General features: G+C 29.7%; 49 protein-coding genes, 1 tRNA gene and 1 other RNA gene (2 of these 51 cut by a window edge). 16 read left to right on the top strand and 35 right to left on the bottom strand.

Annotated elements, in window-relative coordinates:
* The 13 genes from FJR74_RS07325 to FJR74_RS00885 form a co-directional block, all read right to left on the bottom strand.
* A protein-coding gene (locus FJR74_RS07325; RefSeq protein WP_306766862.1) for a valine--tRNA ligase crosses the window boundary here: on the bottom strand, window positions 1–2,620 show its 5' portion. The gene continues 2,264 nt to the left of window position 1, outside the view; the window shows 2,620 of its 4,884 coding nt (coding positions 1–2,620); it begins with the start codon at window positions 2,618–2,620; the stop codon falls past the left edge of the window.
* Complete coding sequence (locus tag FJR74_RS00830) at window positions 2,620–3,627, bottom strand: ECF transporter S component (RefSeq protein WP_140914653.1); 1,008 nt, start codon at window positions 3,625–3,627, stop codon at window positions 2,620–2,622. Before FJR74_RS00830 ends, FJR74_RS07325 begins: the two co-directional genes overlap by 1 nt.
* Before the next feature lie 31 nt (window positions 3,628–3,658).
* Window positions 3,659–4,786, bottom strand: a complete 1,128-nt coding sequence (locus FJR74_RS07330; protein WP_140914654.1) for a YihY/virulence factor BrkB family protein — start codon at window positions 4,784–4,786, stop codon at window positions 3,659–3,661.
* Complete coding sequence (gene gatB / locus FJR74_RS00840) at window positions 4,786–6,198, bottom strand: Asp-tRNA(Asn)/Glu-tRNA(Gln) amidotransferase subunit GatB (RefSeq protein WP_140914655.1); 1,413 nt, start codon at window positions 6,196–6,198, stop codon at window positions 4,786–4,788. Before gatB ends, FJR74_RS07330 begins: the two co-directional genes overlap by 1 nt.
* On the bottom strand, window positions 6,191–7,513 hold the full coding sequence (locus FJR74_RS00845) for an amidase family protein (protein WP_140914656.1): 1,323 nt from the start codon (window positions 7,511–7,513) through the stop codon (window positions 6,191–6,193). Before FJR74_RS00845 ends, gatB begins: the two co-directional genes overlap by 8 nt.
* Complete coding sequence (locus tag FJR74_RS00850; protein WP_140914657.1) at window positions 7,503–7,805, bottom strand: Asp-tRNA(Asn)/Glu-tRNA(Gln) amidotransferase subunit GatC; 303 nt, start codon at window positions 7,803–7,805, stop codon at window positions 7,503–7,505. The genes FJR74_RS00845 and FJR74_RS00850 overlap by 11 nt, the downstream gene beginning before the upstream one ends.
* A 12-nt stretch (window positions 7,806–7,817) precedes the next feature.
* The gene (locus FJR74_RS00855) at window positions 7,818–8,651 is read right to left on the bottom strand and encodes an RluA family pseudouridine synthase (RefSeq protein ID WP_140914658.1); all 834 of its coding nucleotides are present in this window, start codon (window positions 8,649–8,651) and stop codon (window positions 7,818–7,820) included.
* Window positions 8,644–9,267 carry an SMC-Scp complex subunit ScpB gene (scpB, locus tag FJR74_RS00860; RefSeq protein ID WP_140914659.1) on the bottom strand — a complete coding sequence of 208 codons (624 nt, stop codon included), beginning with the start codon at window positions 9,265–9,267 and terminating at the stop codon, window positions 8,644–8,646. Before scpB ends, FJR74_RS00855 begins: the two co-directional genes overlap by 8 nt.
* Window positions 9,257–10,087, bottom strand: coding sequence for a segregation/condensation protein A (locus tag FJR74_RS00865; RefSeq protein WP_140914660.1), 831 nt, complete (start codon window positions 10,085–10,087; stop codon window positions 9,257–9,259). Before FJR74_RS00865 ends, scpB begins: the two co-directional genes overlap by 11 nt.
* Before the next feature lie 21 nt (window positions 10,088–10,108).
* A complete protein-coding gene (locus FJR74_RS07335; RefSeq protein ID WP_140914661.1) occupies window positions 10,109–10,918 on the bottom strand; it encodes a lysophospholipid acyltransferase family protein in 810 nt (269 codons plus the stop codon).
* A 2-nt stretch (window positions 10,919–10,920) separates the two neighbouring features.
* On the bottom strand, window positions 10,921–11,232 hold the full coding sequence (locus FJR74_RS07340; protein ID WP_140914662.1) for a 4'-phosphopantetheinyl transferase superfamily protein: 312 nt from the start codon (window positions 11,230–11,232) through the stop codon (window positions 10,921–10,923).
* 180 nt (window positions 11,233–11,412) lie between these two features.
* Window positions 11,413–12,741 carry a C1 family peptidase gene (locus tag FJR74_RS00880; protein WP_140914663.1) on the bottom strand — a complete coding sequence of 443 codons (1,329 nt, stop codon included), beginning with the start codon at window positions 12,739–12,741 and terminating at the stop codon, window positions 11,413–11,415.
* 125 nt (window positions 12,742–12,866) lie between these two features.
* Window positions 12,867–13,571, bottom strand: coding sequence for a potassium channel family protein (locus FJR74_RS00885; RefSeq protein WP_140914664.1), 705 nt, complete (start codon window positions 13,569–13,571; stop codon window positions 12,867–12,869).
* Window positions 13,572–13,774: 203 nt separating this feature from the next.
* Between FJR74_RS00885 and FJR74_RS07345 the strand changes: the two genes are divergently transcribed.
* Together FJR74_RS07345 and FJR74_RS07350 are read left to right on the top strand one after the other, a co-directional pair.
* Window positions 13,775–15,328: a TrkH family potassium uptake protein gene (locus FJR74_RS07345; RefSeq protein WP_140914665.1), complete on the top strand. Its 1,554-nt coding sequence runs from the start codon at window positions 13,775–13,777 to the stop codon at window positions 15,326–15,328.
* Window positions 15,329–15,337: 9 nt separating this feature from the next.
* Entirely contained in the window at window positions 15,338–23,473 is an 8,136-nt protein-coding gene (locus FJR74_RS07350) for an SGNH/GDSL hydrolase family protein (protein ID WP_140914666.1), read from the top strand.
* Between the two features lie 38 nt (window positions 23,474–23,511).
* Here the strand turns inward: FJR74_RS07350 and FJR74_RS00900 are convergent, their stop codons facing one another.
* The 11 genes from FJR74_RS00900 to FJR74_RS00950 all read right to left on the bottom strand — a co-directional run bounded on the left by FJR74_RS00900 (window position 23,512) and on the right by FJR74_RS00950 (window position 33,516).
* Complete coding sequence (locus FJR74_RS00900) at window positions 23,512–25,671, bottom strand: hypothetical protein (RefSeq protein WP_140914667.1); 2,160 nt, start codon at window positions 25,669–25,671, stop codon at window positions 23,512–23,514.
* A 69-nt stretch (window positions 25,672–25,740) separates the two neighbouring features.
* The gene (locus FJR74_RS00905; protein WP_140914668.1) at window positions 25,741–26,316 is read right to left on the bottom strand and encodes a hypothetical protein; all 576 of its coding nucleotides are present in this window, start codon (window positions 26,314–26,316) and stop codon (window positions 25,741–25,743) included.
* A gap of 66 nt (window positions 26,317–26,382) precedes the next feature.
* Entirely contained in the window at window positions 26,383–26,751 is a 369-nt protein-coding gene (locus FJR74_RS00910) for a F0F1 ATP synthase subunit epsilon (RefSeq protein WP_140914669.1), read from the bottom strand.
* A 1-nt stretch (window position 26,752) separates the two neighbouring features.
* Entirely contained in the window at window positions 26,753–28,354 is a 1,602-nt protein-coding gene (gene atpD / locus FJR74_RS00915; protein WP_241859915.1) for a F0F1 ATP synthase subunit beta, read from the bottom strand.
* 11 nt (window positions 28,355–28,365) lie between these two features.
* Entirely contained in the window at window positions 28,366–29,241 is an 876-nt protein-coding gene (gene atpG / locus FJR74_RS00920) for an ATP synthase F1 subunit gamma (protein ID WP_140914670.1), read from the bottom strand.
* Window positions 29,220–30,803, bottom strand: coding sequence for a F0F1 ATP synthase subunit alpha (gene atpA / locus FJR74_RS00925; protein ID WP_140914671.1), 1,584 nt, complete (start codon window positions 30,801–30,803; stop codon window positions 29,220–29,222). The genes atpG and atpA overlap by 22 nt, the downstream gene beginning before the upstream one ends.
* Before the next feature lie 26 nt (window positions 30,804–30,829).
* Complete coding sequence (locus tag FJR74_RS00930) at window positions 30,830–31,363, bottom strand: F0F1 ATP synthase subunit delta (RefSeq protein ID WP_140914672.1); 534 nt, start codon at window positions 31,361–31,363, stop codon at window positions 30,830–30,832.
* Entirely contained in the window at window positions 31,363–31,932 is a 570-nt protein-coding gene (locus FJR74_RS00935) for a F0F1 ATP synthase subunit B (RefSeq protein ID WP_140914673.1), read from the bottom strand. The genes FJR74_RS00930 and FJR74_RS00935 overlap by 1 nt, the downstream gene beginning before the upstream one ends.
* A gap of 1 nt (window position 31,933) precedes the next feature.
* Window positions 31,934–32,137 (bottom strand): ATP synthase F0 subunit C, encoded by a 204-nt coding sequence (gene atpE, locus FJR74_RS00940; protein ID WP_371688436.1) that lies wholly within the window; start codon window positions 32,135–32,137, stop codon window positions 31,934–31,936.
* A 112-nt stretch (window positions 32,138–32,249) separates the two neighbouring features.
* Entirely contained in the window at window positions 32,250–33,119 is an 870-nt protein-coding gene (locus FJR74_RS07355; protein WP_140914674.1) for a F0F1 ATP synthase subunit A, read from the bottom strand.
* Window positions 33,097–33,516 carry a hypothetical protein gene (locus FJR74_RS00950; RefSeq protein ID WP_241859918.1) on the bottom strand — a complete coding sequence of 140 codons (420 nt, stop codon included), beginning with the start codon at window positions 33,514–33,516 and terminating at the stop codon, window positions 33,097–33,099. The genes FJR74_RS07355 and FJR74_RS00950 overlap by 23 nt, the downstream gene beginning before the upstream one ends.
* A 340-nt stretch (window positions 33,517–33,856) precedes the next feature.
* Between FJR74_RS00950 and FJR74_RS07360 the strand changes: the two genes are divergently transcribed.
* Both FJR74_RS07360 and FJR74_RS00960 read left to right on the top strand, forming a co-directional pair.
* Window positions 33,857–36,013, top strand: a complete 2,157-nt coding sequence (locus tag FJR74_RS07360) for an ATP-dependent Clp protease ATP-binding subunit (RefSeq protein WP_140914676.1) — start codon at window positions 33,857–33,859, stop codon at window positions 36,011–36,013.
* 61 nt (window positions 36,014–36,074) lie between these two features.
* Window positions 36,075–36,569 carry a hypothetical protein gene (locus FJR74_RS00960; protein ID WP_140914677.1) on the top strand — a complete coding sequence of 165 codons (495 nt, stop codon included), beginning with the start codon at window positions 36,075–36,077 and terminating at the stop codon, window positions 36,567–36,569.
* Window positions 36,570–37,507: 938 nt separating this feature from the next.
* Here FJR74_RS00960 and FJR74_RS00965 read toward each other — a convergent pair.
* A tRNA-Lys gene (locus FJR74_RS00965) sits at window positions 37,508–37,583 on the bottom strand.
* A gap of 172 nt (window positions 37,584–37,755) precedes the next feature.
* Between FJR74_RS00965 and FJR74_RS00970 the strand changes: the two genes are divergently transcribed.
* Window positions 37,756–38,904, top strand: coding sequence for a hypothetical protein (locus FJR74_RS00970; protein ID WP_140914678.1), 1,149 nt, complete (start codon window positions 37,756–37,758; stop codon window positions 38,902–38,904).
* 132 nt (window positions 38,905–39,036) lie between these two features.
* Window positions 39,037–40,650: an ABC-F family ATP-binding cassette domain-containing protein gene (locus FJR74_RS07365; protein ID WP_140914679.1), complete on the top strand. Its 1,614-nt coding sequence runs from the start codon at window positions 39,037–39,039 to the stop codon at window positions 40,648–40,650.
* 84 nt (window positions 40,651–40,734) lie between these two features.
* Here the strand turns inward: FJR74_RS07365 and FJR74_RS00980 are convergent, their stop codons facing one another.
* From FJR74_RS00980 to def, 10 genes are all read right to left on the bottom strand, one after another.
* Window positions 40,735–41,436: a ribonuclease HIII gene (locus FJR74_RS00980; RefSeq protein WP_211333930.1), complete on the bottom strand. Its 702-nt coding sequence runs from the start codon at window positions 41,434–41,436 to the stop codon at window positions 40,735–40,737.
* Window positions 41,437–41,469: 33 nt separating this feature from the next.
* Complete coding sequence (locus tag FJR74_RS07370) at window positions 41,470–42,453, bottom strand: Cof-type HAD-IIB family hydrolase (RefSeq protein WP_140914680.1); 984 nt, start codon at window positions 42,451–42,453, stop codon at window positions 41,470–41,472.
* 180 nt (window positions 42,454–42,633) lie between these two features.
* Window positions 42,634–43,263, bottom strand: coding sequence for a uracil phosphoribosyltransferase (gene upp / locus FJR74_RS00990; protein WP_140914681.1), 630 nt, complete (start codon window positions 43,261–43,263; stop codon window positions 42,634–42,636).
* Complete coding sequence (gene deoC, locus FJR74_RS00995; RefSeq protein ID WP_140914682.1) at window positions 43,232–43,921, bottom strand: deoxyribose-phosphate aldolase; 690 nt, start codon at window positions 43,919–43,921, stop codon at window positions 43,232–43,234. Before deoC ends, upp begins: the two co-directional genes overlap by 32 nt.
* A 24-nt stretch (window positions 43,922–43,945) precedes the next feature.
* A complete protein-coding gene (locus FJR74_RS07375) occupies window positions 43,946–45,241 on the bottom strand; it encodes a thymidine phosphorylase (RefSeq protein WP_140914683.1) in 1,296 nt (431 codons plus the stop codon).
* Between the two features lie 10 nt (window positions 45,242–45,251).
* Window positions 45,252–45,968, bottom strand: a complete 717-nt coding sequence (deoD, locus tag FJR74_RS01005; protein WP_140914684.1) for a purine-nucleoside phosphorylase — start codon at window positions 45,966–45,968, stop codon at window positions 45,252–45,254.
* An 84-nt stretch (window positions 45,969–46,052) separates the two neighbouring features.
* Window positions 46,053–46,796: a DNA-processing protein DprA gene (locus tag FJR74_RS01010; RefSeq protein WP_140914685.1), complete on the bottom strand. Its 744-nt coding sequence runs from the start codon at window positions 46,794–46,796 to the stop codon at window positions 46,053–46,055.
* A 100-nt stretch (window positions 46,797–46,896) separates the two neighbouring features.
* An RNA gene (gene rnpB, locus FJR74_RS01015) (RNase P RNA component class B) lies at window positions 46,897–47,195 on the bottom strand.
* Between the two features lie 477 nt (window positions 47,196–47,672).
* Complete coding sequence (locus FJR74_RS07380) at window positions 47,673–48,131, bottom strand: hypothetical protein (protein ID WP_140914686.1); 459 nt, start codon at window positions 48,129–48,131, stop codon at window positions 47,673–47,675.
* Window positions 48,132–48,302: 171 nt separating this feature from the next.
* The gene (gene def / locus FJR74_RS01025; RefSeq protein WP_140914687.1) at window positions 48,303–48,860 is read right to left on the bottom strand and encodes a peptide deformylase; all 558 of its coding nucleotides are present in this window, start codon (window positions 48,858–48,860) and stop codon (window positions 48,303–48,305) included.
* An 83-nt stretch (window positions 48,861–48,943) separates the two neighbouring features.
* On the opposite strand from def, the gene FJR74_RS07385 reads away from it, so the two are divergent.
* From FJR74_RS07385 to recA, 10 genes are all read left to right on the top strand, one after another.
* On the top strand, window positions 48,944–50,245 hold the full coding sequence (locus FJR74_RS07385) for a CNNM domain-containing protein (protein WP_140914688.1): 1,302 nt from the start codon (window positions 48,944–48,946) through the stop codon (window positions 50,243–50,245).
* A 183-nt stretch (window positions 50,246–50,428) separates the two neighbouring features.
* Window positions 50,429–50,860: a 30S ribosomal protein S6 gene (gene rpsF / locus FJR74_RS01035; protein WP_140914689.1), complete on the top strand. Its 432-nt coding sequence runs from the start codon at window positions 50,429–50,431 to the stop codon at window positions 50,858–50,860.
* Window positions 50,861–50,878: 18 nt separating this feature from the next.
* Window positions 50,879–51,337, top strand: a complete 459-nt coding sequence (locus tag FJR74_RS01040) for a single-stranded DNA-binding protein (RefSeq protein ID WP_140914690.1) — start codon at window positions 50,879–50,881, stop codon at window positions 51,335–51,337.
* A gap of 17 nt (window positions 51,338–51,354) precedes the next feature.
* Window positions 51,355–51,672 carry a 30S ribosomal protein S18 gene (rpsR, locus tag FJR74_RS01045; RefSeq protein WP_140914691.1) on the top strand — a complete coding sequence of 106 codons (318 nt, stop codon included), beginning with the start codon at window positions 51,355–51,357 and terminating at the stop codon, window positions 51,670–51,672.
* Between the two features lie 83 nt (window positions 51,673–51,755).
* Entirely contained in the window at window positions 51,756–52,094 is a 339-nt protein-coding gene (locus FJR74_RS07390; protein ID WP_140914692.1) for a hypothetical protein, read from the top strand.
* 20 nt (window positions 52,095–52,114) lie between these two features.
* Window positions 52,115–52,534: a hypothetical protein gene (locus FJR74_RS07395; RefSeq protein ID WP_140914693.1), complete on the top strand. Its 420-nt coding sequence runs from the start codon at window positions 52,115–52,117 to the stop codon at window positions 52,532–52,534.
* Window positions 52,535–52,632: 98 nt separating this feature from the next.
* The gene (locus tag FJR74_RS07400) at window positions 52,633–53,838 is read left to right on the top strand and encodes a replication-associated recombination protein A (RefSeq protein ID WP_140914694.1); all 1,206 of its coding nucleotides are present in this window, start codon (window positions 52,633–52,635) and stop codon (window positions 53,836–53,838) included.
* Window positions 53,839–53,847: 9 nt separating this feature from the next.
* Window positions 53,848–54,789, top strand: coding sequence for a phenylalanine--tRNA ligase subunit alpha (gene pheS / locus FJR74_RS01065; RefSeq protein ID WP_140914695.1), 942 nt, complete (start codon window positions 53,848–53,850; stop codon window positions 54,787–54,789).
* Window positions 54,790–54,801: 12 nt separating this feature from the next.
* Window positions 54,802–56,970 carry a phenylalanine--tRNA ligase subunit beta gene (locus tag FJR74_RS07405; RefSeq protein ID WP_140914696.1) on the top strand — a complete coding sequence of 723 codons (2,169 nt, stop codon included), beginning with the start codon at window positions 54,802–54,804 and terminating at the stop codon, window positions 56,968–56,970.
* A 184-nt stretch (window positions 56,971–57,154) separates the two neighbouring features.
* Window positions 57,155–57,671: the 5' portion of a recombinase RecA gene (gene recA / locus FJR74_RS01075; protein ID WP_140914697.1), read on the top strand. The gene runs 494 nt beyond the window's last position; only the first 517 of its 1,011 coding nucleotides appear in the window; the start codon lies at window positions 57,155–57,157; its stop codon lies off the right edge, out of view.

A 57,671-nucleotide genomic window follows, 5' to 3' on the forward strand; every position in this document is an offset into this window, starting at 1 on the left:
CAATTCCGGCGTGGTCTTTTCCGGGAACTCACATAACATCAAACCCAGCTAGTTTTTTATATCTAATAATAGTATCTTGAATATACGTATCAAGTGCGTGACCAATGTGTAATTTACCAGTAACATTAGGAGGAGGCAAAATAATTGTAAACGGGCGTTTGGCTTTATCGTGAGTCGAAAAAGCTTTAATATCGATTCATTTTTGATTACGCCCTTCTTCAACTAATTTGTGGTTAAATGTTTTTTCCATATTTTTATCCCTTTCTAAAGATTTTAAGTTGCTAATATCAATTATAGCGGTTTCATCAAATGATTGTTTGTCCACAATTTCATTGTCTGCTTTTACCTTTCATTCGTGTTCGAAGAAAAATAAGTTTTTTAATTTTTGATTTTTAATGTTTTCTTTACTAATTCATTTATTTAATTCACTTCATGTACATCAAATATAGTGGTTTTGATCAATCTCATATTTAAAAATATTTTCGAAATTATCAACATATGACATGTAGTTATGATAGTTTTTTAGCGTTTGATCATCAGTATATCCAAGCATTTTTTTGACTAATGGATTGATTGGGTTTTCAATAACTTGTTGAGTAATACCTTGCTCAATAACTTTTGTATTATTTATTACATATAATTGTGAAGTTAGTTTAGCGGCTAATTTAATATCATCTAAAAAGTAAATTGCAATTTTATGATTATCAAACACAAAAGTATTTAACTGGTTAAGAATTTCAAATTGCATTTCAGGATTTAATTTTGAAATTTGCGAACCAATAATAACTAAATTCGGGTCATTGATTAAAATCTTTTCAATTTCTAAGTTAATTTTTGAATTAATGTCTAAATGTTTGATGTTTTCCATCAAAATTTCAAGTGGTAAATTAGTGTTGTTAATAATGCGGTATACTGTTGCTTTTTGAACAAATAATTTAATCGATTCGTGGCTTGCTTTTTTATATGAGCCCATAACACGGTAGTATTCTTTAAATTCATGGTTTAAATTAGCAATAATCTGATTTTGTGAATTTACTAAGTCAATTAATTCTAAAAATTCATTTTTGATTTTTCCATAAGCTGCGTTATTTTCAAATTTCTTGTAAAAAAGCTTCAATTTAGAACATACTCATTTACTAATGAACATAATGTGTTTTAGTAATGATGTGTTTGCATCAGCTAAGTATTCAATATCTTTATTAATGATTCTCGTTTCACTTTGAGTTGTTTTACCTTCAGTGTTTAGGTTCCATAAATATTCGTTTTTTGCGTTTTTATAAATTGAATCTGAAATCTTTAATTTTTCTAGCATTGCTAACGAGTCAATTTGACTAGTTTTTTCAATTTCGATTGCGCCAGTTTTTTCGACCAATTCATTTAAATTAGCATCAAATTTATCCCTTGCAGTTTGAAATCTTTCATTAAAGCTAGCGCGTTCGTTAGCAAAGTAATTATTGACTATTTGTTTGATTTGACGCATTATTTTTTTGCGTGACGATTTGCTGGATATTACCCGCGTTTCAGTGGTAATATTTGCTTTTAATTCATAAACGTCAATAAATAGTTTGCTCAACTCTTCGTGGTTCATTTTTTTCATGTCTTCAGCATTTTCTTTGATAAAAGCTAAAAACATTTTATTAAAATAGAAGTCTTTATAAAAGTGAATAAATGAAGCAGCTTTTTTTACAGTTTTAATTTCGCGAAGGTTATAGAAATTTTCGGTGTGCAAATCGTGTTTTAATTTTGTAATGTGATGTTTTATTTCGTTTACTCGTTTAAATTTGATATTGAAATAACGAGTTAATTTATTTATATAGTTTTTGATCCTATTGTTATTATAGTTACGATGTGAATATTTTTTGACTAAGTCTTCATATTCTTTTTTGGCAGCTTGGTATTCCCTTAATTTTAAAAATGAAATTCCTTTATTATATTTACTAATAGTTTGGTTAGCTAAGTCAAATAACTTATTTTCGTGCATTTGGTATGTGCTAATCAAATTGTATTGAAGAGATTTGATTTTACCTAAGGTTTTATATATTTCTAATTTATTGTTAGATAAGTCAATTAAATATTCCCTTTTATTTAATGATTTTAGTTCTTTATATAGTGTTTTGATATCTTCTTCAATCGCTTTTTGCAATGAAGAATTAATCTTTGCGTATTGATTTTTTAATCAGATTTTATAGTCATCATAAATAACTGACCAGTTTTCAATAAAAAGACTTGTTAGACCAGTTAAAACGCCACTTTTTCTAATGTAATTTTTTAAGTAATCATAAACATTGATATCATCAATATTATTGCTAATAATATCTTCATTAAACCCATATCCTATATTTTTTTGGAAATCAATATTATGATAAGTTGTTTGATACTCTTTACCATCGACTTGAAATTCAATGAAACCTTGATATTGATTGGCATTAATGTTACTATCAGTTAAAAAGTTAAATATTAATTGATTGGTTCTATTGTCTTTTCCTAAAATACCTAAGACAGTATTTGAATTAATTGAAAAGCTTAGGTTATTGATAAAAGTTTTGTAATCATCATTTTCATCTTCCTGAATTGTTTTTAAATTCATTACCCGGAACGCTGTTAATTGTGATCTATTCATTAGAAACGATCTCCCTCTTTAGATCTTACTAATGGAGCAATAATTTTATATGTTGCTAAGATAATTGCCAAGTTAAAGAATATCTTAACAGGACTCGTTAGCGTTTGGGCTGTTATATTAACTCAAAAGTCAGTTTTAAGCGTAGAAGTATCGGCTCACGAAAGTAAAATAACATTAATGAATTCAAGCACAGCACAGAATGATATGATTGCCATAACTTCTATAAATGTTTGATATTTTTTCTTTAAAAATACTCGATAAATAATAACAAAGAAGAACATCGCAACGAAACCAGCGCTTGTTAGAATCATATAGAATGTTTTGTTTTTAATAAAACGGTTGTGTTCAAAAATTGAATTATCTAATTTAGCAAAAACGGCAAGAATTATTAAAACTTGTAAAGCTAAAATTATTAGTGTTGATATAAAAGCAAAGTTAATCATTGCGGTTGGTTTTTTCTTAACTTCAAGGGTGATAATTTTTACTTCATAATAAGCAATTTTTTCTGAGAAGAATTGAAGGTCTTCACTATTACCTTTAGCCAATGCTTCATCATATTGAATCTTGAAATATTCAACAGTTTCTTTGAATTTATAAATCCGATAATTACGCGAGAAAAAGATTTCGTTCAAGTTAAAGAAATAATAAGCGGCCAATCCAGGAATAAACCCAGCTGTGGCGACGGCTAATGTGTATAAAAAGTTGTAATAGGTTGGAACTAAGGCAAACGAAATTAAGTCGGCCAAGATACCAGTTATCATTCCGACAATCGGTCCAAAAATAAATCCAGTTATTTTAATGGGCAGTCCAATAAAACTAAATTTAAAGCTTGGTAAAGCTGTAATTGGTAAGATTCTAACACTAATTAAGAAAAATACAACTGAGATAGCAATCAATACTCCGACGAAAGCAATTCGTTTGGAGTTTCACTTACGATATGAAATGTTTGATTGCGATCTAACTCATCTTAAATAGTGCTTAAGACCACCAGGTAATCTTGATTCCATAAGTTCCTTTCATTAATTTATTTTATACTTTTTATACTGTAACTTTTTTTCTTTTTCATCAACTTCGTTTTTCAATTGTTGGCATGTTAACAAAAGTATGATAGAAACTTGAGTTGACTATAACCCCTGCGTAGATGAAATATGACATAACACTTAATAATAAGATTACATACATAAATGAAGCTACGATTCCAAATTTTTGATATGGAATTAAAGAGGCTAATGAACCAAAAATTAAAATGAATACAGAAGTTGGAATTGAAGCAATTAATGCTCCAGGATGCGCTTGTGAAAATTTCAATTTAAAATTAGGTGCGAATGTAAAAAATAATAAGAATGCTAAATAAGTTAATACTGGCAAAAATAATATGATTGTTACTCAATAGATTAAATAAAATTCTCATTGTAAATGAAAATCGGCCAGCGTCATTTTCGATAAATCTTCAGCAAATTCTCCTAATCCAGCATTTTCAATTAAAAATGTCATAAAAGCAGAAAATCCTAAAAGAGCCAAAGCTAAACCGAATGAGATAATAATACTTACGATAAAACCTTTAATTCTGGTTTTTCACATACGATAAGGTGATTTGTGACCGTAAAGTGCATCAATTGAATAAATAAATTTAGAATAACCTTTTGAAGCTAATCATATAACCGATAAAGCGAACAATGCAAAAGCAATTGCACCTCCGGCAGAACTTCATAGAGAAGAAATTGAAGGAATTACTTGCGAAATTCCAGGAATAATTTGGCCCAACATAACGTGTTCTAAAACGACTTCATATTTGGCACTAATCGAGCCTATTACTCCTAATAATAAACAAGTAATCGGAATGAAAGATAAAAATAAATACATTGCATAACCAGCAGGCACGAAAGCAAATTCATGTGAATTTAGTTTCTCGTAGGCGCTATTAACAATTTCCTTACCTTTGATTCTTGAACTACGTAAATAACGCGGAATAGCAATGAATAAAATTGCATAAATAATTCATTTAATTACCCGCTCGAAAAGGTTTTTATTAGTTTTGTTTTTTACAATTTGATTTGAGCTAACGTTAAGGTTATTGGTTTTAGTTTGAGGCTTATTTTCTTCATTATTTTTATTATCTTGTGCTTGTCAACCTGTTTTTAATTTATTTGGTTTTTTCTTTCACATTATTGAAATCTTTCTGCTAGTTTTTTATTAAGCTCTGCTACGTTAGCCTTACCCATGGTTTTTTTCATTGCTTGACCTAGCATGAATTTTGACGCACGTTGATAATTACGTTTAAATTCTTCTTCTAAATCTGGGTTTTCTTTTAAAATAGCATTAATTACTTCGTCTAATGATAAGCTCATTTCTTTAATGAATAAGTCATGCGATTCAATGATTTTAATTAAATCATCATCGCTATTATCTTTTGCTTCGATAATTTTTTTAATATCAGCTTTGTTAATTTTGTTGTCAATAACAAAGTTAATTAGTTTTTGAGCATCTTGCGGAGTAAATGATAATGTTGCAATGTTTTTGTTATTTTGATTGATGTATGAAACAATGTCGGCAAAAAAGATATTTGCAGATTTTTTGAAATCTTTAGCATTAATCGCATCTAAATATTTAGAATATTCAACATTGTTTAATAATTGTGATATTTGCACTTGGTTTAGGCCGCTTGCAACATATCTAATTTCTTTATCATATGGAATTTCTTCAATGATTACTGAATCAACTAATTCGTCGCTTAAATTAATATATGGTAAGTTTGGATCTGGGAAATATTTATAATCAACTGAATCGCTTTTTGATCTCATTGAAATTGTTGTTTCAGTTGCTTCATCAAAACGTTTTGTTTCTTGCTCAAACGTTTTGCCTTCTAAATAACATTGAACTTGATAGTTAGCTTCATAATTGATGGCTTTTTCAACGTTAGATAATGAATTTAGGTTCTTGATCTCAACTCTTGTGTTTAAATCATTTGTTCCTTTTTTACGAACTGAAATATTAATATCAGTTCTTAAACTTCCTTCATTCATTTTGGCATCACTAATATTTAAAACTAAAGCAGTTTGTCTAATGGCTTCAATATAAACAATCGCTTCTTCGGCTGAATGGATTACAGGGCGTGAAACAATTTCAATTAAAGGCACACCAGCGCGGTTATAGTTTAAATATGTATATTGGCTTTCGTGTAACGATTTAGCTGTATCTTCTTCAAGGTGAATTCTTTCGATTAAAACTTCTTTTCACTGACCATTAACTTTAGTTTGAATGCTCCCGTCTTTTCCGATTGGATTAAATTGTTGAGTAATTTGATATCCCTTAGTTAAATCTGGATAAAAGTAATTTTTTCTATCAAATCTAACCAGTTTATCAATAGTCATATGTAATGCTTTAGCTAATTTAATTCCTTTAATAATGGCAGCCGAGTTAACTAAAGGCAATGCACCTGGATAGGCTAAATCAATATTAGTAACAGAAGTATTTGGTTCGTTTCCATAACTGTTTAATGCTGGTGAAAACATTTTTGTTTTAGTATTAAGTTCTAAATGGATTTCAATACCAATAACTATTTCTCAATCTTTATTCATTGTCTTCTCCTAACATTTTTTCAACATATAATGCATGAGATAACATTTTTGTATCATGATATAATTCACCATCAATAGCTAAGTTAAATGGCATATTATTTTTGTCTTTGCCTAATTTAAGTGTCAATGATGGATTACCAGTTAAATTAGCATTTGTTAATATAAAGTCCATATAAGATTTTGGATAAGTTTCATTAAATTTTGGAGCTGACATATTTGAAGCGGGGTAAATGAAAATATCAGCGCTTCTGTGAATGTTGGTAAAGTATTCTGATAAATAACGTCTCATTTTTTTGGCTTTAACAAAGTATTTAATTTGATTTTCTTGTTTTAAGAAATATGAGCCTAAAATCAATCTAGATTGAACCATTTTACCCAAACCTTTTGAACGGGTCAATGAATAGGTGTCTTCTCAACTATTGCCTTCAATTCTTTCACCAAATTCGGTTCCAACTAAATTTGCTAAATTTGATGAAGCTTCTGAAAAAGCAATAACTTTATAAACCACATCAATTGAATTTAAAAGCTTTTCTTCAATTTGAATCTTAATTAATTCAATGCCATCGTTAGTTAATTTTTCTAAAAATTGTTGATAAGCTTCTTTAACACTTTCATCTAATTTATCAAAGCAATCTAAATAAGCAACTTTTTGAGGCTTTGCAATTTTGACATCTACTTTATCAAAAGATAAATCAACCGAAGTTAAATCGTGTTTTAAATCTTGCTTAAATAAAACTTGTGATACCTCGATTGTGTCTTGTACGTTGTGCGTAAAAAATGCAACAGTGTCTAGTGATGAAGCAAATGCAAATAAACCGTAACGACTAATTGCTCCATAACTTGGTTTAAACCCTACGACCCCAATATTTGAAGCTGGTTTTCTAACTGAATCCCCGGTATCAGAACCCATTGCAAAAGCAATGTTTTTATTGAATGTTGCAGCAGCACCAGACGAGGAACCACCAACTAGATAATCTGAATTAAGTGGGTTTTTAATTAAACCAAAAGCTGAATATTCTCCTGAGCCACCCAACCCAAATTCGTCTAAATTAGTTCTTGCCACACAAGTAGCGCCGGCTTCTTCTAATAATCTCAACGCAGTAGCTTTATATTCCGGTTTGAAATTATTTAAAATTAAGCTTGAACCACGAGCAATCACATTAGTATCGGCATAATTATCTTTTAATGTAAAAACAGTATTAGCAAGCGAGCCCTCATTTTTTAATTCAGCATCTTTAAACACATGAGAAACGGCATTGTTATGGTCTTCAGAAAGTGCTGAGATAGCATTTTTTAAATTACCTTTATTTATCATTGATTACCTTTCTCATGATGACAAATTCATCATTGTGTTCTTTTGCATTTGATAAAACTTGTTTTTGTGTTAAATAAAAGCTTTCATCAACTTCATCTTTTCTTAAATCTTCAAAGCTTAAAGGTTTTTCATTAATGTGTGATTGTGCTTTGTAATTATCTAAATCAAATTCGTCTAATTCTCTTAGCTCTTTATCAACTGAATTCAATAAGTTTCGAGCTAAGTCAATAACTTCTGGATTAGGATTGAATAATAATTTTTGCGCCAATTTTTTAAATTCTAAATCATCCATTATTAATCCTTTCTATCATCTTGGTTGCGCAATAAAAATTTGGTCATTGTAATCTGAAAATTCTTCGCTTAAACCATGGAATGTTACAGAGTATGAGTGCAGATACATTCTTTTAGCTCATTTACCACCGTATTTTATATCACCTAAAATTGGGTATCTTAAATAAGCTAAAGTTGCTCTAATTTGGTGTTTTTTACCGGTTAAAATCTTGGCGTATTTGCGATTACCTTCTTTGTAGAATAAAGTTCTTGCCTTAACACCGAAATTTTGGTCAACAATCATTTTTTCGTTCTTAATATCTTTTTTCAATCTAACAGTAATATCTAAAAAATCTTCATCAAAATCCGAAACAAATTGATAAACTTTGTCAAATTGTGCTTGCTTTTCTTCAAATTCAACTAAGGTCTTATAGTTTTTTGCATAAACTACTAAACCACTAGTTTTTTTGTCAATTCTTCCTATAGACGCCGGTCTAAAAGAAGAAGTTTTTTTGTAATTCAAATATTTTAAAACTTGGTCATCTAAGCAATTTTCTTCTGAGTGCATTGCCACGTTAACCGCTTTATCGATAATCATAATGTTTTTGTCTTCATAGATTAATTTGAAATTAATTTGAGAAGTATTTTTTTCAGCAGGCTTAAAAGCATCTTGAAGTCCATATACTTCAACAATGTCATCTAATTGAATTTTATATTGTTTGTCATTAACTCTTTGTCCATTTACTTTAATGTCTTTTTCTCTAAAAGCCTTTTCAATCCGAGAGACTGGAACGTTATCACAAACTTTTATTAAGTATTTAAAAAGAATTCTGCCAACATCATCTTTTTTTGCTTTTAATTTAATCATCTTGGCCTTCTTCTAGCACTAAAATACCATCATTGTTTGTGTCTTGGCGTTGTGAATCAAATAAATTGAAATCTTTGTCAAGCATGTCTTCTTCTTCGCTTGAATAACGGTTGAATTCTGGGAATGGTGGCAATTCGGCTAAAGTTTTTATTTTGAAATAGTCATAAAATTTATTGGTTATACCATAAAGAATTGGGTTTCCGGGAGTGTTAGCAACACCCACTTCCTCAATGATGCCTTTTTCTAGTAAACTGGCAACGATACCATCACTAACGACACCACGAATGTTTGAAATCATCGATCTTGTTACAGGTTGTTTATATGCAACAATACCAGCTACTTCAATAGCCGCATTTGAAAGTCTTTGTTTTCTTGTAATGGTTACAAGGTCTGAAATATAATCTTTGACTGATTCTACAGTTAAAAATTTAAATACATCATTAAATTCATATACTTTGATACCGCGATCTAGTTTGTTGAAATCTTCTTTAAAATCACGTAGTAAACGACGCCCCTCTTGAACGGTGTTTAATTTGAAAACATCTTTAATCTGTTCTGAACTAACACCTTCACTACCTTGTACAAATAATAGCGCCTCAATAATTTTATTCTTCATATTCTACTCCCTTTGTAAAGGTGATAATACCTTCTTCCTCATTTTGTTCCAACATTACAATTTGTTGTCTAGCTAAATCTAAAACTGCTAATAAAGTAATAACGAAATGTCCGACAGTTGGCACATTAAATATTTCTTCAAAACTAACTTCATTACGGTTTCTGAACAGTTCAATGATTCTTTTCTTTTGTTCTTCGGGACTCACAGCGACTGTACTAATCGTAACGTGACGAATTAATTCTGCATATGTTCTTTCAAACATTTTTCTTAGAGTAACAACAAGTTTTGAACTATTTGAGTGCCCGTCTAAAATACTTCCGTTAATTTCTCTTTCAAATTGTTCGGTTTCTTCAGGCTCTTTAGCATATAAGTTTTTTCGTTTTTCTTCTTGTTCGCGTAATATTAAAGTAATTTCTTTAAATTTTTCATATTCAGCTATTTGTTCTAACAGACGTTTCTTTTCTTCTTTAATTTCTTCTTCTGCTTCAGGGTCTTGCAATAACATTCTGGCTTTAAGTTGTAACAATGTTGCCGCCATAACTAAATACTCTGAAGCTATGTCGATTTCATAAGATTGTAAATTTTTAATAATGTCTAAGTACTGAGTTGCTAATTCGAATAAGTCTACATCAAAAATGCTGATATTTTTTTCCTTAATCAAAGTCACAAGCAAATCAAGCGGACCATCGAAGTTTGCTAACTTAAAAATATGACGGTCTTCTGAAGTTTGTATTTGATTAGTTTGTTCTTGATTTTGAATTTCTTGAGAAACTTCTTCGATTGAAATTTCTCGAATAACTGGTTTTTTCAATTCTTCCATAATGACTATTCTTTTCTATTTCTATTGTTTTTTAGCTTTTTCAGTTAGTTTTTTGGTGTATGTATTTTTAATAGTTTCTTTTGATGTGATAATTTGGTCTACATAATTTGATGCAACAATATCTTTAACTTGTTCTGCCAAACTCTTAGTTGGTAGTGTTTGAAATTGTTGTGGCTTCATTAAACCATGGAATGTAACTGTAACAACTAATTTATCTTTACGTTTTCAATCTAATGCATTCGCTGCATTGTTGATTGTCACAGGTACGATTGGTAAGAATGTTGATTGTGCTAATTTGAAAACACCGCTGTTGAATTGGCCCAATTTTCCATCTTTTGTTCTTGTACCTTCAGGGAAAATAACACCACAAGATTTATTCTTTTTAACAAATTTTCCGAATTCAGTTAAAGTAACAAGTGCTTCTCTTGGCTTGCTTGGGTCGATGTAATGTGTATCACCTAATTCGGCAATTTTTCTTACTCTTCTTTTGCTTTTGGCTTCAACTCTAGCGATGAAGTTAACGGTTTTACTAATCTTGTGCCCATCACCATTGCTGTATAATGCTGAAAACAAAATTAATGGGTCAATGTAAGTTGAGTGGTTAGGAACAATTAAACATGGACCGTTTGGAACGTTTTCAAAACCTTCAACTTTTAGTTCGATATTTAAGTGTCTTAAAATATTGGTTAAATGTTTTTGAAGAAAATGGTTACGCTCAGAAACTTTGTAGTATTCTGGCATTTTTTTGTGACGATTAGCTTTGGATTTCAAAATTCAAATGTTTGTCATGATCGGTAATAATCTTCAAAATGCTCTTGTTTTTAGTTTCATACTTATTTCTCCTGTTTTTTGATTACAAATGCAATTACTAGATCACCCTCATTTGAAGTTGATATTTCAAATCCTTCAAATAAGTAGCGACCTTCTAATGTTTTTATAATTAAGATCTGATTAAAGAAAAAATATTGATTGTCTGCCTTAAAAATGGCTTCTTTAATAGCTCATCTGCTGGCTAAATATTTAGGCTTATCTTTTTTCGATAGTTTATCGTATTCTAAAATTTCTTTGGGATGCAAAATTTTTTCAATTAAGTTACGCTTAACTTTTTTGAATCGATAAATACGGCTTAAATCTACTCCAACCATACTTTCCTTCCTAAAAAATGCTCTTAATATTGTTAAATTATAACAATAAAAGCTTAAAAAGCCACAAAAATTACCCTTAAAATTGGACCTTTTTTATCTCCTAAAATGAGTAAAAAACCTTAAAAAATCAATAAAAAAACACGCTTATTTTTACCAATAAAGCGTGTTTATTTTCGAAAATTATTCTTCACAAAGAGGGTCGAAAATAGGAATTTCAATAGCTGTTTTATTTAAAGCTTCTTGAGCTTCTTTTGATAAGAATTTCTTGTCAACAATTGCCATATAATTGTATTCAGTGAATCATTCATCGCTCATTGAGAAAAATCCCTTTTTACCGTTTTTATCGCCTCAGCTGTTTTCTACTTTTCACATTAAAGGTTTATCATTTTTGTCAAGATTTACCCCTACCATGTTCATAGCGTGGCTGATAACGGAAGCTCTTGATTCAAATTTTTCTTTTTTGCTAAAATCAGGAGTTTTGGTTAATGTTAAATCAAAATCATATAGCCCTGGATCCATAACACCATCGTATGATGAATATGTTGAAACGTCGCATCCGAATCATACAGTTTCGCCGGCTTGCATTTGTTTAATCATAGCTTCTTTTAAATCTTCGATCGAAACGTTCAACATAGTTAAAGGTTTACCGCCAACAACGTTGTTTAATAATGGAGCAACTAATAGTTGGTTGTATGGGAAGATTTCACGCGGGTCAGATACTAAGTCAATTTTGTCTTCTAAGAATGAACCTACGTATTTTTTATAAAATTCCATTGGGGTCATTTCATCTAATCTAACAAATTTTTTATCTTTGTCAGTATATTCATATGTGAATGATTTAGGAGGTCTTCCTAATGATTTTACTAAAATGTTATAAACATCATTTAAAGCATCTAATCTTAGTTTTTCAACTTCTGATAAGTCATGTGTTTCGGCAAATAGTTTTCTCATTTTTGCAGTATACGCTTTCAATCTTCAGTTAATTTGAGTAACCATATCAGCTGTTGATTCACTGTGGAATGATTCGTTCATTGCATCTTTTGGACAAACACCGTATTTTTCAATTAGGTTAACGAAAAATTCTCAGTATCCACCATCTTGAACAGGGTCTTGGTTTAATGCTCTGAATAAACGATCTTCATTATCCATTTCTAAACCATTTTCCATCATTCATGTTAAATAGTAGTTTGCTTTTTCTAATTTGTCATAAAAGTGTAGGTAGTTTTGTGATAATTCTAATGAATCCATGTTTAATTCTTGCATTAATTTAACTCTAACTGAGTTAAGAGCTGCAAAAATTCAACATCTTCCACTTCTTTTTTGGTCAGTAATATTACCATTTTTTGTTTCTAATGAGAAGACAAAGTTATGTTTTTTAACAACTTCATTGTTGATTGAAGTTTGTTTAATACCGTTTTTAAAAATTGCGTTTTCAATTACACGGTTAACAGGATTTTCGGCATATTTTTCTTCCATTTTTTTGATTAAATTTTCATCGATATTTTTCATATTCTCTCCTTCTAATTTCTATATTTTATCATTTTTAAAAATTAATTTTTGTTATGACAAAAAATAGCGAAATAAAATCTCGACAATATTTACGTTTGCCGAGATTATTAAATGTTGATTTTATATTATTTTTTGCCCTTTTTATCGTTTCTTGCACAAAGTTCAAATACTTCAGTAATGTTTTCTAATTTACCAATAAATGTCAATAAGTCTTTATCTTCAATTTCAAAATCCCCTTCGGGAATGTATGATTTATGGTCGCGTTTAATCATCATAATTGAAACGTTATATTTGTTTCTGAAACCTAATTCACTAATTTTTTTGCCAATCATATCTGGGTTAGTAATTGTAATTGAAGCACTAACGAAACCATCTTGCAATTCAACCATGTTTTCTGAATATAAGGTAAGAGTTGGATTAGCCACAATCATAGCAGTTTTTTTACCAGCTTCTTCTTCTGGAGATACGATTAAATTAACACCAATTTGTTTTAAAACTTGAGCATGACGATTTGACGTTGCTCTTGCAATAATTGATTTAACTCCGATTTCGGCTAATGCTGCCACAATTTCAATGTTGTTTGATGCACTAACAATAACAACGTCAAAATCTTTTAAATTCATTGCTTCTAATGTTTTTTGTTCAGCACAATCGGCCACGTAGATCATGTCGACTTCATCTTTGAAAGGTGATAGATGTTTTTCTTCTTCGTCTATCAAAACAAGCCGAATATTATTTTCGCGATCTTCTAATAAGGTTTTGGCAATCGCTGTTCCAAAACGCCCCATACCGATAATACAAATTTCACGAACTTTTTTAAATAATTTCATGTAAACCTCTTTATAAACTTTGTGATTTTATTATAAAAATCTTACCATTTTCATTAAAAAGTAAATAATAAAGCAAATAAATAATAAAAAAATATAACTAAATTAGTAAAAAAAATTGTCAAAAAATTGCCTTAAATGTCTAAAAATATGTGCCATATATTATAAAATAATATTTTTTTCGAAATGCTGTATAATTTTTAACTATGAAAAAGGAAAATAGACGTATTAAAGGACCTAATATTATTTTTAGATTCTTAAAAAAACTCGGTACTATTAGATATATTTTCTTAATTTATGTCTTATTTACCATTTTGATGTCATTGCTTCTATTTTGAAATATCTCACATGCAACAGATTCGGAAACTGGAGCAAAACATCAAATTAAGTATTTAGATGCACTATTCATTGCGACATCGGCTTTTAGTGATACTGGGCTATCGACTGTCGTCATCGGCGATGTATTTAACGAGCTGGGACAGGCATTGATTGCTATTTGTATTGTGGTTGGTGGAATAGGCATTTTTACGATTAAGGTTTATTTATTCCAATCAATCTTAGGTTTAAGAACAAACATTTTCTCAAGCCAAGTCTCTCAAACTGAACGTGGTGGAAAAACTGTTTCAGAAACTAAAAAAATGATTAAGGTTTCGATTAGTTTTTTAATTGTAGTCACAATTATCGCATCAGTTATTTTTACATTAATTTTTTATTACAACCCAAGCGAATATTTTAATAACGTTAAAGCAAATGCGAATGAAGAGGCCTGAAAATTCAACCCATATGTAGCTGAAAAATATAATCCATATCAAAATATAAATTTATCAATTAAATATGGAGTTTTCCACGCTATTAGTTCAATTAACAATGCGGGTTTCGACATTATTAGTTCGAAAAGCCTACAACCATATTACAAAGATTTTGGTTTCCAAATTCTAACCATTATCATATTCTTAATTGGTGGAATTGGTTTCCCGGTAATTTATGATATTTGATTAAAAATGAAGAGTTTTTATAAAACAAATAAAATGCATCGTTTTACTTTGTTTACTAAATTTACTATTATCACTTATATTGCAACAACTTTAATTGCTTTAATTATGACCATTGCATTTGAAGTGACGGCGAAATCTCCACAAAGCTTTTGAAACCAAGCGGAATACGGAAGTACGTGAGATAAATTATTTGCAATATATTTCCAAACAAAATCAACAAGATCGGCTGGTTTTTCAACAGTAAATTACTTTAACTTTACTCAACCGACAATTGTGTTACATGGTATTTTAATGTTTATTGGATTCTCACCAGTTTCAACTGCTGGAGGTATTCGTAATACCACAATCGCAGTCATTTTCCTAAGTGTTGTTACTATGGTTAGCGGCAAAAAACATATTAATGCTTTCAGACGTCAAATTGGTAAAGAAACTCTTATTAAAGCAATCAACGTATTCATAATTGCTTTATTATTAGTAATATTTGCAACTATTGCTATTTATGCAGATATGCCTGAAATCGCACGTGAAGCAAATGGTAATGCCTTCCCAATGACATATGTTGGATTTGAAGTATGTTCGGCATTCGGTAACTCTGGATTGAGCACCGGTGTAACGAATAATTTAACTATTTTTGGAAAATTAATGATTATCTTTGTGATGATTACTGGACAATTTGGTATTCCACAATCAATTAAGATTTGGGGAAGAACAAAATCAGCACCTGAAAACTATCAATACATTTATGAAGATGTTTCGATAGGATAGGAGATTAATATGAAAAAATCAAATAAATTAAAGAAAACTTTAGCAATAATGGCAACAGCGGCATCGATTTTTGGAATGGCCGCTACTTCGATATCTTGTAAAAAAGTTAATACCGAAGATGATACTACAAATGATGATGGATTTCAAAAAGCAATTTCATCAGGGGTTAACTACATCGCCATTGGCGACGATTATGCAGCGGGAAATAACCACAGCAATAACAACTTTTTTGAAAATTATTATGACAGTAGTAATCAAAACATTTTAGGTATTTCTTATGCTTCTTATTTAGCTAATGCAATTAATTTATTAAATGACCCTAAAACTACTTTAAAATCATATGAAAACTACGGTATTTCCGGGTCAACAATTGAGCAATGATTACACATTTTAGATTCTAATAAATATCCACTAACTAACGAAATGAAAATAAATGTTGCTTATAACCAAAACATGATGAAATTAAATAATTCAGATCGTTTTAATAAGCAATTTGCGGCATTTGACAGTACAGCTTTTGATAAGATAATTGATAAAATCACAAAGGCCAATTTAATGACAATTTCTTTAGGTTTCAATGACTTTTTCAATAACGGCAAATTACTTGATATTGTATTAGAAATCATAAAAGAAAATAATGAAGTTGCATCGCTTGAAAAATCATTTGCAACCTGAATTGAAACGATGCAAAAGCAAATCGAAAAAATTTCGATTAAATATGATTTGTTAGTTAAAAAAATTAGAGAAATCAATCCTAATATAAATATTAACCTTGTGGGATATACTAGCCCATTTTTACGCTTAAGCGCGATCTTAAAAAACCAAGTAAACCGCGACTATATTGCTGAAGCTGTAACGGCCTTAAATAACAGTATTAAAAACGTTGCTAAAGCTAATAAAGTTAACTATTTTGGTTTCAATAATGAAGAATATATTTTTGCTAACCCAAATAAATTTTCAATTGATTTACTTGATGTTTTTCCATCAGATAATGGTTATAAAAAATTAGCGCAAGATATGTTCATGAAAATGGCACTTCCAATTGATGAATATCAAAAAATTATTCAAAAATACGATAAAGATAGTGACAATGATGCATACCGGAGATCATTGATTTTTGAAACTAAAGGAACTGCCATTAAATCACTCATTTTAGGATTGAGTGGAGATAATGTTGATAGTTTTGATAAGAGCTATCAATTCGAAAGTATTGCTGAAAATGCTAGCCTAAAAGAATCACAAGATCGAAATGCCTTTAACATTGATTACACCGGAACTTTTAAATCTTATTTCAACGATGGTAAGTTATTGTCAATTGAGGATGCTATTAAATATTTCAATGTGTTTTTAAACAATTTGAATTTAAACATTGAAGATTTCGCAAACTCTATTTTACTTTTAGAAGAAAAATTAAAAACACCAGAAAATTATGCTTTATTTGTTAGATTAGTTAACACTATTTTAGATACAAAAACAATCAATATTTCATTAAACCAAGCAAACTATGAAATTAATAAATTGATTGCCGAAAAATCATATGGCGTTTTAGAAGCTAAAGATGTTTTAAACGTTATTAGTGATAAATTCCTAAACTCTGACACAATATATAATTTCATGGCCGAACTTGCTAATAGCGAATTATTTAATGATGAATCGTTTAAACAACCAATTAAAAATATCATCAAACCATTTGTTACTGACATCATTGGTCTAAAACAACATAGAAACTTATTAGGTATTGAGGCGGCTACTACTTTAGAGTCATTATTTAGCGATAAAAAAATATCAGTTTCATTACAAGCATTATTTGAAAAAATCGGTAATTTAATTGTTGATAATCCAAAAGAATATTTTGCAAAAGGTGAAAAATCACAGTTCTTAGCTAAGATTTTAAACAATGCAAAAACTGAAGTACAAGCAGTTATTCGTGATGGGATCTCATGAATCCAATCTAATGCAGAGATTTTAAATAAATTAAGTACTTTCACAGTCGATGCAATTATGGAAGTTTATGCAATTCCTGTCGAATACAGAGATGATATCACCTATTACATTAAAACTTTAATTAGCAATATTGATGATCTAAAATACCTAACTGATTTTATTGAGATATCTTTAAAAACAGTAATTGATACAAAAGCTAATGGAAATAATTTATTAGATTTAAAACAATTTGTAACGAAACTAATTAATAATATTGTTTTTGATAATTATTCAGATACAAAAGATAATCACTTATTATTCTCTTTACTATCATTTGAACCTAAAAATGCTGACTTAGTTAAATTTAATAACGCAAAAATAATATTTGCAAAATATTATGCTAAATATGAAAATATTTTAAATTCCGAAAACATCAGTTCATTAATTAATGAAGAAAAGCGTAATAACTTATTAAGATTATTTAAAAATATTGTCACCAACCCAAATAATGAATTAAATGCGACTGCTAAAAACATAATCATTACAGCTTCAGATTATCTAGTGGATACTATTTTTGCTAAAAATAGTTTATTAAGTCAAATACTAAATCAAATGTCAAATTATGTGATTACTCAACCAGCAATTAATTTGATAAAAGATAAAAATTTAACTGACTATATTGGCGAAGGCGATGTCAACAAATTTGTGTCAAACATCGTAACGCAACTATCTAGTTCACTTCAAAGTCCAGAACTATTGGACAAAATTAAAAATGTCTTACACGACATAATTAATAACGGGTCAAATTACAAGTTTGATTCAGTCTTTAATTTCGTCTTGAGTTTTATTAAAAATTCAAATACAAATGGAATATTTGCAGTTGTTGGTTCACTATCAAATCAATTAGCTTCAAAAAGCTCATTAATTTTAGACGCAACTAAAATAGCCACTGGTTTATTAAACAAAGAAACTGGTGCCGAAATTACTGAAGAAGACCAAATCAATATTGCAAATTATTTACAAGCAGTGATTATAAACTTACCTAAAACCACTTTATACAAAAACTTCAAAGATTCATTGATGAATTCTTTTGAAAATATTAATGAATCTGAAATTAATGATTTTCCAAAATTATTAGAATATATAACCAAATCCGTTAAAGCATTTTTCAATTTTGAAAACAACAAGGCATTACTAAACCAAATTCTTGACGTCGCTTTAGCTAAAAATACATCTAATGATTCAACCATTCAGTTTTCAACATTAATTAAGGCGCTTAAAGCAATCTTAGGAAAAGAAAAATTAGTTGATTTCATTTTTTCAAAAATAGATTTAAAGAAAATTGTTATTGATGAAATTAATAAATTAAATGTAAGTAATTTTAATATCAGTGATCCAAACAATGTTATTAGCAATAATTTCGATGCATTAAAAACTGCTTTAATTCAATATGTTGACCAAAAGTGAGATACATTAATAGTTACAAATATTAAAATAATCTTATCAAACACACTTAATAATGAAGATGTTCTTCATGCAAACAATTTTGAAGAATTAGCAAGCAAAGCACTTAAAATAAACAAAACTTCTTTAGTTTCGATTATTAATCAAGTACTAGATGATTTGATTATTAATAATGAAAGTAATATGAAAAATATTTCAAACATTTTATTTGAAATATTGCAACAAAAAGTTAATAATTTCAGCGTTGAAGATGGTAATAAACGAAATATTACAACTGCGCTAGGTAAGGTTATTGCCTTGACTAAAGAAAGCAAAGTTATTGATGCGGTTGCAAATAGCTTTATTGAAAATCTAAGTCAATACATTGCTAATAATGGTTTTAACTTTAAAAAACTTGACATTGTTTCATTATTGAATTTAAATGAAAATCTAAAATTATTAGTCAATAATGAAAACATTAACAACTTACTATCAAATTTAAGTTCCGATGAAACTTTTTCTTTAATCGTTACTGTTTTATATAATGCAAATACTTTAATTGATTTAATAGTGCCTTCGGAAAAGAATGCCACTTCAGCCGAAGCAGTAAATAATGTTGATAATAGCAATACAAATCCAAGTGCAGAAAATCAATCATTGCTTGCATCAGTTGACTGGAAAAATGCAATAAAAACAGTATGAAATAAATTAAATGTTGAACAAAGAAAAACAATTCTATTGCAAATTATTCAGGTAATTAAGAGCGCAAAATCTAATGAAAAATTATTGAAATTTATTGCCTCATTAATCAAAGAACCAATTAGCAAATTAAACGAAGCAATTATTAACGATGTAACAAAAAATGAAGCCGGAGATGATAAGGTTGCTTCATATATAAACCGTCTATTAAAAGTAGTCGCAAATGAGGTAATTAACGACGGAGTTTTAGATGATTTAAGTCAAACTATGACTTTAATTGTTGATAACTTTAGTTTATATGAATCTAACGATTGATCAGGTTTTGCTTCGAACATCTTAAAACGTTTAGAAGCAAATAAAGGCAATATCTTAGTTTCTGATTTAATTAAAAATTTATTAACCAATGAAACTATCGCAAATGAAATTGCCAAAGTATTAATTTCATATTTAGGTATTGAAGCCAAAACACAATTGGCTCCACAAGAAAGTCAAAAATTAAGTGCCTATATTACTGTAGTATTAAAAAATGCGCCTTACACTGATTTATATAAAAAATTAATTAATAAATTAGTCAGCGAATTAGCAAATCTTAAAGATAATATTACCTTCAATGAATTGGGAAATGAAGTATTAAATATTGTTAAAGGTTACTTTGATTTATCAAATGCCACATTAATAAAAGATATTCAAGATTTTCTTTTAGTAAAACAACCAAATGGCGAGCATGCTTATAATAATGTCCAAGCAATTCAAATCGCTAAAATATTGATGGATAAAACATCATTCGTTGATTTTTTAATTGATAAATTTAATGCAAAACAGTTAATAATAAATTATGTAAAATCAATTAAAGTTAGCGAAAGCCGCTTTAATTCAGTTACTAAAAAAGATTTAGAAAATATTATTAATTACACATCTGAATTTATAGACGAAAGATATGATGATTTTTTACTTCCACTTATACGCGAATTGGTTGCAAATCTATTTTCTGAAAAAACAACAGAAAATATTATTAGCATCGCAGATTGAATATCAAAATTCATTAAAAACAATATACCATTATTAAATCAAAAAGTTAATGAGTTATTTAATGTTTATTTAAACGGAACTAAAGGTGAACAAGTCAAAAGTTATATAGCTAATTTCTTGGTTGATTTAATGGAACAAGATTTGGTCGATGTTCAATGAGATGAAGATTCAAAAGCTGCACTGAAGACAACAATTAATAATTTAATTACTGCCTTACCTACATTTAACTTATTAGACCAAGTAATTAATAATTCTTTAATATCATTATCAAATAATATTGCTAAACATGGTTTTGACTACAAACAATATAATTTTGATGGATTGATAAATATAGTTGAAGTTATTAATACTTTGAATTATGACAACATATTGAATTACGTTAAAAGTTTAAGTGGAACAGAGATTACTAGTTTAGTAACCGTTTTATTAAATAACATTAATTTATTTTCAAATATTATTCCAGACGAAAATAATATTAATGAACCTTCAAGTAATTCTTCAGAGGTTTCAAAACCATCAAATGTTATTGTTTTTTCTGGAAATATTACTGTCAATATCAATGTGTTTTTCAATTTATTTAAGGCTGGTTTGAGTATTTTGAATGACCAAGAACGCGAAAAAATCAAAGATTCCTTACCGAATGCAATTAATTGAATTAAATCTGACAAAAAAGTACGTGCCTTTGTAACAAGTGCTTTGGCTAAATACATTAAACCTCTTATCTTAAAACAAAATCCTAATTCAATTGAATTTGCTGATGGAGTAGTAGAACTACTTACTTCAACACTATTCGATAATGAATCGGCTTCAAATATAATAAATTCCTTGGCAAATTCTTTAATAAATTTAACATCGGAAAAATTAAATGAAATTAATGATATGAATTCACTTTTGAAATACTTAATTATTAACAATAAAGAAAGTATTAAGAAGTTTGCTCATGATACATTAAATACTTTATTTTCAAATGAGAAACTTGTTAAAGAAGCTATTAATTTTGCAATCGATATTATTAATCAACACTTCGGTTTATCGACAACAAATATTGAACAAGAAAATATAGTTAACTTATTAACAAGGGTAGCTATGAAAATTGGCGATTTTAATGTTGTTTCTGCAATAATAGATACATTATTAGATACACTGCCTGAAATAGATATTCTTAACTCTGAAGGAAAATTTGATTCTATTAATGTATCTAAACAAATTATTGAAGCTTTGAAAAAAGTTGAATATTATCAATATTTAACAACAGAAAATATTTCAGACCTATTGGCAACAATATTAGATAAAAATATTGATTCAGTTATTTTAGAGTCTGAATTGATGGCTTTATATAATTATTTATCTAATAATATTCCTAAGATTACTAAAAAAACATCTTCAAACGAAGAGGTTTCATCGGGTGGAAATGAAAATTCCGAATCGAATTCTGGCGAAACGAATAATGACAACTTAGCTTCGCAAGAAGAAAATAGAAAAATATTCCTTGCAAATTTAGAGAAATTAATTTATAATGCATTGCAAGCTTTAAATGGTTCAATTAAACAAGATAACGCTAATGGTAAAGAAGCATTAATAAACTTTATTTATCGTGTTGTAAAAGACCAAGTTCTAAAAATTGACTGAGCAAGAATTGATCAAAATATCTTGCCTAAGGAAAGAATTGAGTGAATCGCAACTAAATTTATTGATTATCCTGAAGTAAAAAAATTAATTTCCTCTTTAGTAAACGACTTTTTTGCTGGCGAAAAAATAAAATCTACAAATTTAGGTGATTTAATTAGTAAAATAATTTTAAAAATTAAAGATAACTTAAAAACAAATATTACTAACTTCATTTTATCCGCTTCAAAAGACAAAGAAATCGTTGGAGCTGTAGTTGGCGATATCATGAAATATTTAAAACTTGATGAAGCAACTGAAGATGACAAAGAATTTTTAATAAGTTTAATTCAAGAATTATTGCCAGAAATTGTCAAAACTGAATATTTCTCAAGAAAAGTATTGAATCGTTCAATTACCTGAGTTGCAAAATATGCGGAATCATTTGACATTCAAAACGCAACAAAATGGTTGCAAGATGCTATTGAAAAAATTAAGAGCGGTTTCTCAATGAACGACGTTACTTTAATTGCTCAATTTATTGGTAGTGACAAGATAATTAACGGTACAAAACTTGTAAAATTAATTAATATCTTATTTGGAAAGAGTAATTTTGAAGATTCGGTTGTATTCAATGGATTAAGAAATATTAATATGGCAAAAGATCCAAAAACTCGTTCAAATATGAAAACATTGAATGATATGGTGGGAAGCGCAATATCTTCATTATTTAATTCAAATAAAAATTCAAATAATAATGACGATCCAGATAACATCACGCCTTCAGTTGATTATTTAGCATTAATGAATACAATTTATAAAATTTTATCAGAGGCATATTATGCCGACCCTAATGCTAAAAATCCTAGTTTTAAACTTAGATCACAAAGCGAAGCATGAAAAGCTGTATATCGCTTTAATGTTGCAATTGATTGAGCGTTATTTGAGATGTTCGGACGTGAAACGTTGGAAAAAAACCGTGAACCTGGTAAGTGATATAATACTAGTGTCAGCTTATATTCTGGAACCAGAGCAATTTTATGAGAATTACAAGAAGGTACTAATATCAAAGCAATTCCTGGTGTTTCTTCTAAATTCTCTGGTATGGCATACTATTTCAAAGAAGATGATATACGTCGTCAATTTACTAACTATTTAATTTCGGATAGAAGCCGTTGAACTTATTATAATGAAGCAAATTATACCCCAGCATCGATTATTTATCTAATCGTTACGAGTGGTTATAATGATAGCGAAAAAGATTTATGATTAAGTAATTTCAAATATAAGGTCACCGAAGATGGGCAACCAAATACTATAACCAAACGCGAATATATTTTGCGAACCTTAAAAGAAGGTGGTTATGCTAAATTCATGAATTTAAACAATGTAAAATCAGTTAGTTCATGAAGTGGTTTAGATAAAGTTCCTGTTGATGAATTTTAATATTAAAAAAAGGCCGAACCGTTATGGGTTCGACTTTTTTATTGAGCGATATTCATAACAACGTAGAATATTTCGTTATTTTGATCATTTTTTAATTTAAAAGGAATTTTGATTGAAGTATCACCGTCTTTAATTTTAAGAAATCTTAAATATTTAGTTTTTCCGGCGGGCAATATTTGTTTTAGTTTAACCGCTTCAATAAATTCATTGTCAAAAGTAATTCCTGTAAATTCATTTTTTGCAGTTTTTTTAGAATTACCATATAAAAGTTTATTATGTTTGCCATCAAATTCAATTCTTCCAGAATATTCATCCTCTTTATCACCTGTTTTTTCCAATGCTGCTCGAATTGAAGCTGCTGTTTGTGCTGATAAAGAACCACTAGCTAATTCATTTGCCCTAGCTTTTTCGGCTATTGAAGAATTCGAAACGACAACCGGTTTCAAGCCTTCAAATAATATTGTTTTTTCATATTTATTTCTTGTTGTTTCATTGAAAAAGACATATACTAATTCAGCTTTTCCGATTTTATTTAATTCTAGATTTGCCTTAGGGGCATAAATAGTTTTAAAAGTGATGAATGGAGTTGAAGGCAATGGATTGTTAAATTTAACTTTTAGCTCAATGTTATTGTTCGAAAGAGTAGCGGCCGAAATTTCTGATTTGTCGCCCTTAATTTCTTTTCCGATTTCATTTACAAATTCATCTAAATTAGGTCCTGAACGGGTGATATGTGTCTTGATTACATATTCTTTTCCGTTCAATGTCATATTTGCAACCAAATCATTATTTTCTTCATCGAAAGTAACAGTATATAGATGTTCTTTATTGAATTCTGTTATTCCGTTTTTAAATAAAACCGAGCTATCTAAATAAGGTGTTTTATCATTGATATTTCCACTTTCAGAGATGTATAAATCGTATGATTTTTCATTGTCTGCTTTAATTTCACTAACAAAATAAATATCGCCAAATGTTAGCTTATTTACAAAATCTTTCACCTTAGTATCGTCTGCTTTAGTTATTCCTTGGAAGCCCCAAATGGTTAAATATAATTCTTCATCCAAGTGGTTATTTTGGTTATTTGATTGCAATTTAATTTTGAATTCAACACTGTTTGTATCGTAATTAATTGTATAAACAGTTGCCTTTTGTATACTTATTTCATGAGCAGGTAAAAATATTTTCGCTCCCTCTATGCCACCATTGACTTCATTAAATTTGGCAACTAAATTTTCTAATTGTTCACTTGTTAATTCTCTTTCCTCTTCAAAACTTATAATATTTGTATTTTCTTTATTTGTATAATCAAAACTTAAACCTTTTAACTCTTTTAAAATATCTAATGTGACACCGGGTTGAATAGCATCATTAAACGTAATAGATTTGTTTTCAGTATTTATGTTTTTATAAACTAATCTTACTGATAAAACTACGTTACCATTGAATTTGGTATTTTCTTCTTGATTACTATCGTAGGTAAAATCAACATTAAAATCCGATTCTTCAGGAATAAATAATTCGTTATTTTCAATTCTTACATCAATTGTTCCGTCTTCTAAATATTTAGCATCAAGTGTTTTAACGGTTTCCGCTCCCCCTTCAGGGTAAGTAGAATCAAACAAGCTGAATACTGAGCTTTCGGAATTTAATAATTGATTTAAGTAATTTTGGGTAATTGCAAATTCTGTAATAATGGTGTTTTGTACATCTGAAATTAAATCTTTGTGTGCTTCATCTTTATATTTAAGTTGATATGAAACGTTTAGGTTATTAAGTTTTTTATTTGGCGTTACTGATAAGTTTTCAATAGCGTATTTGTTTGTATCAACATTACTACTTATGTTTTGCTTATCGATGCTTAGAATATCAGTATTTTCTTTTCCTTGGTATGAAAATTCTAAGGCTTTAGCAACTTTGTTCAATTCTTCTTTAGAAAAAGCTTCTGAATTTACCGTGCTGCCTTGTGTATTAGGAGTAGGTGATGAATTATCTTGTTTGTTTGAATCATTTTGTTTTTGATTTTCATCTGAAGGAATAGCAGTGCCATCGCCTTTATTTTCAGTGTGATCCTCAGGATTTTCAATAGATTTTGGTTTTTCTTTTACACAAGCTAAAGTTGCAAAAGGGGCAGCTGACACAGCAAACACAGCGAAACCTAGCAACAAAATCTTGTTTTTCTTTATTTTATTTTTCATTTTTTATTTCCTTTTTTGTATTTTTTGTATACATAAATTATACTATACAAAAAAATTAGCGAAGATTCGCTAATTAATTTTTCCAATAAACTTTTTGACAATTGCTGTTTGTTTTTGCAGAGATTGAATTGTTGGCATGTTTTTGAAAGTTTCTTGAGTTTGGTTTACCACTCTTACTGCTTCTGAATATAAGTCTTCTTGCGCAGGGTCGATTAAAGCCATTTTACCTTGTAAAATACTGATTGCATTGTATAGCTCATCTCAAGCTAATAAAAATTTATTATGACTTTCAGTAGCTTGTTTGATGGTTTGTTTGAAAGCTATAATTGAGGTTTTTAACTCTTGCGCGGTTGCCTTGTCATTTTCAAATAGCTTCATAATTTTCGGCATACTTTCTTGGATAATTCTTATAGAAGCTTCATCGATTTTAAAATTTAACATTTTAATATCGGCCTTTATTATTTCTTTGTGTAAAACCCTTTTAAGTTGTAATACCGAGCTGTTTTCGCTGGTTAAAACAACTGAATCATTATCTTCGCTATCGTTTTTTTCACATGATACAACAATCGGTGCAAATGCAGCAATTGATACTAATGGCGATGCTACTGATAAAACTATCTTTTTTACTTTATTTCTTGTTTCCATGCTTAAATAATATAATTTTTTATAGCTATTTTATAAAAATAAAAAAATAAATCAGGAAATCCTGACTTATTTATTATTTTCTGCAAGCTTTTTCTTAAGTACAATTTCTTCAATAATTGTGTATTTCTTTTGATCTTGTTGCACAAAATTGTGGGTAAGATCGATCGGTTGAGTATCGATTTCATTGACAATTAATGAAAGGACATTATCTTTAAATTGCACAATACCTTTATCGATATAAAACTTTTTAAGATCTGGCGAGTTTGTGCTATTGATGTAAATTTCCGATGGTACTAATGCTGCCATGAATTGTGGTCCACCAGCCATTAAACCAATTTGGCCTTCAGTTGTTCTAAATGTGCAAATATCGGCCATATCATCAAAGTAAACACCCAAAGGGGTACTAATAACAACTTGGATTTTTGTTAAAGCCATATTAAGCAGGTAATACTACACCTAATTTTTTAGCTTTTTCAACAACGTCGTCTATAGTACCTACATATAAGAAAGCTTCTTCGGGTAAATCATCGTATTTACCACTTAAGATTTCTTTAAATGATCTAATTGTGTCAGCTAAATTAATGTATTGTCCTGGAATACCAGAGAATTTTTCAGCAACGAAAAATGGTTGTGATAAGAAGTTTCTGATTCTTCTTGCTCTTGCAACAACTTTTTTATCTTCTTCACTAAGCTCATGCATACCTAAGATTGCGATAATATCTTGTAGTTCTTTGAATCTTTGTAAAATATTTTGTACTTCCCTAGCGGTATTATAGTGTTCTAAGCCAATAATATTTGGATCCATCATTCTTGAATTAGAACCTAATGGGTCGATGGCAGGATAAATACCTAAAGCGGCAATATCACGGTCAAGAACAGTTTTAGCATCAAGGTGAGTGAATGTTGTAGCAGGGGCTGGGTCAGTTAAGTCATCGGCGGGAACATAAACTGCTTGTACGGAAGTAATTGACCCTTTATTTGTTGAAGTAATTCTTTCTTGCAATTGTCCCATTTCAACAGCTAATGTAGGTTGGTATCCAACGGCTGATGGCATACGTCCCAATAGGGCCGAAACTTCAGAACCAGCTTGAGTAAATCTAAAAATATTATCGATGAATAATAGAACGTCTTGTCCCATTTGATCTCTAAAATATTCAGCCATTGTTAGAGCGGTGAAAGGCGCTCTCATACGTGCTCCAGGAGGTTCATTCATTTGACCGAAAACTAAAGCGGTTTTATCAAGAACACCACTGGCTTCCATTTCGTGGTATAAGTCATTTCCTTCACGAGTACGTTCACCAACACCGGCGAATACTGATAAACCACCATGTTGTTTTGCAATGTTATTAATTAATTCTTGTATTAAAACAGTTTTACCAACACCGGCTCCACCAAATAGACCGATCTTACCACCTTTGATGTAAGGAATCAATAAGTCGATAACTTTGATACCAGTTTCAAAAACTTCCATTGTTGATTTTTGTTCTTCATAGCTTGGCGCCGCCCTATGAATAGGCATTCTTTTTTCGAAATGTCCACCTTTAAGATCGATTGGTTCTCCTAGAACATTAAACATTCTTGAAAGCACATTTTTACCAACTGGAGTGGTAATTGGTGAATTTAAGTCAACAACTTTCATGCCACGTTTTAGACCAATTGTTAAGTTCATAGCAATTGTTCTAACGGTGTCATTACCAATGTGCTGAGCAACTTCAAGAATTTGTTCGCCTAATAATTTGTTATTTTTCTCACTACCGTCAATTACTCTAAGTGCGTTTAAGATTTTAGGTGCTCTGCCTTCTTCAAATCTAACGTCAATAACGGCTCCTAAAATTTGTGTTATAACACCATAGTTTGGTGTAGTGGTTTCAATTTCTTTACCCGATTCCAAAATTTCTTCTTCAGGTTTACGTGAGCGTTTTTGTTCGTAATATTCTGTGCTAACTTCTTCTTTTTTAGCAGTTTTTTTAGCGGCTGAAGATTTAGTTTTTTTACTTAGTTGTTCTTCAGTTGCTGGAGTTGAATTTTTATTGTCCATGGTCTTCCTTTCTATGAGCTGGAACCGTTAACAATTTCGGTAATTTCTTGAGTAATTTTAGCTTGACGTGAGCTATTGTATTCGATTTTTAGTTCTTCAATTAGATCTTCGGCGTTGTCACTAGCTTGTTCCATAGCTGTTCTTCTTTGGCTCATCTCAGATAATTTAGCATTAGTTAATGCATTATAAATTGAGGCTTCAAAGAAAATGGTGAATGAATTTTGTAAGATGACATCTGGATTAGGTTCGAATGAATCTGGATCCATGGCATCATCTTTTGATTGTTGACCTTCCATTTCTTGAATGGTGTCAAGCGAAATAGGGAATATTTCTTTAACAACTGGGTCAGCTTTAATTGGATTTACATAATGTGTATAAATTAGTTTGACAGATTTTAATAATGAAATTTGTAAAACGTCATAAATTTTTTGCGAAATTATTTGGGCTATATCATAAGATGGATTATCACCTATTTGTGTTAATGTTTGAATAACATGCATAGTGCCATCTTTATTCACTAAGCTTAATAATTTCGAACCGATTACGATAAGAATATCTTCGTCTGTAATGGTTCTTTTAATTGTTTTATACATTTCAGAGTTATATGCTCCGCAAAGCCCCAAGTCGCTTCCAAAAACAATATATAAATTTCTTTTTGTGCTGAAGTTTCATGAGTGTTCATTTAATAGCTTATCAATATCTTGATTTGAATTTTTAATTAAATTAATAAACAATTTTTGAACGTTTTGATAATAAACATCAACATCATTAAATTTATTTTTGATTTTAGCAAACTTAGCGGTTGCGACTAATTCCATAGCTTTGGTAATTTTTTTAGTTGAATTAACAGAATTAATTCTGTGCTTTATTTTTTGTAAGCTTTCCATGGTAATTCTGGTACAGGAATATATTGTTCAGGATTATATAGTGGAATTGTTTTAATGAAATTTTGTTCGAATTTCATTACTTGGTCGTAAAGCATTTCAATTAATTCGTTACTTCAATCGGTTGCTTCGGCTAAAGCTCTGGTCACTTTGATTGCATCTGTATCAGTGCTAAAGTAAGTTAAAATGTCGTGTTTGTATTGATTCATACTTTCAACAGGGATAATGTTGATTAAACGATATTTAATACAGAACAAAATAATGATTTGTTGTATAGGCGAGTAAGGGCTGTATTGTGATTGTTTTAGTAATTGGTATACTTTAGCCCCGTGGTCCAGAACGATTCTTGTTGCTTGGTCAAGGTCCGAACCGAATTGAGCAAAAGCTAACATTTCATTATATTGAGCCAATTCTAGTTTTAAACTTGATACAACTTTTTTCATTAATTTTGTTTGAGCGGCTGAACCTACCCGGCTAACTGAATAACCAATGTCAATAGCAGGTCTTTGTCCTGAGTTAAATAATGCTTCTTTAGTAAATATTTGACCATCGGTAATAGAAATTACGTTGGTTGGAATATATGCTGAAATATCTTCGGCTTGGGTTTCGATGATTGGTAAAGCTGTGATTGACCCTCCACCGTTTTCGGCATTTAACTTAGCAGCACGTTCTAATAGTTGTGAGTGTAAGTAGAATACGTCTCCAGGGTAAGCTTCACGTCCAGGTGGTCTTCTTAGTAATAATGATAATGTACGGTAAGCAACAGCATGTTTTGATAAGTCATCGTAAACAATTAAAACATCCTTACCTTTTGACATTCATTCTTCACCAATTGTTACCCCTGTGTATGGAGCAATGTATTGTAAAGGCGCGCTTTCTGAAGCTGAAGCGACGATAACTGTTGTGTATTTTAAAGCATCGTTTTTGTCAAGTTGGTCAACGATTTGAGTAACAGTTGAATTCTTTTGACCGATAGCAACATAAATACAGTAAACGTTTTTACCTTTTTGGTTAAGAATAGCATCTATAGCAATCGCAGTTTTTCCAGTTTGACGGTCACCGATAATCAATTCACGTTGTCCTTTACCGATTGGAATCATAGCATCAACTGCTAATAAACCGGTTTGTAAAGGTTCGGTAACTTCTTGACGAGTCATAACTCCAGGCGCAATTTTAAAAATAGGTCTAGTAACTTCATAATCAATAGGTCCTTTACCGTCGATAGGTTCTGATAGAGCGTTAACTACACGACCTAGTAATTTATCACCTACAGGCGCTGAAATAACTTCTCTTGTTCTTGTAACAGTACTATCTTCAACGATATTTCTATCATCACCCATAACAACGATTCCGACTAAGTCTTCTTCTAGGTTTAAGGCCATACCGATAATACCGCATTCAAATTTAACTAATTCACCATATTCGACATTAGTTAAACCACTAACAAGCGCAATACCGTCACCAACGGTGATAACTCTACCAACTTCTTCACACGAAACAGACTCAGTAAAGTTTTTGATTTGGGCTTTAATAATTGCCGATAAATCTGTTGGTTTTAATGACATTATTTACTCCTTTCATTTTCTTATACTTAATTAATTGATTTTTTAATTTTATTTAATTGACCTTCAATTGAGTTATCAATTAAATAATCTTCTACCTTAATTCTGACTCCGGCAATTAAGTCGGGCATAATTTGGTTTACTAAGTGAACTTCAGCATGTAAATCTGAAGATAATTTGTCTTCGAATTTTTTAATTTCTTGACTTGAAATTGGACTAGTTGTAAAAATAGTTCCATATTTGATATTTAACTTTTCATTTGATAATTCAACGAACTTGTTAAGAATCATTGTGATGTATTTGACGGTGTGTTGTTTTGAAGCTAATTTTATTGCATTAACAATTAAAGGATTATATGAACCAAATGCTTGGTCAATGAATTCATATTTAACTTTATTTTCAATATCATATGAATTTAAAACATTTAAATATTCTTTATTTACCTTTAATGCTCTAACAATATCAGCTGCTTCATTAGTTATATCATTAAGTTTATTGCTGTCACGCGCCGCATCATAAATGGCGAACGCTCAGTTATAAATTAATTGACCTAAATCAGCCATTATTCTTTAGCTTTCATAGCTTCGTCAATCATCTTGATATTATCTTCGTTTTTAATTTCACGACCGATAATTTTTTTAGCAAGTTCAACTGCATTTTCCATAATTATTTTCTTTTGAGTTTTTTGGAACTCTGCTTGTTTCTTATTAATTAAGATTTGGGCTTGTTCAAGCATCATTTCGGCTTTTTTCTTAGCCATTGATTGACCACTATTAACAATTCTTTCGCTTTCAGCTCGAGCGTTGTTAATAATAGTTGCGGCCTGAGTTGTGGCATCAATGATTTTTTTATCATTTTCTTCACGAACTTTTAAAGCATCTTCTTTTGCTTGAATTGATGCATCGATATTACTTTGAATAAATTCTTGACGATTTTTAATCATCTTTTTAATTGGCTTGTAAACCAAGAAAGTTATTATGATGGTCAAAAATGCAAGTGTTATTAAAGAAACAACGAAATAAGGTCAGTTAAATGTTAATCCACTAAATGCTTTGTTTAATTCTTGTTCAATTACTTTACCAGCATCTGGTGTGGATGAAGCATTAACAACTGCTTCTAAGTTTGCAATCATATTAAACGAAAATTAATAGTAGAGAAACAACTAAACAGTAAATAGATGCAGTTTCAACAATAGCTAAACCAAGTAATAATAGTGTACGAACTTTTGATAAAGTTTCAGGGTTTCTACCAACAGCTTCACAAGCTTTGGCAACGGCAATACCTTGACCGATTGAAACGAAACCAGATCCTGCAACGGCAATACCGGCACCTAGCATAGTTAAACCGTAAGCTAGAGGGAAGTTTCCATCTTTTGCACCTGCTTTTGTTTCGTTAAAAGCGTTAATAATAGTATTTAATTTGTCAATCATGATTTATCTCCTTTTTAAATTATGCAGCGACTGATGTTGCACTTGCAGCATCACTTGCCTCGTTTGAAGGGGCGGGGTCACTTTGGTTATTTTGTTGTTTATTTTTGATTACTTGTTTTTTTCATTCACGGATTTTTTCTTTATGTTTTTCTTTTACTTCGACTTCCGATGCCTGGAACCAATATGACATCGTCAGAATCATAAAGACGAAAGCTTGGATGGCATCATCAAATAAGTCGAAATACATATTTAAGGCTGGAATTAATAACACTCCTAATGGGTTAATTTGACCGGCGGCTGATGTCATTGTTGCACCAATCATTTTCGCTCAGATATTATCTAAGAATAATCCAAACAATGTGATAAGAACAACACCACCGATAATATTACCGTACATACGGAATGTCAAACTGATTAGTGGAGAGAAGTTAGAAGCAATTTCTAATGGGTTAACTAATTTTAAAACATATTTTATTTTGTTATAAGCTATTCCAATTCCAATTGTTCCAAATCATGTCACAGCAGTCGCGGCAAAAATTACTGCTAAACTCGAACCTATTGGCGCTAAGCCAAATAATGAGATTAAATTACCGAATAAGAAAAAGACGAATAAGCTAATAAAATATGGGTTCATTTTATCGAAGCGTCTTTCATGTGTTTCGGATGAAAAATTATCTCCAACAGTGATGCAAGCCTCAACGATTATAATTGCGGCATTAGGGGCTTTATCAGCACGTTGTCTTTTGACGGCAACATATATTAGTATAGAAATGATTAAAGAAAGAACTAAAAGCATTATCAAACTAAAAATATGGTTGTCATTTAAAAAGTTTTTTTCGCCAGGTTCAGTTGGACCACCAAACCAGTTAATTTTGAATAATCTGTCCATTTTCCCCCTTTCTTTTTTGTGATTTTTTCTCAATTATGTAATTAGCGATACCAGTTATGATAATTTGAAAACTCAAAATTACATAAGGGGTCATAATCGTAATTACATTAAAAGGTGCTAATGCGATATTCGCAGTAGGATGTGAGTTTTTATACAAATAATTAAAAAACACAAATAAGGCAATAATGCCTAAATTTAGAAATGCAAAAACTAAAAAAAGCATTACGGCTCCTGCCTTAACTTTTTTTAGAGCTAGGTTTTCTTTTTTTGTTTTTTCAAAAACAATTTTGAAAAACAATAATAATGAGCTAATAAAAATACTAAAACTTATTAAGCCGACTAGGTCACCTAATAGAAGTTCATAGTGCTTTAAAAACGCAAAGCAAGCGTAAATCATTACGCCCACTACGTTCAAAGTTATAAATATCACTCAAAATTTTTTATTTATTATGTCTTTCATTTTAACTCAACCAGTTATTTAAGAAATAACCTTTATCTATTATAGAACTTTTTTAAAAAAGGGTTATATGAATATATTTTTTTATAAAAAAATAACATCGAAAATATGAAAAAAAATCGCTAACTATTGCATTCAAAACATGAAAAACTGGCAGTTTTTTTGTAATTTTTCTTAATCTAAAAAATTAGCACTCTTTTTGTTAAAGTGCTAAAAAAGTGCTATAATTATCTTAGAAGATTTGAAAAAGCTTCTCATTTTAAAATTATAAGGAGGGATTATGCAAGCATCGTTTACACCAAATGAAGAAAATAAAGATCCGTTAAAAGAGTTTGGACGTAATTTAACAGAACTAGCTACTCAAAATAAACTTGAGCCAGTTATTAATCGTGATGATGAAATTCGTTCTCTAGTAAGGATTTTAAGTCGTAAAACTAAAAATAACCCCGTTTTAGTTGGGGAACCGGGGACTGGTAAAACTGCTGTTGTTGAAGGCCTAGCCCGCAAAATAGTTGAAAATCAAGTACCTGAAAATTTAAAAGGTAAACAATTAATCGAATTAGATTTACCAGCCTTAGTTGCGGGAACTCAATACAGAGGCCAATTCGAAGAAAGATTAAAAGGAATTATTAAAAAAATCGAAGAATCAAATGGTGAAATTATTTTATTCGTTGATGAAATTCATATGTTAGTCGGCGCGGGTGGTACTGGTGAAGGCAATATGGATGCAGCCAATATGCTAAAACCTATGATGGCAAGGGGACAATTGCACTTAATTGGAGCCACCACATTAGATGAATATCGTAAATACATTGAAAAAGATCCTGCGCTTGAAAGAAGAATGCAAAAAGTTTCTATTGCAGAACCTTCAGTAAAAGACACTATCACCATTTTGCGTGGTATCAAAGAACGTTTTGAAGCATATCATGAAGTTAAAATTGAAGATGCTGCTTTAGTGGCTGCTGCTAATTTATCAGCTCGTTATATTTCAGATCGTTTCTTGCCAGATAAAGCAATCGATTTGATTGATGAGGCTGCTTCTAATATCAAAACTGAAATGAATTATTTGCCAGAACCTCTAGAACACATTATTCACAAAATTGCTAAAAGAGAAATCGAAAAAGCTGCTTTGGAAAATGATAGTGTCGACAAGCAATCAAAAGCAAAAAATGCCGAACGTATTGAGGAATTGGGCAAAGAATTATCAGTTTTAAAAGTTCAAAAAAATGAATTAGAAGAAAGATGAAAACAAGAAAAAGACGATATTCAAAAATTCGCTTCTGTTAAAGAACAATTAGATGATTTAAATAGACAATTACCTTTATTGCAAAGTGAAGGTAAATATGTTGAAGCTTCTAAAATCATGTATGTTTTAGTTCCTGAATTAACTAAAAAACGTGATGAATTGGAACAAAAAATTCAAAATAGAAAAGACCGTTTAATTAAAGAAGTAGTTGATGCAGAAGAAGTTGCTGACATTGTAAGCAAGTGAACAAAAATCCCTGTATCTAAATTGTTAGAAACTCAAAAAGATAAGTTGATTCATTTAGAAAATACACTAGAAAAAAGAGTTAAAGGTCAAAATGCTGCAATTAAATTGGTTGCCGAAGCCATTCAAAGATCAAAAGCAGACATCAATGACCCTAACCGCCCGATTGGTTCATTCCTATTTTTAGGGCCAACTGGTGTTGGTAAAACTGAATTAGCAAGAGCTCTTGCTGAAGCTTTATTTGATGATGAAAATAGAATTATTAGACTAGACATGTCTGAATATATGGAAAAACATTCGGTATCTAAATTAATTGGTTCGCCTCCGGGATATGTTGGATTCGAAAATGGCGGACAATTAACCGAAAAAGTTAGACAAAATCCTTATTCAATTGTTCTATTTGATGAATTAGAAAAAGCCCACCCTGATGTTTTAAATCTGATGTTGCAAATTTTAGATAATGGTACATTAACTGATAGTAATGGTCGTGTAGTAAACTTTAGAAATACAATTATCATTATGACTTCTAATATTGGTTCAACTGAAATTATTAATAAATCATTAACTGATGATGGTATCAAAAACTTATTATTAAAAAGTTTTAAACCTGAATTTATCAACAGAATTGATGAAATCATTCCATTCCAACCTTTAAGCCCTTCAATTGTTGAAAATATTGTTAAATTAGAGTTGAACAAATTAACTAAAAGGGTTGATAAAAATCAACACATCGTGTTAAATTTTGATCCTAAAGTAATTAAATTTATTGCTGATAATGCATATGATCCTGCTTTTGGTGCTCGTCCAATCAGAAGATATATTCAAAAATATGTTGAAAATAAATTGGCTATTTATATTATTGAAGGACAAATATCAGCTGGCGATATTGTTCCCGTTATAATAAATGACAAAAACGAAATTGATATTTTAATTGAACATTCGAATTAATAATGAAATGGAGCAGTGTTATGCTTCATTTTTTTGTATAATTTTATGCAAAAGGAAAAATATGAAAAAAAACAAAAAGATTTTATTCACTATTGCTTCAATAGTAACAATTAGCCCAATCGCAATTGCGGCAGTATCATGCCAAAAGGCCAGCACCGAAAACGAAAAAGTTCAAGAAAATAAAGAAGTTGAAAAAAATACCGATACTAAGGAAAATAAAGAAGTTGACGGAAACAAAGAAACAACCGAAAACAAATTATTTTATCAACAATCTGAATTTTTAAATTTAAATGAAAAAAGCTTTAAAACATTATTAAATACATTTAAACAACATAAACAAGAATTTATTGATTTAATCGATGAAAAATACGCCAATTCTGATGACACTCCATTAGAAGTAACAAAATTTCAAGATATATTAAATATCTTGGATCAAATTAATACAAATGAAATGGAAGAATCTGCAGACAGAGTTGCGTACGGACACGGAACATCTTTAACAAAAAGCTCATTTATTCAAAAATTTAACGACTTTGTAAATCAATTGGGCAAATAATTTAAAGATTTTTTAGTAAATATAAAACACAAGCATGCAAAAAGCTTGCTTGTGTTTTAAAAATTTTAGAGTATTTCTATATTTATAAAAAATAAAAACAGCAATAGATATATTAAATATTAAATTTTATATAAATTAAGTAGTATAAAAAAATGTAAAATATACAAAAAAATTTTACTGATTTTAGATTAAATTTAATAGTTATAAAGCTTAGTATTTTATAAATACATAATTTTAAATAATCATTATTTTTTTGGACTATGTTTTGTTTATCAGTAACTTAAATTAATAACAATATTTTTATAAAAATCCAAAATTTGTCTCAATTTTAAAATGATTATCATCTTAAAATGCAAGGCTACAAGCAATGTTTTAATATAAAACACAAAGTTTGTCTGTAAAAAAATATATAAAATAAAGGAATAAAAATTAAAAAATCTGCTCAATTATTATTTGAATTAGCAGCAGTAACTGTAGCTGCTTTTTCAATTATCATCGTAAGTGCTTGAGACAAGAAATAAACTCCAGCTAAACAACCCTAGAAAATAAGTTCATCTACAACAACTAATACTAAAACTACCCCTGAATCATCATCAAATAATGTGATTGCTACAGGCAAAAATCTAAAAAAACCAGCTGAAGAAGGTACTTCTAAGCAATATTTTGACGCACAAATTAAAAGTGGACATACATTAAATTTGTATGACCACTTTTATTATAATTTCAAGCATTTTTAATTTATTTTTTGACAAAGAAATAAATTAATTTTCTTTCTTTTAATTACCGGTTCATTTAGACTTTATTAATAATTACAACATGTTAATATTTTTAAAAAAGTAGTCGTAGAATTGACTTTTTTATAAATGATAAAGTTTTTAAGAATTTGCTTTGAAAAACTAAATATAAAAAAAACAAGTATTTAGCTTGTTTTTTTTATATGGTACATCCTGTGGGGTTCGAACCCACGACCCAGGGATTAAGAGTCCCTTGCTCTACCGGCTGAGCTAAGGATGCATAAAGCAATAATATTATAAATCAAAAACACAAAAATATCTAAAAATTAAGTTTAAAATTTCCAATAAATATGATTAATTTTTATCTTTTGCCAAAATATAAATTTTTTATAAAAAAAGTAAATATTTGCTTATATAATACAGGCGTAAAGTATAAAAAATAAAGGAATGTAATGAAAAAATCAACTAAATTATTATTCGCAATAGGCGCAGCAGCACTAGCTGCCTCTCCAATTGTTGTAGCAAGCGCGTGTGACAAAGGAACAAACAATACAGATAAAAACAATGATAAAGATACTATAAAAGTTACCCCTGTTAGAACCGACAGTACAGGCAATGAATCGAATTCGCAAAATCAGGAATCGCCAACTACTAGCGATCAAAATAAAAGCGAGAATTCAAATGAATCAAATACTGGCGGCACTTCAACAAGCGATGCAAACCAAGGTTCTGGATCAAACAACGGAGAAGTTTCTCAACCAGAAAATTCTAACCCTACAAACGGCGATACACATGAAACAAATTCAAATCCATCAACAGTAGAAAATGGCAATGCCTCAGAATCTTCTAATGGCGGCGCAGAAGGAAACGGCGGATCAACAACACCTTCTGAAACAGGTTCTAGCGCCGTAACTCCTGGGGCAACTGATGAAAATAACGAAAAAGATTCAGAACAACCTAAAGCAAATGAAAACGCTTCAGATTCAAATGAATCAAACACTGATGGCGCTTCGACAAGCGATGCAAACCAAGGCTCTGGATCAAACAGCGGAGAAGTTTCTCAACCAGAAAATTCTAATCCTACAAATGGCGATACACATGAAACAAATTCAAATCCATCAACAGTAGAAAACGGCAATGGATCGGAATCTTCTAATGGTAGTGCAGAAGAAAATAATAAAACAGATGCAGAAAAAATTATTGATATAGTAAAACAAAATAATAAAAACCTTTTTGTTGGACTTGACGATGATTTAAAAGCAAAACTAGACGCTAAATGAGAAGCTAAAAAATCAAATAAAAAAGATTTATATTTAAATAGAGAAACATTTACTTTTGGAACTGACTCAAAAGATGCAAAAAAAGGAATCCTTCTTAATTTAAATTGAGCTGAAAGTAATGGCAAGCCAGATATATCAGTATTAAAACACATGATGTATAACTATAATTTTGGAAAAAACAAATTCCAATATATTCCTATTATGAAAGATGAAGACAATAATTACTTTGTAAGGGTTAAATTACTTGGTGACGGATCTGAAACAAAAGTATCACAAGCAGATGCTAATAAGGTGACTGAAACATTTGATATTTATTTATAAAAACAATTAAAGTATGGCGTTTTATCGCCATAATTTTTTGTTTTTTGAGAAAAATAATTTTTATTGTTATAATTGAAATTATTTTTATTAAAAATAATCTTTTTTATTAGATTAAAAAGTAAAGGAGAAAAAATGTTAGATGTTTGTGGAATTAGTAAAATTTTTCCTGATAAAAAATTGTTTACAAATGTTAATTTAAAATTTTTACCAGGTAATGTTTACGGAATAATTGGTGCAAATGGTGTTGGAAAATCAACATTTTTAAAAATTTTAAGTGGTGAAATAGAAGCATCTGAAGGTCAAATTATTAAAGAAAAAAATGCGAGAATGAGTGTTCTTTCACAAAATCAAAATGAATATGATGAATACAATGTAACTGATGTTGTTATTATGGGTAATAAAGAGTTATATGAATTAAATATTGAAAAAAATAAAATTTATGAAGACCCAAACGCAACTGATGAAGATTACGAAAGAGCAAGTAATTTAGAAGCTAAATATGGTGAAATGGGAGGGTGAAGTGCAGAAAATGATGCCCAAACATTGCTATCAAATTTAGGATTAGAGCCTGAAAAATGAAATATGAAAATGGCTGATTTAAAAGCTAATGAAAAAGTTAAAGTTTTATTGGCAAAAGCTTTATTTGGTAACCCCGACATATTAATCATGGACGAACCTACTAACCGTTTGGATTTAAAAACGATTAAATGACTAGAAAACTTTTTAATGGATTATCCTAATATTGTTATTGTTGTATCTCACGACTCTGACTTTTTAGACGCAATATGTACTCACATTATTGACATTGACTATTCAGAAGCAAAACAATTTGTTGGTAATTATAGTTTCTGAAAACAATCAAGCCAATTATTGATCGAAATGCAACAAAAGCAAAATTTAAGAAAAGAAGAACAAGCACAAAAGTTACGTGAATTTATTGCTCGTTTCTCAGCCAATGCTTCTAAATCAAAACAAGCAACTAGCCGTAAAAAATTATTAGAAAAAATTGTAATTGATGAATTAAAACCTTCTTCTAGAAAATATCCATATATTAATTTTGATTTAAATCGTTTACCGGGAAAACAAATTTTATCAGTAGAAAATTTAACTTATGTTAATGATGCTGGTGAAACTCTATTTGAAAATGTAAGTTTTACAATTAGACCTGGTGATAAAATGGTAATTATTGGTAACGATGATATTGCTAAAACCAGATTATTAGAAATTTTAATGGGCAGAAGACAACCAACCAGCGGGACAGTAAATTGAGGTATTACTATTACTCCAAATTATTTCCCTAATAATAACTTAGAATATTTTAAAGAATCAGAAACCATTTTAGAATGAATTAGTAAATGACCATTAAATAATTCAACCCAAGAAACTAAAGATAATAGCGATTCAAGAATGCGTGCGTTTTTAGGTCGTATGCTATTCTCAAATGACAGCGTATTTAAAAACGTAACAGTTACTTCAGGGGGAGAAAAAGTTCGTTTAATGATGTCAAAACTAATGTTAGAAGAAAGCAACTTTTTAATTTTTGACCAACCATTAGATCACTTAGATTCTGAATCTATTGATAGTTTAATTGAAGCTATTAAATCATATAAAAGCTCATGTATTTTTACAACATATAACAGAGCTATGATTAAAGACTGTGCTTCAGTAATATTAGAAATTAAACCAAAAGCAAGCTTTTTATTCTATGGAAATCTTGATGAATATGAAGAAGCAATGGGATATTAATAATTTAAATATATAGTCAAAATAAGCAGCTCTGCTGCTTTTTTTTTTTTAAAAATAAAGACACAGAAAATAATTTCCATGTCTTTATTTATTTCTGATAATTTCTAAAGCCTTTTGCGTAGTTTTGAATGAAATTTTTGCAGCATCGCATAATACTTCGTAACCATATTTTTCAAGAAATTGTGCTGCCAATATATCAACTTCTTTTCCAGCGCCTAGTTTGAAGTTGAAATCAAACTTATGATTTTGATATTCCATGTGTTCTAATAGCAGTTTTCTTGCAATAATAGAAGCGCAGGCCACAGCAAGTGATTTATCTTCAGCTTTTGTTTCTAAGTGAAAATTGGTCAAAGGCACTTCAAAATTTAATCAGTTGATTGTTTTAAGTTTAATAAAATGCTTTTCAAATGTTTGGTATGAGTTTGTATATTGATCAATGATGACATCAATTGAAATGCCAAGATATTTAATTAATTGATTAATTGAATTCATATGAATCAATGTTTTTATTTCGTTATTATTAATTTTGGCATTAATTAGATTGTTGTATCCTTTTTGCGACAAAATCGTTTTCCTATAAAGAACCAAGTTCTCTAATTCTTCAGCTATTGCCAAGATTTTTTTGTCAGTTAATTTTTTGCTATCTTTGACACCTAGTGACTTAATTTTATTTATATTTTGTTCAGGTATAAAACAAGCTACTGAAACGATAGGACAGAAATAATCCCCTACACCAGTTTCATCGACTCCAATAATTTTGTCATAATCAATATCTAAATTTGTCATACTATAGTTCTCTTTATATAATGTTTACCTTTTTTAGTCTTCAAATGCTTTTGCACTTGCTTCAATTTCTTCTTTAGTGTGGAAACTATCTGCTTTAACAGTTTTTACGTTTTTTTGTTCTTCTTTTTTCTTATCACGTCCCATTTGAATAAATTTTTCTGGATCATCTAAGAATGCATCAATGAAGTGGCCTACAGCTCCTTCTTTGTTTGATTCTTTCATAACAACAGTTGATAATTGTTTGATTAAAGGTTCAGCGTTAGCTGGTGCAACACCAACATTACCAATTTCATACATACTTAAGTCATTGTATGAATCCCCAATAACAACAGTATCGTCAATATTTATGTTGTAGTATCTCATGATTAATGAAATAACTTTACCTTTGTCAACACCGATTGATGTTATGTCAAATACAGGACTTAGACCTTCTCCTTTTGATCATGATGAAAATTCCCCTAGGTCACCATATCTTCTTTTTAGATAGGTTAATAATTCTAAAACATTTGTTGTGGGTTTTGCATCAAAAACAATTCCAGTAGGTTTTAAAGGAAGTTTTTCTAAGTTAATACATTCTCTAAATTTGGTTGCTTGATTGAATCCGAAAACTTTTTCTAGGTTAGGGTCTCTGTGCATCAATTGTACTCAGTCAGGGCCTTCGATCGCGTAGTTAGAAATTTCTTTTTTAACTTTTTCATCACCTAAAATGTATAAAACTTCATTTAAGTCAAGGTATGAAATAGTAGGAATAAAAAATGGATCGGCTGGGTTGTGAATGTGAGCACCATTGTAGTTACCAACGATTGCATTTAAACCTAATTTTTCATAAACTGGCATTGTACTTCTTCAAGGTCTACCAGTAATAATTGAAACAATATGACCTTCTTTGACAGCTCTTTTAATTGCAGATTCAGTTTTTGGGTGAATGTCACCGGTTGCTGAATTAGCTAATAAAGTACCATCAAGGTCTAAAGCAAATAAAAATCTTCTTTGGTTTGATTCTTTATTAAAAGCCATTAATGCTCCCTTCGTATTATATACGTAATAATTTTACAATTTTTATGTATATTTTCAATATTTTGCTCTGTATACTGCATAAAAATATAAAAAAATAAAAATTTTTTTATGAAAATATATTTAAGTTATAGTGATATCAGTACTTGACCAAAACAAAAAATAAAAATAGAGCAATTTGCTCTATTTTCCTTTTGTTCCAAAAATTCTATCACCAGCATCACCTAAACCGGGAATAATATAATTATTTTCGTTAAGATAATCATCTTTGGCAGCCAAATAGATGTCGACATTTGGATGTTCGGTTTGAATTTTTTCAAGCCCTTTATCAACACCGACTAAACATACAAGTCTAATATTTGTGAAACCCAAACTACGCAATTTTGAAATTGCGTCACTAGCTGAAGTCCCTGTAGCGAGCATAGGGTCAACTACAATAATATTAGCAGTTTTTTCAACATCTGGTATTTTGAAAAAGTACTCGACTACACTATCATTTTCTTCGTTTCTGTACATACCGATGTGGCCGACTCTTGCCTGAGGAACTAAGTCTAAAATACCAGTAAGCATACCTAGCCCGGCTCTTAATATTGGAATAATTACAATTTCTTGTTCGAATGTAACGCCATGATATGTTTTATTCAATGGTGTTGTCACATCCATTGGTTTAGTTTGATAATCTCTTAATGTTTCATAAACCATTAATGAAGCAATTTCATTAAGATTTTGTCTAAATTCTTGGTGATTAGTGTCTTTGGAACGCATTGCAGTTAATTTGATATTAATAAGCGGATGGTGAAGAATCTTTAACATCTTTTCCCTCAGATTCTTCCATAATGATAACTGATTTTGACGTTCCTAAACGGTTTGCACCTAATTTAATCATTTCTAAAGCATCTTCGTATGATTTAATACCACCTGATGCTTTAATTAATAATTTATCTCCTGATACTGATTTCATAATTTTTACATCTTCAAATGATGCACCACGGTATGAGAAACCAGTGGATGTTTTAATGAAATCTGCACCTGATTGCATAACAATTTCAGTAATTTTTGCAATTTCATCATTTGTTAATAAAGCTGTTTCAACAATAACTTTTAACACTTTGTGGCCGCAAACTTCTTTGATTGCTTTAATTTCATTTAATACATATTCGTATTGTTTGTCTTTGAAACGACCTACATTAATAACCATGTCGATTTCATCTGCGCCATGTTCTAAAGCAATTTTAGTTTCGTAAACTTTAACGCTTGTAGCATTGTATCCCAAAGGGAAACCAATAACTGTGCATACTAACACGTCAGTGTTTTTTAATGCTTCTTTAGCATACTTGATGTATGATGGGGCAATACATACTGATTTAAAATCATATTTTTTAGCTTCATCAATTAACTTATCGATGTCTTTGTGAGTAGCTGATGGAGCCAAGTTCGTATGGTCAATATATTTGTTGATTTTTAATTCCATAATTTCCTCGTAAATTAATTTTGATTAAAATAGTTTCGCAAACACTTCTTTGATATCGTGTTTTTGTTCACTAAATTCAATAGCTTCTATCAATTCCTTTTCTAATTCAGTATTAATAGGTTTAGATGAGTATAAAGTGAATAATACATCACCCTTTTTGACATATTCATTTGAAGCCTTATTTAAATAAATACCTGCTTCATAGTCGATGCCATCTTCTTTTTTAGCACGACCTGCTCCTAACTTCATAGCAACAAGCCCAAAATCAATAGCTGATTTTATCTTTAAATAACCTTCGTTTTGAGAAATGATTTCATATTTATATTTTGGATTGAATCAGTTAGGCTGTTCTAGCAATTCAACTTTTCCACCTTGGGCCTTAATTCATTCTTTGAATTTTGCTAAAGCTTCGCCACTTCCAATCACTTCTTTAATCATTTTTCTAGCTTCTTCTTCGTCTTTTGCTCTGTTGGCAAGCATTAGTAATGTTGACCCTGAAGAATAAATGATTTCAGTGAAGTCTTTAGGTCCATTGCCTTTTAAAGTTTCCATTGCTTCTAAAACTTCTATTTTATTACCGATTGTTTTTCCTAAAGGTTGTTCCATATTTGTGATTTCAACAGCAATTTTACGTCCTAATTGTTTGCCAATTTCAATCATCAATTTGCCAAGTTTTTTAGCTTGTTCAATGTCTTTCATAAATGCACCATTTCCGCATTTAACATCTAATAAGATGCAATTTGATCCTGTTGCAAGTTTTTTAGACATTATTGATGATGCAATTAAAGGTATTGATTGAACTGTTCCGGTTACATCACGAAGTGCATAGATTTTTTTATCAGCAGGAACTAATTTAGTGTTTTGACCAACGATTGCAATGTTATGTTCTTTAACAATGTCCTTAAATTCTTGGTCGTTTAGTAAAAAATTATACCCTTCGATTGATTCTAATTTATCTAATGTGCCACCTGTGTGTCCTAAACCACGTCCTGACATTTTTGCAACCGTTAATCCTAAAGCTGCTAAGATTGGACATAATGCAATACTTACTTTATCTCCAACACCTCCAGTTGAGTGTTTGTCAACAATGGTTTTTCCTAAGAAACTTCAATCAAGAACTTCTCCAGAATACATCATAGCATTAGTTAAATAAGCTGTTTCTTCATCACTTAATCCATTTAACCTAATGGCCATTAATAAAGCTGAAGCTTGATAATCAGTAATTTCTCCACCGACATAACCGTTAATGAAAAAATCAATTTCTTCTTTGCTTAGTTTTTGATTTTCAACTTTTTTGTTAATAATATCGATTATTCTCATAGTTTTCTTCCTATTGAAAGTCTTCTGCTAATGATAATGCTAATTTCATCATTTCATTAAATGAGTTTTGTCTTTCTTCACTTGTTGTGAATTCTTTTGTTACTAGGTTGTCTGAAATTGTTAAGATTGTAGCCGCTTTTTTGTTTAATCTTTCTGCTACAGTGAATAAACCATAAGCTTCCATTTCTACACAAACAGAACCACCTGATTTTTTAACTCTATCCTCGATTGATACTTCTGAGTAGAAAGCATCTTCAGATAGAACTCTTTCTTCATGAATATTCATGTTTAAGTTTTTTGCGTGATTTTTAATTAATACATTTAATTCTTTACTTGGTTTAGCAACATTGCTTTCATCTCCAAGAATTATGTTTGATCTAAAAGATGTGTTTTCGCTGAATGCTGATTCTGCTAAAACCATTTCATAATTTTTGATGTCGGCTCTGAATGAACCTGCTGAACCTATTCTAACAATAGCTTCTACACCATAAAAATTAAAAAGTTCGTATGAATAAATACCAATTGAAGGAACACCCATTCCAGAAGCACAAACAGATACTTTGTTTCCTTTATAGTATCCGGTGTACATGAACACGTTTCTTACGTTTGAAACAAGTTCAACATTTTCTAAATAGTTGTCTGCAATGTATTTAGCTCTTAGTGGGTCACCAGGCATTAATACTAATTTTGCAAATGCACCATCTTTGGCATTAATATGTGGGGTCATAATGTTCTCCTTATATGATTTAAAATTTACATACAGTTATATTTTATAATAAAGTGAACATTTATTTTGACACAATACTGATTTTTAAATATTATTTAAACTATTTATTAATGAAGCCCCATTGTTAATTAATTCAATATTATCGTTATTTTCTTCATCATTCATCGGAGCAATACATAAAACCCGCTTATTTTGTTCAATAAAATTATCAACCAAAGGCATCAATTTATTGTTTTGAGATGCCAATAAAATTAATGAATCTGCCAAACCTGCAACAATACGATTACGTGCATAATATGCTCTTTTTGTAATATGATATTGAGCCGGATATTCGCTTAAAAATAAAACATCTTTATTCACAAAATCTTGCATCTTAAGCATTTTTTTGCCACTTTCGATACCCGAGGCAAAAACCACAATAACACTTTTATTATTTTTTAGTAAATGGGTAATAATACGCATATCATAGCCGTTTCAAACCTCACTAATGAAAACGTAATCATTGGGTAAATAAACTAATTTTTCTAAAAATTTTTCTCCATTTTCATTCATTAAATTTCCGGTAACACAGATAATTTTTTTATTTAATAAATTGATATTACCATCATAATAAATTACAAACGGTGGTTTGTATAAATTATTGAATCCTTTTGGATAGTTTTCGTCTAATAAAGTTATGTATTTTTTATTTTTTACTTCTTCAATTTGTTTAATTTGGTCGAACTCTTTTTCTTCAACTTTTTCTAATTTTTTAATAGCGCGATAAACTGTATCTCAATCGCCTTTGTATTTTTGTGTAAAATAAATTAAAAATTCATTCATGTTCATTATTCTCCTTGCTTATATTCTCATTAAACTTCAAAGAAAAAACTTTTTATATATTAAGCGAAAAAAATAATAAAAAAAGAAGAACGCAAAGTTCTTCTTGCACTATAAACCGCTTTCTGTACTGCTTGCGCAGCGCCAACTATTTATCTAAGTTATAATAAATAACCTCCGGGCTTCGGTTCGATTCCCTAGACTCGGTTCCCCCACCAAAATTTGGGTTTCTAACTCATGGAGTTTACATCGTTGCATCTTAACTTAATAAGCTCGTCTCTGTTGCACTAGTCGTCACATATAAATGTGCCTAGACTTATTTGGTCTAGCATGATCACTACTCACATCACAGTGAGTGCTAGAGCGGATTTTCCTCTACATCATAAGATGCAGCAGTCGGCCGTGCCTTATTAATTTTAACAAATTTTAAAATTTTAAAGTTCCAAATATAATAAAAAGTCTATTGTCGTTATTGATATAAATAAGAGCATTAATTTAATCATAAATTTAACTTTATTTTCACTATCATTAAATTTCAAAACATTCAAAATAATTTAAATCCCTATATGTTTAGAAAATTGTTTATTATATTATTTACTTTAATAATTACTTACTTTTTTAATTGATAAATTTATAAAGATAAGTCATAATTTTTTCCACATGATTTATGCTAATAGTAATGCAAAAGCTAAAAACAAAATCAAAAGTAGGTTTATTGAGAAAGCCCTGGAATAGATTTTTGGTACAATCCCAGAAAAATTGATTGAAAAGAATGAGATTAAAAACTAAAAAAAGATAAATTAAAAGTTTGGCAACATAGCCAAACTGAAATCTTATTAATTTTATAACTTCATTTAGTAGTTTTTGATTTTAAATTTTTTATCATTAATTTTGTAATATTCTTTGATTAATATCTTTTCTAAATTTAACTTCAAAAATAATTGAATAAATTAGCAAATAAACTAAGTTAATTGAGAATATTACTCTATAAACTAATGAAATGTTAACTCATGCTTTTGTTTTTAATAATATAAAACTTAAAATTGATAAAACTAAAGTTAAAGCAAAACTAGAAATCAAAACGATAGTAGTAATTTTAACTAAGTTTGTTTTATAAGATTTATTTTTTAATACAATGATGTAATTTCAAAGCATTGCAGCTGATAAGACAACAAGTAGTACTAAACTTAAAATATTTCAGTTTAATAAAGGCTGTACATTAGATTCTCTGAATATTAAACCAAAAACCGGTAAGAAAATAGCTAAGGTACACAATATTACACTGAATGATAGCCAATTAATTATTGATGATCTTTTATAAATATTAATTTTGTTTTTGCACATTTTAATCCACCCCTATATATTAATTAAAACGATAATAAATAAAAATACTAATTTATTATTTTTTATTGATACGTTTAAATTATAGCAAACTAACTAACTAACTAACTAACCCCCATTAATTTTCAAAATAACAAAAAATCAAGCGCAATAATACGCTTGAAAATGTATTTTTTATATTGTTGAGCTATTTTTTTTCATTTCTCATGGATTTTTTTTATCAATGTGGTCAATGAACAATTTTCCTTGTAAATGATCATATTCATGTTGCATAACAATGGCAGGATAACCCGAAACATCGTATGTTTTTCATTTTTTTTCATAATATGAGTAAGCTTTAACTACCACACGTGAATATCTGAACACATATCCTTCTTGTCCGGGGTCATTTTCATTTACACTCAAACATCCTTCTCCTTCAGATAAAGAAATTTTGTGATCGGAATGTCCCAACATCACCGGGTTAATTAAAGCATCTTTAAAAATATATTCGCCTTTTTCATCTTGGATCATGATGTAAAAAATATTTTTTAAAATTCCATATTGAACTGCAGCAACTCCGACGGCAGGTCTGAATTTTGTTAGCGGTTCTTGGCTATCGTCAACGTGATAAATCATCTTTTGGATTAATTCATCATCTTCTTGAGTTAGCGGAATTGGCACATCATGAGACTTTTCTCTAAGTACTTTTTCAGGCAATTGAACTAATTTAACATCTTCAAATTTAAACATAAAATATATTATAATAGTAAAAATAAAAAAATAATAATATAATACTACATATATTGATATTAAAATAATGGAGTTAAACACGAATGGACGTATCGCTCATCACATATTTAAATACAGCTTCTGCTGCCCAAACAAATGCACAAGGGAAACCTTGACAATATGCAATTTATTCGATTTTATTAATAATTTTATTGATCGCTAGTGGAATATTTTCTGCATGCGAAACAGCTTATACATCATTATCAAGACCGAAAATTGAAATAATGGTTGAAAAGAATGTTCGCGGCGCAAAATTTATTCAAAAGCAACATCAATTTTTTAACCGCACATTAGGGACTATTTTGATTGCTAATAACTTAGTAAATATTGGAGCTTCAACCCTTCTAGTGTATGTTTTATCCTTAGCTGCTTTACCTACCGGAACTGCAACGATAATTTCAACAGTTGTAATGACACCAATTATTGTTTTATTCGCTGAAATTGTTCCTAAACTTGTTGCCAAAGCATATCCCGAAAGAACAGTTAGATCGTTTTACTGATTCATTGCAATGTTATACTGAATCTTTTTTCCAATTACCTATCCTATTTCAAAAATCGGAAAGAAAATCTATATAACCAATACTGAAGAAGAAATGAAAAATTTAATTGACATAGCTCAAGATGAGGGTGTTTTGGAAATTAATGAATCAATCATGGCTCAAAATGTTTTAGACCTTGATTCAACTAAAGTTTCGCAACACTACATTAAGCTAAAAAATGTTGATTATATTTCATCTAAATCAACTTTATCCGATGCACTTGAAATGTTTAAAGAAACTAACTACTCAAGAATACCAGTTGAAAAGGACGGCGATTTAATCGGAATTTTATTATTGAAAGATATTTTCTTTTTAAAACGCGGTAACATCATGAACTATGTTAAAACAGTTCCAAAAGTTTCGGCCAACTCATTATTATCTGTAGCATTAGAAAAAATGCGTCACGCAAGAGCGCAAATGGCTTTCGTTATTGAAAATAATAGTAATGATACAGTTATTGGTATTATTACGATCGAAGATATTATTGAAGAAGTATTTGGCGAAATTTATGATGAATATGACGATGATGAACAAATTTATGAAATCAGTTTAGAACGTTGTGAAGCAAAGGGTACAGTGTTAATGAAAACCTTGTGAAAACAACTTGAATTAGAAGAATATTTCGATATCGAACTAGAAGAAAAAGATAAGAATTTAACTTTATCACAGTGGCTTGAAAAACAAGTGCAACATACATTAAGAAAAAATACTCGTTTTAGTTATCAAGATAAAATTGATTTTAAAGTCTTGGAAAAGAAAAGTAAAGATAAAAAATATGATTATATCGAAATCGACTGAAGTCGTTAAATACAAATAATTAATTTAAAAAAAGCGATTTTCTCTTTAAGGCAATTCGCTTTTTTTATTTATATTATATATAAATTAGTTTTTTATACTATAATACTATCGTTAAAATATTTTAATCATATATTAACAAAGGGTGAGACTCCTTGACCAATGTGGTCCAAATGTCCAGAAGGAGAAGAAATAATGTCAAATTATGAAATTATGATTCTAGTAAACCCTCAATCTACCGAAGAAGAAGTTAAATCATTACTTCTAAGTGTTTTATCAGAAGAAAACACAAAAATCGAAAGATTGGAAAGAACTGAATTAGCTTATCCAATTAACAAATTAACTCGTGCAACTTACTACTTAGTATCAGCAAAAGCTGCTCCAGAATTAATGTCAGAATTAACAAGAAAATTAAACATTGACAAATCAATTTTAAGATCTTTAATTATTAACCTAGATTCTGAAAAAGGTTTAAAACCAAGAAAAGTAAGAAGAAGCAATAAAAAACCAATGAATAAAGATGGTAAAAAACCATTTGTAAGACCTAACAGAGAATCAAAACCAGTTGACGGCGAAGCAAAAGTTGAAAGAAAACCAAGAGCTAAAAAACCAGTTGACGCTGAATAATTTTAATTAGGAGGAATAATGAACAAAGTTATTTTAGTAGGTCGTTTGGCAAGCGCCCCCTATAAAGGTGTTACTGCGTCAAACATTGAATACTCAAGATTTACAGTAGCGGTTAGAAGACAATATACGAATCCAAATGGAGAAACTGTAACTGACTTTATCCCTTGCGTAGCGTGAAGAAATAACGGTATGTTTGTTAACAAGTATTTAGATAAAGGTTCATTAGTATCAGTTGAAGGAACCTTCCAATCATCACGTGTTAATGGTTCTGATGGTCAGGTTGTAACTGCTTATGTAGTTAGTGTTGACCGTGTTGAATCACTTGAAACTCGTGAAGTTACTGAATCGCGTAAAAAAAATAATTTAAATGAGTTCGCTATTCCAAATCAAGCATTTGATAATCTTGGACCAGTATCAAACGATAATGGTAACTCAAGCAACGATGAATTTGTTGACTTATCTTGAGACCAAGATTAATAATTAAAGGAGCTATTATGGCAAGAATCGTTCGTAAAAAACCTTTTATTCGTAAACGTCCATGTCAATTCTGTTTAAGTAAACAACCTGTTACTTACGTTGATTACAAAAACGAAGAAGTTTTATCAAAATTAGTTAACTTACAAGGAAAAATTTTATCATCACGTATCACCGGAACTTGTGCTAAACACCAAAGAGCTGTTGCTTTAGCAATTAAAAGAGCAAGATTTGTTGCTATCTTACCATACATTGGAACAGTAAAAAGAGAAAAGAAAGTTGAAACAGTTAAAGAAGAAGCTAAAAAAGTAGAATCAGTTCAATCTGAAAATAACTAGAAAATCTGCAGAATTTAGTATAAAGCCCCGTAATTTACGGGGTTTTTATTTTTTTTTCAATAAAAAAAGTAAAATTATAAAATATGCAAAATAAAAGACTTAAATGAACAGTGTGAAGTTCAATATTACTAAGCCTTATTTTCACAATTATTGGCTTATCAATATTGATTAGATATGAATTGGGTTCTCTTGATAAACCAATGATAATGCTTTATTTGGTAATTTCCTTTTATTCATTGCATTTTATTATGGGATTAATTGAGATTTTCTTAATAAAATTGCCAATGAATACTAAGCGAATAATTTTCTTCATTTTTGGCTTATTGCTACCACCAGTTTTGATATGTTTTGATATATGACTTTTATTATTACCTCCTACTGAGTTTGTTAAAAAACTTTCAAAAAATAATGTTAAATTATAACCTTAAGAAAAGAGATATTTATGAAAACAGAGTTAAAGAAATTTAATCAAGTAATGATTGCGCAAATCATTTTAGCAATTTTTGGTATTGCTATGTTTGCCTTTTTTGTGTATGGTTTTGCGAGTGTTGCAATTATAAATAATAGTATTGCTGGCGCGCATAACATTAGTGACGCAAGCAAAATTAGAGAAGCTGCAACAGAAGCTGAAAAATCTAGCTTAGACTATGCTAATTTAATATTTTTTGTTGCTATCATTCTTTGAACCATTTCACTTGCTTCAAGCTTAATAATTGGAATTACTTCGGCGGTTTTAAACTGAAGAGAACAAAATGTAAAGGGATTCATTTTATCTTTAGCTGGTGCCCTTGTAAGTAGAACATGTTTAATCATATCTTCAATTCAAAGTATGATTTATGCTAGACGAATATCAGCAATGTAACAAAATAACGTTTAGGGTTGTGGCCTAGGCGTTTTTAATACAAAAGTTTTCTTAAAAAATAACCTTATTAATAAGGTTTATTTTATAATTATTAAGTTATGAATTCAAACCTAGCTAATTTAGTAAGACCGGATAACCTCGAAAGCTTTATTTGTGATAAAAATAAAAAAATATTATTTCAAAGTGTAATTGAAAATGATGATTTCCGCTCGTTTATTTTTTATGGAAAACCCGGAACAGGAAAAACTACAATATCTTATATTCTTGCTAAAAATTTAAAAGTTAGTTTTGATTATTTCAATGCTGCAATCGACAAAAAAGAAGATTTAGTCTATAAATTGAAAACTAATAAAATTTTGATAATTGATGAAATACATCGTTTAAACAAAGATAAACAAGACATTTTATTGCCTTATTTAGAAAACGATTTAATTACAATTTACGCAACAACGACAGAAAATCCATATTTTAAATTAAATCCTGCCTTAAGATCACGTTGTACAATCGTTGAGATTGAAAAACCGAGCACCGAAACGATTAAAAATAAATTAATTGAAATAGCTAAAGAAAAAGACATTGATAAAAATTTAAAATATAACATTTATGAGTTTCTAGCAATTCAAGCAAATGGAGATTTTCGTTCAGCTATTAACAGCCTTGAACTTGTTTCTTTGTTATCAAAAAACCATGAGGTAAGTGTTGAAGAAGTAAAGAAAATTATTCCTTCAATTCAATTTGCTTCAGATGAAAAAGCAGACAATCACTATGATTATTTAAGTGCTTTTCATAAGTCGTTACGAGGTTCAGATTGCGATGCTGCATTATATTGAGGTTTTGTTATTGTAAAATCGGGTGATTTTGATGGTCTATTTCGCAGAATGATGTGCGCGACTTATGAAGATGTTGGATTAGCAAACCCGAGTCTGGGCCCGCAAGTTCAAGCGGCCATTCAAACATTTGAACGATTAGGAATGCCGGAAGGATATTTGCCGATAGCGAATGCAATTTTATGTATTTGTTTAAGTCCAAAATCTAATTCAGCATATTTAGGAGCTCAAGCAGCAATGCATATAATTGACAACAAAGGTGTTTATGAAGTTCCTAGCCATTTAAAAGATGCGCATTATTCTTCGGCATCAAAATTAGGACGTGGCATTGGTTACAAATATCCGCATGATTATACCAACCATTTTATTTCGCAACAATATTTACCAGATGAATTAAAAGGTATGAAACTATATAAAAATCAAACATTAGGATACGAAGCTAAAATTAATGAATATTGAGAAAAACTTAAAAAGTAAGGAGAAAATATGAAATTTGAATTAGAAAAAATTAATTCGATTGAAGATTTAAAATTAATTAAAAATCAATTTGCGAATTCTGAAGAATTAATAAACTTAATGCAGGAACTAAAAGTTGCGCCAAAAGAAAATAAAGCCGAATTAGGCAAAAAAATTCAAGCCCTAAAAGCCGAAGCTGAAGAATTTTTCGAAGCTGCTAAAAAAAGATTGAACGATTTAGAAATTGCCAAAAAATTAGAAAGTGATTTCGAAGATTATGCCTACCCTGTCCAAAGTGAAGGAAGTTTGCATCCAATTAATATTGTTAGTCAAAGATTTAGAGAATGATTAATTTCTAATGGATATTTTGAATATCAATGCAGCGAAGTAGAAGTTGATGAATATAACTTTGAAAGATTAAACATTCCTGCATCGCACCCAGCAAGAGATATGCAAGATTCTTTATATTTAAATGAAAATGAATTATTGAGAACGCATAACACAGGTATATCGGCCCGTGCTTTAGAAAAATATGTAAACCAAGAATTTTCACAATTTGCAATTGGAAAAGTTTACCGTAATGATGAAGAAGATCGAACGCATACTCATCAATTTACTCAATTAGATTTAATTAGTGTTGGTAACCACTCATTCGGAACATTAATTTACACATTAACCGAAATGCTTTCATATGTTTTAGAAGAAAAAGTTAAGATCAGACTAAGACCTTCATATTTTCCATTTACCGAACCTAGTGTTGAAGTTGATGTCTTTTTCAAAAACAGATGAATAGAAGTTTTAGGAGCTGGAATGATTCATGAAAATGTATTAAAGGCAGCCGGTTATACTAATGACATGAATGCAATTGCTGCAGGTATCGGTATTGAAAGAATTGCTATGATTAAATACGGTATTGAAGATATTCGTGAACTATATACAAACGATCAAAGATTTTTAAAACAATTTAAATAAGAAGGAGATATCATGATTTTTTCATATAAACAATTATGTCGTTTAGCTAATTTAAAAAACATTTCAGTTGAAGAAGTTGTAAACGCAATTAATTCAATCGGATTTGAAGTAGAAGAATATCATAAATTTGCTGATGTTGAAGGAATTAAATTCTGTCACGTTTTAAAAGCTTATAAAAACCCAAATGCCGATCGTTTAACTGTTTGTGAAGTTGAATTTGGTGATGGTAGCAAATCAATTATTCAAACGAATGCAACCAACATGCATGATGACGATTATGTTATGGCGTTTGTTCCTGGTTCAAGAACTGGTAAATTAGTTTTACAATCAAGAATGATGCAAGGAATTATTTCAGAAGGAATGTTCGTTGGATTACATGAAATTGGTATCGATGAAAACGTAGCTGCTGAGGATAGTTTTGATGGAATTTTCCAAGTCGGAAAAGTTGATTTAAATTTAGATCCAATGGAATATTTTGATTTAGATGATTATATGATTGACGTGTCAATATTATCTAATAGAGCTGATGCATTATGTTATTTAGTTTTTGCTAAAGAATTGGCTGCATATTTTGATACTGAAGTCGTCCCTTTACCTAAAGCTAATGCTAATTTAGTTAGCGACTTAAAAATAGGAACTTTAAAAGATACCAATGCTTTTAGTTTAGTAGAGGCAAACAATACAGATTTAAAATTAAGTATTCAAGAAGAATTCCTATTATGAAAACATGGTATTAAAACATTTAGAAACGCAGTTGACATTACTAATTTAGTGTTAATTTATGCTGGTGTGCCGTGCCATGTTTATAATAAAGCACAACTAAAAAGCAACGAATTTAGCGTTGGGTTTAGTTCTGATAAAGTAAATATTTTTGGCGATAAAGAAGTGACTTTGGACAAAAATCTAGTTGTTAAAAATGGTGATGAGCCTGTTTCATTGGCTGCCACAATTGGTTTGGAAAATTATCAATATACTAACTCGGCTCAAAAAGCTGTATTTGAATTAGCTTCATTTAATTTAAAAGAAGTAAGAAAAAATGCTAAACAAATCAAATTTGATACTAATTCATCAAGCCGGGCAAATAAAGAAATTTCTAATGGCGAAATTTTAATGGCGTATGAATTTTTAGCACAATATTTAAAAGAATATTCTGTTTTAATTAACGCGCCTAAAGTTCATAAAAAAACAATTTTATTAGATACACGTTACATAACCAAATATGCAGGATTCAATATTACTAAAACTAAAAAATATGCTGCTGTTTTAAACAAATTAATAAGTTTAGGTTTTAAATTCAAAAGCGATTATTCGGCGGTAACTTTTCCACTATACCGTTATGATTTAAAAAATATGCAGGATTTTGTTGAAGAAGTATTCAGATTCTATGGATATGATAATTTCCCTTCAAAACAACCAAAAATCACGCGCTTAATTTTACAAACTAATATTGAAGATAAGTTTAATAATATTTTCAAAAATAAAGGTTATATGAATGTTAGAACATATACTTTAATTAAACCAGAAACGAATATTTTCAATCCTTTTGGTTTTGAAGAAACATTGAATGCTGTTGCTTCTAAAAATTATGATCACTCACAAATTAGATACTCAATGATCATGCCATTAGCAAATGTTTTAATCCATAACGAAAAACAAGGCATGCCAAAAGGTTCATATTTTGAAATCGGTATGATTAATAAAGAAATGAACGTTTTAGGTATTTGTAGTAATGAAAAAACATTCAATGAAATTAAAAAAGATATTATTTCGCTAACAAATCAAAAATTAGTATTTAAACCTTCAAATAAATCATGTTTTAATCCTAACGCTTCAACCGATATATACCTAGGTGAAAATTATGTTGGTTATATTGCTAAATTGCACCCTTCTCTATTGAATATCAATGCAATTTTTGCGGAAATAAAATTAGATGAAATTAAAGACAAGAGAGTAGAATTTAAAGATTATAAACATGCGCCTTTGAAAACAAGAGATATAACGGTTGGAATGAAACCACATGATAGTTTAGATGCAATTGTAGAAAAAATTAACAAGGTTGTTGGCGTTCATTCAGTTAGCGTTAAAGATACTTATGTAAAAGATGAAAATTTAATTAATGTTACTTTATCAGTTACATTAGAAGAATGAGCAACTAAGAAATTTGATAGTATATTTGCTTAATTTAAGATAATGATGCCTTAAGGCATCGTTTTTATATTAAACGGGCTTTATAAAATTAATTTGATGATATTATTTAATTAGATTGACAGATAAACTGAATTTAATTTCGCATTTTTTTCTTTATGTTTTCATACATAAATATATTTGTGGAATTATTTATGTAAACTAAGAGCAGGAGAACAAAATGAGTGATAAAAAAAAATTAGATGAAAAAAATAACGAACAAAATATTTTAAAAGAAACATTAAAAGAAATCGAAAAAAAATTCGGTAAAGAGTCAATTATGATTCTGGGTGATAAACCAGATATTAGCTGCGAAGTATTCAGTAGTGGTTCGATGGCTATTGACAAAGCACTGGGTATTAATGGTTGGCCGAAGGGCAGAATCATTGAAATTTTCGGTCCCGAAAGTTCTGGTAAAACCACTATTGCTTTACATGCGATTGCTGAAGTACAAAAAAATGGTGGGATTGCTGCGTTTATTGACGCTGAACATTCAATTGATCCGATTTATGCGAGAAACTTAGGCGTGGACATTAACAATTTAATTCTTTCGCAACCTGACTCAGGCGAACAGGCTTTAGAAATTGTCAATACATTAACTCATTCTGGCGTGATTGATTTAATTGTTGTTGATTCGGTTGCTGCTCTAGTTCCAGAAGCTGAGTTGAAAGGTGACATTAGAGAACAATTAATTGGAG

Origin of the sequence: Metamycoplasma neophronis, assembly GCF_006491995.1 — a bacterium.
In the GTDB taxonomy this organism is placed as follows: Bacteria; Bacillota_I; Bacilli_A; order Mycoplasmatales; family Metamycoplasmataceae; genus Metamycoplasma; species Metamycoplasma neophronis.